Raw genomic sequence first — 56,823 nt, 5'->3', positions numbered from 1 at the left:
CTGGTTGAAGTCTTCCAGCGGCTCTTGACTCTTTTCAAAAGAGAGGACTTCATAGATGTAGGCAGGGTTGTAGAAATAGCTATCTCTATGGCGGGAATAGAAGTATTCATCAGCCTGGCCATAGTAGTGGCCAATTTGGGCTGTAAAGCCTAACTCTTCAATCAATTCTCTTCTAAGGGCTTCTAGATGATTTTCGCCCGCTTCAATCTCGCCTCCTGGTAGGAACCAGGCGCCATTAGGGGCCTGGACTAGGATAATTTTTTCATGCTGTGGATCGGGAATGACCGCATAGACGCCATAACGACTCTTATAGTCAGCCCCAGGGACCTTTTGACCGAATGTTGGATGACTCATGGTTTCTCTTTTCTGGATTTACTTTACTGGTATTATAGCAAAAAATAGGCCAAAAGCCTATTGAAAAGCTATTTTGACTAACCTTTTGTTTGGTTAGCTGCTAGAAAAAACCTTTCCCAGCCAGGCTGAGAAAGGTAAATTAGTCGGGCTAGACAGACTGGGTTTCAGGGTCTAGCTTTTTTGCGGCCTTAATCGAAATTTTCCCATTGCTAGTCATTCCAGCCTTGAGTCTTTTTTCTTGAGGATTTTCTAAGTAGAAGTCGGTAATACTATCTTCGATATGCTCCTGAATGGTCCTTCTCAGCGGCCGGGCTCCCATGGTCGGATCATAGCCCAAATCAACTAGTTTTTCCTTGACCTTATCGGTCACATCTAAGTGAATACCATTGATAGCCAGACGGTCATTGACATCTTGAAGCATGAGGTTGACAATTTCCAGCAAGTTTTCCTTGCTGAGGGCACTGAATTCGATGATTCCGTCAAAGCGGTTCATAAACTCTGGGCTAAAGAAATTATTTAACTCACCTAGGACAGACTTGGTTCGGCCTTCTCTAGCAGCTCCAAAGCCGACATTGGCCTCAATCTTTCCAGTTCCAGCATTGGAGGTCATGATGATGATAGTGTCCTTAAAGCTAACTGTTCGGCCCTGGCCATCGGTCAGGCGGCCGTCATCTAGGACCTGTAAGAACATGTGCATGACATCTGGATGGGCCTTTTCAATCTCGTCTAAGAGAATGAGTGAGTAGGGATTGCGGCGGACTCTTTCGGTCAATTGGCCAGCCTCATCATAGCCGACATAGCCTGGAGGAGCTCCAACGAGCTTGGCCACACTATGTTTTTCCATGTATTCACTCATATCAAAGCGAATCATGCTATCAGCCGAGCCAAAGAGCTCGATGGCCAACTGCTTGGAGAGTTCGGTCTTACCGACCCCGGTCGGGCCGACAAAGAGGAAGCTACCGATTGGTCGATTAGGATTGCCCAGACCGACCCGATTGCGGCGAATAGCCTTGGCAATCTTATCAACAGCGGGATCCTGGCCGATGACATGGGCCTTGAGATCGCTAGCCAGGTTGACCAGTTGCGACTGTTCTTTCTCCTTTAAATCACCCACAGGGATATTGGTCTTTTGCTCAACGATACTTTCGATTTCCTTGTCGGTGATAATCGGTGTATTTTGGTCATCGACTTGAGCCTTTTGCATTTCCTTATACTTGGCGATTTGATCGCGGAAGTAGGCAGCCTTTTCATAGTCCTCATCTCTGGTAGCCTGGGCCTTGAGATTTTCAGCCTCAATCAAACGCTTGTCAATCTCTTGGGGATCCACAAAGTTGAGGGTGAGGTTCATCTTGGAGCCCGATTCGTCCAGGAGGTCGATAGCCTTATCAGGCAGGAAGCGATCTTGGATATAACGGTTGGAGAGAAGGGCTGCGGCCTTGATGGCCTCATCTGTATAGCGGACATGGTGGTAGTCCTCATAGCGTCTTTGAATGCCCTTGAGGATGGTAATGGTTTCTTCTACGCTAGGTTCATCAACCTTGACCGGCTGCATTCTGCGTTCTAGAGCAGCATCTTTTTCGATGATTCGGTATTCATTGAGGGTGGTGGCTCCGACCAGTTGGAGCTCCCCTCTAGCAAGGGCTGGTTTGAGGATATTTCCTGCATCCATACTTCCGTCACTAGTTGCGCCTGCCCCGACAATTTCATGGATTTCATCAATGAAGAGGATGATATTTTGGTTCTGACGGATTTCCTCCATCAGTTTTTGCATTCTCTCTTCAAACTGTCCCCTAATCCCAGTTCCTTGGACCAGGCTAACCACATCTAGGCGGATAACCTCTTTTCCTTGGAGCTTGTGGGGCACGTCCTTGTCGACGATTTTTTGGGCTAGGCCTTCAACGACTGCCGTTTTACCAACTCCTGGCTCACCGATTAGGACAGGGTTATTTTTGGTTCGGCGGTTGAGAATTTCGATGACTCGGGTAATTTCCTGGTCCCGACCAATGACTGGATCAATCTCTCCCTTGCGGGCGATGTCTGTGATGTTGATTCCAAACTCATCGAGCAGGCCCTTGGCTCTGCCTGCTTGGCTAGGACCATGGTTGTCATGATGACCACCGCCAGCACCGCCTGTTTGTGTGGGAGGAGTTGGCTCGGGTCTTTCTTGATTGGCTTGAAAGTTTTTAAAGAAATCCTCAAAAGGATCCATATTTTGATTGTTCATATTGGTCAAACCACTCAAAAGGGAGTTGTTGGGGTCTGTTTTCATGATTTGGTAGCAATTTTGGCAGAGGTCAACCTGCTGTTTACGACCATTGACATTTGTATAGAGATGAATCGTAGATTCGTTGATTTTACAATTTTGACAAAGCATCATTCTACCTCTTTCTTTCGCATAATCAAGCGACTCTTCCTTTGGTCAAGAATAGTCAAACTTTATAAATTCATTATATCAGTATTCTTAGACAATGCAAGTAGAAAGCTTTAAAAGCTAGGAGATTTTTTGCCAAATGTCCGTCAGAAGATGAAAAAATCAGAAAAAATAGCCTTTTACTAGTATTTCCGCTTCTTTTTATGGTAAAATAGAAGCATAAATGAGTTCGAGTGTATATCTCGGAGAGGTAAAGAACTACCTCAATAAAGAAAGTAGGAGAACAAAAATGGAATCACATCTAGTAAGAATTATCAACCGCCTAGAAAGTATGGCTAATGATGGTGGTAGTTTGAAGAGAAACTTTGAGCGTGATGGGATTGTTGTAGCGGAAGTAGCCTATAACTATGATGAGGAAAATGGTTCGGTCTTTACCCTGCGTGATGTGGAAGCGCGTGAGACCTTTACCTTTGATAGCATCGATTTGATTGCGATGGAAATCTACGAATTGTTGTATTAAAAAATAAATATCGGAAATAGCTTTGCATTTGCAAAGCTATTTTTGTGGTTTTAGAAGACGATTCCCGTGCATGGCTAATCAATCACTAAAATAGACAAAACAAATCATTTTGTTTCAAAATAGAATAAGGACTCTTGACAAAGAAAACGCTTACATGATATATTTTAGTAGGATATGCTAACTATGTTTAATACACCAATATGTAAAGAGAGGAGGGTTATTGCTTTAAGTCTATTAAACTAAGGAGATTTTAGATGTTTATAGGAGAAAATTATGTTAGTTTTAAAATGAATAAGTTATTTAGCTATCAGCTTATTGCTTATAATTTCTAGTATATTGCCCAGTAATGTTATATATGCAAATCAAGTAAATGGAGATGATACAATAAATAAAATTCTTTCTAGCACATATATAGTGAATCTTCTTTAAAAAAATTTGGGTTAAGCCTGAATGATTTTAATTCTTTAAGCCCAAAGGATAGTAAATTTCATAAAGAATTACAAGAATATATAGATAATCCCAATCATCAGATATTAGAGAATAATGAAGAATATCGAAAAGAAAAAGAAGCTGCTCAAAATATGGTTGAGCGTTGGGAATATGCCCTTGATATGGCAAAACTAAATATGAATAGAGATTCAAATGCAAAAAATTTTGAAAAAGAAGCTGCATATATGTATCTATCCCACTTTGTAGATATAAAATCTGGAATACTAGAAAAACCTGTTCCAGAATACTCAAATGATATCTATTTCAGCGCTTGGATTGTAAATGATGATAGACGTACCTATGATACCTATCTAAAAGGAATACAACAAGGAGAAGCTATTTACAATGGTATAAATGCGATAAGGACATTGAATGGTTTAGTAAAAGGAACTGAAAAGCTGATTGATATTGCTAAAATTGAGAAGCTTGATAATGTAACTGCTCTCAGAGCTTCTTTGTTATCAAGTAAACTCCATGAGAGCGGGAAAAATCTATATAAACATGCTCAAACTTTTAAAGCATTATATGAGTCCTGTTCAAGTGTAGAAGAACTTATATCCACTTTTCGTAAGAGCACGAAATTAGAAGATTACGATGTAACAATCAGAGAAAGTCTAACAACTGATATACTAGATTTCTTGTTAAACTCTACTGCTTTTTCTATAGGACTTGGAAATACCACAATTTCCAGTTTAGGGGTAATGTCAACAAATTTATTTCTTAAGCTATCGAAAGATTTAATTGACAAATACCGTTGGATAGCCCTTGTTCAGTATAATGATATGCGTGTTAGCCTTCGCATGATGCGCTTTTATGGTATGGAATACTAGTTATATTTGAGCAGATTAAATTTTTAATCTGCTCCTTATTTTAAAGGAGAAAGTATGAACAAACATGCTTGCAAACATATCTTGTTTAAGGGGGAAGAAAAGTATATCATTTGTCCTGACTGCGGTCAAGTGATTGCAGAAAATATGCCCAAGGATAGCTATCTCAAAGCCCAGATTATCAAGCGCAGCCGTAAATACAAGAACTGGCTCAAACGAAAATATTTTATCTTTTTTCTGACGGGCGGACCGATTTTACTATTCTACCTCTTTCCGTTTTTGGAAAATTATTTTTTCATTAAATATGGGATTAAAGGAACTCTATCTTTCCAGTCTGGCTGGGACAGTGGGTATGCTTTTATGGAAGTTTCAGAGGTTTTGTTCTTTCTCTTTTGTATTTTAGTTTTACCTGAGTGGGATAAAAGAAAATCCATTCCGACCTGGCATCTACAAAAAATAGCTCCTTCTCTATGTCACTCATGGATTTACTGGCTATTAAAGCTCTTATTATATGTTTGTTTTTATTATCTATTCCATAAACTCTTGACAATTTATTTATATGAAAGAGAAATGGAGGGATTTAGGTATACGCTAGATTTAGACATGAGAAAGCGTATTGCTTACGTATATGTTTACCTCTCCCTCCAACGCTTCAATCTTGGTCTAGGAGTTCTACTGGTTCACAACCTCTGGCAATGCTTTTATCAGCGCCTAGCCATACATGTCAATCGTTTGTAATGAAAATTTAATCATGGTTTCCTGGCTAAGGGCTGGCTTGACTTAGGGCTATCAGCTCAAAACATCAGTCAGCAATCAAAGTCACTAGTCAATAGCTTTGCAAGGACAAAGCTATTTTTATGTTACTATTTGTATTTTTATACATTTTATGATATAGTAGTTAAAATCTTTTTTTGGAGGGCTGATGATGGATTTTTCTTTTTTACCGAAATACCTCCCCTATTTTAACTATGGGGCTCTGGTTACCCTACTTGTTTCTATCTTGGTAGTCTTCTTTGGAACCATTCTAGGAGTTTTGCTGGCTTTTGCCCAGCGCTCGAAGTTTCGACCGCTCGTTTGGTTGGCTAATACCTATATCTGGATTTTTCGGGGGACACCCATGATGGTACAAATCATGATTGCTTTTGCGCTCATGCACTTTGATGCCCCAACCATTCCCTTTGGGGCCCTGGGGCTGGACTTGACTAGGCTTTTACCGGGGATTATTATCATCTCCATGAATACGGGGGCCTATGTGTCAGAGACGGTCCGGGCAGGGATTAACGCCGTTGCCAAGGGCCAGCTTGAAGCGGCTTACTCTTTGGGGATTCGGCCTCACCTTGCCATGCGCTATGTGGTTCTCCCCCAGGCCATCAAGAATATTCTACCAGCCTTGGGAAATGAATTTGTTACCATCATCAAGGACAGCTCGCTGCTTTCAACCATTGGGGTCATGGAGCTCTGGAATGGGGCGACAACTGTATCAAACAGTACCTATCTGACCCTGACGCCCTTGCTTTTTGCGGCAGGCTATTACTTGCTGATGACCAGTCTTTTAAGCTTGATTTTGAAGGCCTTTGAACAGAAGTTGAGAAAGGGGGAATAGGGTATGACAGAAATCCTGTTAAAGGTAGACCAGCTGCACAAGTCTTTTGGGAACAACGAGGTTCTAAAAGGGATTGATTTGGAAATTGCTAGGGGAGAAGTTGTAGTGATTATCGGTCCTTCTGGGAGCGGGAAGTCAACTTTACTGCGTTCTCTCAATGGTCTGGAAGAAGCCAGTCAAGGTCGGGTGATTTTTGAGGGGCTGGATATTACCGATAAGGAGAACGATCTCTTTGCTATGCGGGAAAAGATGGGCATGGTCTTTCAGCAGTTTAACCTCTTTCCCAATATGACAGTGCTTAATAATATCACTCTGTCCCCGATTAAGACCAAGGGCCAGACCAGGGAGGAGGCTGAAGAGAAGGCCTATGATTTGTTGGACAAGGTCGGTCTACCTGATAAGGCCAAGGCCTACCCACGAAGCCTCTCGGGTGGTCAACAGCAACGGATTGCTATTGCGCGGGGGCTGGCCATGGATCCGGATGTTTTGCTGTTTGATGAGCCGACCTCGGCCCTGGACCCAGAAATGGTCGGTGAGGTCCTAACTGTTATGCAGGACTTGGCTAAGTCAGGTATGACCATGGTTATTGTCACCCATGAAATGGGCTTTGCGCGTGAGGTTGCAGACCGGGTTATCTTTATGGACGGGGGTGTAATTGTTGAAGATGGTAGTCCCCAGGCGGTCTTTGAAGAGACCAAGGAGGAACGGACACGAAATTTCCTTAGCCAGGTCCTCTAATCATTAAGCAGGACTTAGCGGTTTTGGTCGCTACACCTAGCCAAGGCTCAAGTGACTTTGTCTTGGCTTTTCTTGCTCTTAGCTCTGGCTGACCAGGCCCTTATAGCCCTTTATAGAAAAAGGCTATAAGGCAAGAGGGGGAATTTTTGATATAATGGAGGGGAAACAGAAGAAGAAATGAGAAGCTTATGGCAAATATTATTGATGGACGTGCTTTAGCAAATAAATTACAGGTCAAACTAGCACAAAAAACAGCCCAGCTCAAGGCTGAAAAGGGCTTGACCCCGGGAATTGTCGTTATTATTGTAGGGGACAATCCTGCTAGCCAGGTTTATGTGAGAAATAAGGAGAGGGCAGCTATTGCGGCTGGTTTTAAGAGTGAAATTGTCCGACTCCCCCTATCAACCAGCCAGGACGATTTAATCTTTTTAATTACCAAGTATAATTTGGATGCCAACTGGCATGGAATCTTGGTCCAGCTCCCCCTACCAGATCATATTGATCCTGAGGCGGTTTTATTGGCTATTGATCCTGAAAAGGATGTGGACGGCTTTCACCCTATCAATATGGGACGGCTCTGGAGTGGTCACCCGGTCATGATACCTTCAACGCCAGCAGGGATTATGGAGATGTTCCACGAATATGGGGTTGAGCTAGAAGGAAAGAGGGCGGTCGTCATCGGACGGAGCAATATTGTGGGTAAGCCCATGGCCCAGCTCCTTTTAAATAAGAATGCCACAGTGACCTTGACCCATTCGCGGACCCACCACTTAGCAAGAATTGCCAGTCAAGCGGATATTTTGGTGGTGGCTATCGGGCGTGGCCATTTTGTGACCAAGGACTTTGTCAAGGAAGGCGCGGTGGTCATCGATGTCGGTATGAATCGCAATCAAGAGGGAAAATTTATTGGTGATGTCAAGTTTGACGAGGTGGCAGAAAAGGCCAGTCTGATTACTCCCGTACCTGGTGGCGTTGGCCCCATGACCATTACCATGCTGATGGAGCAGACCTATGAAGCGGCTGTGCGGAGTTTAAAAAATTAAATGTATATTCACATTACGGGAGACAGTTTATCGGCTCGTTTTGAAGGTTATGAAGAGCCAATTTTAAATCATTTGCTTAAACAAAAGATAGCAGATTTGCAAGTTATAAATACGGCTGTTCCAGGCAATAATACTCGTGACTTATTGGCGCGGTTGGAAGCAGACATCTTGTCTCAGTCGGCAACAGATTACTTATTTCTTTTGATTGGAGCTAATGATTTAGCAACTCATAAGCAAGTTCCTTTAATGGAGTTTAAAGAGAATTTGCTCGAGCTGATTTTGCAGTTTCGAGAGAAATTTCCACATACAAGTTTGTGCTTGATTTCTCCACCACCTGTTGATGAGAGTAAGCAAGAATATCGGAAAAATTCAATTATTGAAGAATATGTAAAAACGATGCAAGCGGTGGCTCTTGATACAGATTGTGCCTTTCTCAATCTATACCAGCTTTTTCTCAACCATACTGAGGAAAATTTGGTAACATTGATGACGGGACTAAAAAATGACGGCTTACATTTTGGGCTGAGAGGTTATCAAATTTTAGCTGATGCTATCTATCAACAAATTCAATCAGAAGCAAAAACCTAAGCTCAGCTCAGGTTTTTTGTTGGAAAGGACTTTCTTGCTGAAAGCCCTTTTCTTTTGTGGTAAAATAGAGAAAAGAGGCAAAAATATGAAACAGCTAGTAGATAAAAAAATTTTAAATGAGGTCATTGAGGAGCGCTCAAAAGACAGTCACAAGGGGAATTATGGGCGTTTGCTCTTGATTGGGGGCACCTATCCTTACGGCGGAGCTATTATTATGGCAGCCTTAGCAGCTGTTCATAGTGGTGCGGGACTGGTGACAGTGGCGACAGACAGGGACAATATCCCAGCTCTCCACAGTCATTTGCCTGAGGCTATGGCCTTTGATGTCAAGGATAAGGACAGGCTAAAAGAGCAACTTGCAAAAGTTGATATTATTTTGCTAGGGCCAGGTCTGGCTGAAGATGATCTGGGTTTGGAGCTCCTTGAAACCGTGCTTGGGCAAGTCAAGGAACAGCAAATCTTGATTTTGGACGGTGGTGCTATTTCCCTCTTTAGCAAGGTCACTCTCCCCCTTCCCCAAGCCCAAACGATTTTTACGCCCCACCAGAAGGAGTGGGAGCGACTGGGCGGCTTGGCTCTTGCTGAACAGCTTGATACTGCCAACCAAGAGGCGGTCGACCGCTTTGCTCCTGGGACCATTGTTGTGCAGAAAAAGCCTGGAACGACTCTTTACCAAAGCGGTGTGGTGGACTGTTATCAAATCTCGGCTGGTGGTCCTTATCAGGCGACAGGCGGTATGGGTGATACTCTGGCGGGTATGATTGCCGGCTTTGCAGGGCAATTTTCTAAGACTAGCCTCTTCAAGCGGGTGCTAGCTGCGACCTACTTGCATTCGGCAATCGCAGATGAGCTCTCGCAAAAAGCCTATGTGGTTCTTCCGACGGATATTAGCCGCAAAATTCCTAGCGCCATGAAAAAAGTGACGGAGGAGTAAGGATGAGCAAAGAAAAAATGGAAGAAGTGGCGACTTATCTGAGTCAGCATTTTCAGGAAGATTTGGCCTTGTCAGAACTCGCCCAGCAGTTTCATTATAGCCCTTTTCATCTGTCGCGGACTTTTAAGAAATATCTGGGCTGTACAATCAAACAATATATTGAGGCCTTGCGGATTGGGCGTGGCATTCGGGAAATCATGGAGGAACAGCAATCGGTGACCGCTACTTCCCTGGAGGCAGGCTATGATAGTTTGGGGAGTTTTTCCAATACTTTTAAGCGGCACACAGGCGTCTCCCCTAAAAAATATCAGCGAGAATCTCGGCTGGCTTACGATTTTTTAACCAAGCAGGTAGCAAAGCAGGGGGTCTTGTTGCATCAGGATGCCAACTTGTCTAGCCAAAATGAGCTGACTGTTGAGGTCATTTATCCTCCAGATTACCAACCTCGCTTGACCTGTGTCGGGCTTTTCAAGGCGCGTTTACCCAAGGAAGTACCGGTGGTTGGGGCAGTTTTGGCTGGTCAGAGGTCTTTTACCTTTAAAAATGTCCCCGATGGTCCATATTATCTCTTGGCTTGTGAGTTGCTGGAGGACTTACGTTTGACCAAAAATTATGTCTTGGAGCACAATTATCGGCAGGCTAGCGATGAGGCTTTGTTTTTTGAAGGAAATAGCCGGCTAAGTCAGCAGTTGCTGATGCGCCGTCCCTTGCCTAGTGACCCGCCGATTACAGTTAATCTGCCTGTCTTAGCGAGACGTTCGCTCGTCCAACAAGCGCAATTAAGAATAAGAAAATTCCTCCCTTGAATGCTAGACTAGTATTAGGAGGAAAGAAAATGACAAAAATCAATGTTTTTCTAAATTTTAATAATCAGGCTGAGGAAGCCATGGGATTTTATGCAGAGCTCTTTGAGAGCGAGATTTCAGGCATCTCTCACGTCAGTGACCTGCCCAATGCGGTGGATTTTCCTAAGGAGGTTCAGGATAAGGTCTTGTGGTCAGAGCTTAAGCTGGAAAATCTAGACTTGTACGGCTGTGATACGGGGATTTTTGGAGCAATCGCCGCGCCCGTCTCCACTATTCCCAACCAATACCTAAACCTGATGTCGGAAAGTCGAGAGGAAGCCGACCGCCTCTTTGCCAACTTGAGTGAGGGCGGGCAGGTTTTGGTGCCGCTGGAAGTCCAGTTTGGTGGCTACTATGCCCGTCTGGTGGACAAGTACGGTATCGGCTGGGATATTTACACAAGCTAAGGAGAAGCTATGGTTTACAGCCAAAGGCTAGCGCAGGAAGTCCGTAGCTTGTTAGGGCAAAAGCTAGAACCGGCTGTCTTTGAAGAAGAAGTCACAGAAAAGCAGATGTTTGGTGGGCTGGCCTTTATGATTCGAGGGAAAATGTCGGTCTGCATTAGTGGTCGAGCCGGAGTTGAAGTCATGGTCAGAATTGGCAAGGACTTGCAGCAAAAAGTCATGCCAAGGCAGGGTGTCAAGGTCACTGTGATGAAAGGTCGACCCTATCAGGGTTACCTTGACTTGGATTACGAAGGACAAAAGGACTTGTCCTATTGGCTGGATTTGGCCTTGGACTACAATAATGAACTCACTAGCAAAAAGTAACAAAACCTCTGAGACAAAGTCTCAGAGGTTTCTTTTATTCTTCGCGTCCTAAAATCTGATTGATTTCCTGGCTGTAAAGGATGGCTTTACTGCCATAAATCGCTTGGATACCACCTTGGACATCAAGGACGGCAGTAGCACCGATTTGCTTGAGCTGGTCTTGCTTGACCAGTTTGCTATCTTTGAGACTGACCCGCAAACGTGTGGCGCAGGCTGTCACATCTTCGATATTGTCGGCAGAGCCCAGCGCTGTGATGATTTCCTGGGCTTGGTCGTAGAGATTGCTCTTTTTGCTAATCTCAGACGGAGCTACATTATCAGCTAGCATGCCGGGAACGGCTACCTTAAACTTGGTCACAAAGAATTTGAAAACAAAGTAATAAAGGGCAAACCAGGCAGCACCCAGTGGCAGAACTAAGAGCCAGTTGGTGTGGCTATTGCCTTGGAAAACACCGAAAATAAGAAAGTCAATCAAGCCACCGGAGAAGGAATTTCCAATCCGAATGGACAATAAATCTGCTGCAAAGAAGGATAGGCCGTCCAAAAAGGCATGGATGACATAGAGCCAAGGAGCTACAAACAGGAAGGAAAATTCAATCGGCTCGGTAATTCCTGTCAAAAGAGAGGTCAGAGCCGAGCTGGAGTAAAAGCTAGCATTCTTCTTGCGATTGCTCTTGGGAATGGAGTGGTACATGGCCAGGCAGGCCGCAGGTAAACCAAAAATCATGGTGGCAAAGCGCCCTGCAAAAAAGCGTGTTCCATAGGTGAAAAGGCCTGTGTGATTAGGGTCGGCTAGCTGGGCAAAGAAGATGTTTTGCGCCCCTTGTATAGTCTGGCCTGCAACCTGTTCGCTACCACCTAGAGAGGTGTACCAAAACATGGGATAGATGGTATGGTGTAGCCCAAGGGCCCCAGTCAAGCGGAGGAAGAAACCGTAGAAGAAACTTCCGATTGACCCCATGGCTGCTATTTTTTGACCGAGGACGACCAGGCCTCCCTGAATGGGCGGCCAGATGAGATAAAAGGCACTAGCGATGAAAATAGCTGCAAAGGCTGAAACAATGGGGATAAAGCGTGGTCCACCAAAGAAGCCTAAAAAAGAAGGGAGTTCAATCTTTCGATAGTGGTTGTGGAGATAGACCACCACTAGGCCGATAACTAAGGCTCCCAGCACTCCCGTATCAATCTTGGCATCCTTGGCTGCAAATAGCTGCAAGTAACCGCTGATTGTAGCGGTGAAGACCAGGTAGGAAACGGCGGCTGAAAGGCCGGCTGTACCCTTATCAGCCTCGGCCAGACCTACGGCTACACCGATTGCAAAAATTAGGGCGATATTGGCAAAGACTGCATTTCCTGCTGTACTCATAATGGTGAAAATAGTTTGCAGGACTTGATTATTCAGAGCTGGGAACTGGGCAATGGTATTGGTATTGGACAAGGCCCCTCCGATACCGAGCAGCAGTCCAGCAACGGGGAGAATAGAAATTGGTAGCATAAATGCCTGACCAAGTTTTGAGAATTTTTTGAAATTCATAAGAAACCTCACTTTAAAGAAAGAATAGGTATAGGTAAACGCTTACAATATTATTATAAGTTTTTTGGAAGAAGTTTTCAAGATAAGCTAGAATTTGGAAAACAATTTCAGAAAAGGTGGGGAATGATGCTTGTTTTTGAAACTTCTTTCAGAAGCGGTGAGAAAAAATGCAAAAAAACGGGCTTTTTGTTATAATAAAGGCTGAATAAATAGAAGATTTTTAAAGAGAGGAACCCCATGCCAGAGTATTTATCGGTTTCCCTATTGACCAAATATTTGAAATTAAAATTTGAGCGGGATCCTTATTTGGAAAGGGTCTATCTGACTGGCCAGGTTTCTAATTTTCGCAAGCGCCCCAACCACCAATATTTCTCTCTCAAAGACGAGGGAGCGGTTATCCAGGCTACCATCTGGTCTGGAGTCTATCGAAAGTTGGGCTTTGACTTGGAAGAAGGCATGAAGATCAATGTCATTGGTCGTATTCAGCTCTATGAACCGGGTGGGAGCTACTCGATTATTATTGAAAAGGCTGAGCCTGACGGTATTGGTGCCTTGGCTATCCAGTTTGAGCAACTAAAGAAAAAGCTGGGAGATGAGGGACTTTTTCGTTCGGATTTGAAGCAGGCCCTGCCCCGTTTTGTCAAAAAAATTGGGATAGTGACCAGCCCTAGTGGTGCGGTTATCCGCGACATCATTACGACAATCAATCGGCGTTTTCCTGGCTTGGAGCTGGTCCTTTATCCGACTAAGGTCCAAGGGGAAGGAGCAGCCCAGGAGCTAGCGGATAATATTCGCAGGGCCAATGAGCGAGAGGATTTAGATGTCCTGATTATCGGACGGGGTGGTGGCTCGATTGAGGACCTCTGGGCCTTTAATGAGGAGCCGCTAGTCCGGGCTGTTTTTGAGTCAAGGATTCCGATTATTTCAAGTGTTGGCCATGAGACGGATACCACCCTGGCTGACTTTGTGGCGGATCGCCGGGCGGCCACCCCGACTGCTGCTGCAGAGCTAGCCACCCCAATCACCAAATTAGACCTGCTGGCTCACTTGCAGCAGCAGGAAAATCGTCTGGCTATGGCCCTGAAAAATCGCTTGACCCGCTATCGTCAGGATTTAAATAAACTTAGTCAGTCGGTTATTTTCCGTCAGCCTGAGCGCCTGTATGATGGTTATTTACAAAAGTTGAACCAGCTGGATTTACGCCTGCTGGAAAAAATGCGAAGTCTCTATCGGGATAAGTACCAACAGTGGCAGCTCTTGAGTCAGCGTTTGCGGGCCCTCAGCCCTGAAGTTTCCCTAAAGCTTGGTCAGGATCAGTTGGAACGGTTAGAGCGCCTTCTGCGTAGCAATATGGCCCTGATTTATGATCAAAAGCTAGACCAATTCAAGCACTTGTCTGAGACCCTCTTGACCCTGGACACGAGTCGGATTGTGGCCAGAGGCTATGCCCTGGTTCAAAAGGGAGAGGGAGTTCTAGACTCGGTCGAGAAAATAGAGAAAAAGGACCAGCTGCGTTTAATCATGCGTGATGGTCAAGTAGAAGTAGAGGTAAAAGATGTCCAAAGAAAAGAAATTTGAAGAAAATTTAGCAGAATTAGAAGCGATTGTAGAAAAGTTGGAAAAGGGTGATGTGGCCCTAGAAGACGCCATTAGTGAATTTCAAAAGGGAATGAAGCTGTCTAAGGATTTGCAAGAGACCCTTAATCAGGCTGAAAAAACTCTGGTTAAGGTTATGCAGGCTGACGGTAGCGAGACGGAAATGGAATGAAAAAAGCAGAAAAAATCCAGCGTTTAGAACAAGTCATCCATGATTTTTATGGGGACAAGCAAGTAGCTCCCAGCCTGATTGAGGCTATTTTGTATTCGGTAGAGGCTGGTGGCAAGCGACTTCGTCCCCTGCTTTTGCTAGAGTTGCTTGAGGCTTTGGGGCTGGACTTGCAGCTGGCCCATTTTCAGCTAGCAGCAGCCCTGGAGTTGATTCATACAGGCAGCCTGATTCATGATGATTTGCCAGCCATGGATGATGATGACTACCGCAGGGGCCGGCTAACCAACCATAAGAAATTTGGCGAGGCCCTAGCTATTCTAGCAGGGGACAGCCTCTTTTTGGACCCCTTTGCCCTGGTGGCGAGAGCAGATTTGCCTAGCCAGATCAAGGTGGAGCTCCTGGCTAGTCTGTCAGAAGCGGCCGGAAGTTTTGGCATGGTCGCAGGCCAGGTCCTGGATATGGAAGGGGAGAATAGCCAGAGTAGTCTGGAAGATTTACAGGCCATTCATGCCCATAAGACTGGCAAGCTCCTGGCCTACCCTTTTCTAGCGGCAGCTATTTTAGCTGAGCTTGACTCTAGTGATCGGGCTGGCTTGATTGAAGCCGGCCAATTATTGGGCCTGGCTTTCCAAGTTAGGGATGATATTCTAGATGTGACGGCCAATTTTGACCAGTTGGGTAAGACTCCCAAAAAAGATTTGACTGCGGCCAAGTCCACCTATCCAGCCCTCTTGGGCCTTGGAGAGGCCCAGCAATTTCTGGATCAACTGCTGGAGCGGGTCTTGGGTCTATTGACCCAGCTAGAGCAGACTAGCACTTTTAAGGGGCAGGTAATCCGCCAAATGATAGAAGGTTTAAAATTAAATGACTAAAGAAAGAGTAGATGTTCTAGCCTATAAGCAGGGCTTATTTGAGACTCGCGAGCAGGCCAAGCGAGGCGTGATGGCGGGCCTGGTCGTTTCGGTAGTTAGCGGCCAGCGTTTTGACAAGCCTGGTGAGAAGATTGATGCTGGTCTGGAACTAAAGGTCAAGGGGGAAAAACTTCCCTATGTCAGTCGAGGGGGCCTGAAATTAGCCAAGGCCCTGGCTATTTTTGACTTATCGGTCGAGGACAAGGTGGCCTTAGATATCGGTGCCTCTACGGGCGGTTTTACCGATGTCATGTTGCAAAATGGAGCTAGCCTGGTCTATGCAGTCGATGTTGGGACCAATCAGCTAGCCTGGAAATTGCGCCAGGACCCCAAGGTCAAGAGTATGGAGCAGTTTAACTTCCGCTATGCCCAGGCTTCTGACTTTGAGCGAGAGCCCCAGTTTGCAACAATTGATGTAAGTTTTATTTCTCTCAGCCTGATTTTACCAGCCCTAGCTCAAGTCCTGGCTGAAGGAGGTCGGGTTGTTGCCCTGATTAAACCCCAGTTTGAGGCGGGCCGCAAGCAGGTTGGGAAAAATGGGATTGTCAAGGACCCCAAGGTCCATCTCCAGGTCCTAAAGCAGACCTTGGACTTTAGTCTAGCTGCGGGTTTTTCGCTCAAGGGATTGGATTTTTCTCCCATTCAGGGAGGTCAGGGCAATATTGAATTTTTGGCCTATCTAGAAAAAAATCAGCAGACAGAAAATCTCTTGCAGACGCCTTTAGAGCAGATTGTTGAAAAAGCACACAAGGAGTTTAAGGATGAATAAAAAAGAACGCTTAGAACGGATTCGTCGCTTTGTCGACCGTCATGCTGTCAAGACCCAGGAGGAGATTGTCGAGCACCTACGCGAGGCTGGACTTTCAGCCACTCAAGCGACGGTTTCTCGAGATATTCGAGAGTTGGGCATTGTCAAAATCCCCCTCAAGGACAATACCTACATCTATGAGCTACCCAAGAGTATCGCCAGTAGTCTAGACTTGGTGGAAAAAAATGTCCTCTCTCATGCCCTCCAGGAAAATATGATTAACTTGACCCTGATTCCAGGTAGTAGTACCCTGGTCAAGCGTCATTTGCTGGGTAGGTTTCGCGAGGAAATCTTTAGTATTTTAGCAGACAATGATAGCATTTTGATAATTAGTCCTTCTAATCAGGATGCTAAAAAGATTTACGAACGGATTCGTCATTGGTAGGTTAGTTTATGTTACTTGAAATTTCAATCAAAAATTTTGCCATTATTGAAGAAATCAACCTGCATTTTGAGCAGGGCATGACTGTCCTGACTGGAGAAACGGGAGCAGGGAAATCCATTATTATTGATGCTATGAATATGATGCTGGGCAGTCGAGCTACCCTAGATGTCATTCGTCATGGAGCCAAGAAAGCCGAGATTGAGGGGCTTTTCACCATTGAGCCCAATCCCTTGCTCCAAGAGCTTTTGCTGGAGCAGGGCCTGGAGGTGACCGATGAGCTGATTATCCGGCGGGAAATTCTCCAAAATGGTCGCAGTGTTAGCCGAATCAATGGTCAAATGGTCAACCTCTCCGTTTTGCGGGCAGTAGGCCAGTACTTGGTTGATATCCACGGCCAGCACGACCAGGAAGAGTTGATGCGCCCCCAGCTACATGGTCGCTTGCTCGATGCCTTTGGAAATCAAGAGTTTGTTGACTTAAAGGCTGCCTATCAGGCTAGTTTTGAAAGCTATCGCCAGCTGCGCAAGAGCTTGATTGGCCAGCAGAAAAACCAGCTGGAGCACAAGGCTCGGATTGAGATGTTGGAGTATCAAATGGCTGAAATTGAGGCGGCTGATTTAAAGCCAGCCGAGGATAAAAGCCTGGAGCAGGAACTAGAAAAGCTCCGTCATCATAAGCAGATTAGTGATACCCTAAGGGGTGCCTATAGTCTCCTGGACAATGAGGACTTTTCCAGTCTGGCCAATCTTCGGTCGGCCATGAATGAGTTAGACTCTATTTCCGACTATGATCCGACCTACCAAACCCTGGCCCAAAATCTGGCTGAAGGCTATTATATCTTGGAAGAGGTGGGCAAGGACTTGGAAGATTTAGCTGGCTCTGCTGATTTTGACAGTGGTCGCCTCTTTCAGGTCGAAAATCGCTTGGACCTCCTTAATAGTATCACTAGAAAATACGGCGGGCAGGTAGATGACGTTCGGGACTACTACCAGCAGATTAGCCGAGAGTACAGCCTTCTCACAGCCAACAACCTCTCCTCAGAAGATTTGGAGTTAGAGTTAAAGAAAGAAGAGCAGGTCTTATTAGGGCTGGCTAAAAATCTTAGTCAGGCTAGGCATGGCTTGGCCCAAATGCTGGAAGCAGAAATCAAGCAAGAATTGCAAGATCTCTATATGGAAAAGGCAGACTTTCAAGTTCGTTTCCAACAGGGTAAGTTCAATCGTGAGGGAAATGAGCAGATAGAGTTTTATATCTCAACCAATCCAGGAGAAGATTTTAAGCCCTTGGTAAAGGTGGCCTCAGGTGGGGAACTTTCCCGCTTGATGTTGGCTATTAAGTCTGCCTTTGCTCGTCAGGAAGGCAAGACCTCTATCGTCTTTGATGAGGTAGATACTGGTGTTTCAGGCCGGGTGGCTCAGGCCATTGCCCAGAAAATCCATAAGATTGCTAGCCATGGGCAAGTCTTGGCTATCTCCCACCTACCCCAGGTTGTGGCTGTTGCCGATTATCAATTCTATATCGAAAAGATTTCAGATGCCCACTCAACAGTTTCTCAAGTTCGCCTTTTGAGCCAGGCTGAACGAGTGGACGAAATTGCCAAGATGTTAGCTGGTCAAGATGTGACCCAAGCTGCCCTGACCCAGGCGCGGGAACTTTTGAAAAAGACAGAAAGTAAGTAGCCAATAGGCCCCTTACTGACCAGTATCTGGGATAGGAGAAAAGACAGGCTCAAATCAATAGCAAGCAAATCTTGCTAGCCCCTCGGCTACAAGAAAAAAATAAAAAATCAGGTGTTCACGATAGGAACATCTGATTTTCTTTTATAGCATAAGTTGCTTTAAGCTCTAGCCTTATTTTCCAGCCAGGTCCTTGACATCTTGAATCATCAGTTTGGTGGACTCTAGTCCCCCGCCACTCAGATACCAGAGGTCGGAAGTGAGGTTGACAATCTTTTTGTCCTTAGCCGCCTGGGTTTCCTGGATAAGGGCGTTGTCGAGAATGCCTTCGTTGGAAGAGTTATCTCCACCGATAGCTAGGGTCCGATTGACGACAAAGATAAGGTCTGGATTGATTTCCTTGACTCCTTCAAAACTAATTTCTTGGCCATGCTTGGAGTCTTCAATTTTGACATCAGGTGCCTTGAATTTCAAGCTATCGTAGAGGAAGGAGAAGCGAGACTTGGCACCGAAGGCTGACATGGAGCCTTCATTCAACATGAGGGTTAAAGCTTTTTTGTCTGACTTTTCGTTGGCGCTGGCTACTGTTTCGATTTCCTTATCAAGGCTGTCCAGTTCAGACTGGGCTTTCTTTTTAGCATCATCACCAAAGAGGCTGGCTAGTGAAAGAATGTTGGTCTTGGTGGAGCCCCAGTAGTCCTTCTCGCTGGACTTAAAGAGGATGGTTGGGGTGATTTCCTTGAACTTGGATAGGTATTCAGCTGTCCGAGGAGAAGCGATAATCAAATCAGGTTGCAATTCCTCAATGGCATCAAGGTCTGGTTCCTTCATAGTTCCGACATTTTTGATGCTCTTTGGCAAATCCTTGAGATAGGCTGGTACAGTTTCGGTCGGCATGCCGGCAATGCTATCAACCTTTCCCAGGTTACGAATGGTATCTAGGGCTCCTAGATCAAAGACGACAATCTTCTTGGGATTGCTAGGGACCTGGGTATCGCCCTGGGAGTCTTTGATGGTAACCTTGTCTGCAGTTTTTCCACTGTTGGTATTCTTCTCATTGTTAGTAGAACAAGCAACAAGAAGGACCACAGCCAGGGCTGTCAGGATCGAAAGTAAGATTTTTTTCATGTGTTTCATAGAATTCCTCCAAAATAATTAGCGGTAAATACAGATTTTTTTCCCCTCGATTTGGCCGAGGGTGATGTCCATTTCGTAGAGGTTATCTAGCACCTCCTTGGTCATGACCTCTTGGGTCGTCCCCTGATAAAAGACTTTCCCTTCCTTAAAGGCGACCATTTCATCCACATACTGGCTAGCAATATTGATGTCGTGAATCACGATGACGATGGTCTTGCCAAAGTCGTCGATAAGGGAACGCAGGGTCTTCATCATGGCAACGCCTTGCTTGATGTCCAAGTTATTCAAGGGCTCATCAAGCAAGATAAAGTCCGTATCTTGGGCCAAGACCATAGCGATAAAGACCCGTTGCAGTTGTCCACCAGACAGGGTGTCGATAAAGCGCTGGCGCAAATCGAGAATATCCAGATAGCGGAGGGCTTCCTCGATTTTTTCTTTATCTGTTGCTGTCAGACGGTCTTGGCTGTAGGGAAAGCGACCAAAGCTGACCAATTCTTCTACGGTCAACTTGGCCTGGTAGTTGATTTTTTGTTTTAAAATTGTTAATTCTTTGGCTAGCTCTCTTGAGTTCCAAGCCTCGATTTCTTTTCCTTTGATGCTTAAAAAACCCTGATCTTTTTTTAGTAAACGGCTCATAATAGCAAGAAGAGTAGACTTACCAGCACCATTGGGGCCGATAAAAGCAGTAAACTTGCCAGGACTAATAGTCAGTCCAATATCTTCTAAGATGAGCTTGTCACCAAAGGATTTTCTAATATTGTCTAAGTGCATACTAACTCCTTGCTTTCTTGGCTAATAGGTAGAAGAAAAAGATTCCTCCTCCTAGCTCAATCACCATGCTAATATTGATTTGTAGCTGAAAGACCCGCTCTACCAGCAACTGTCCGTTGACCAGAGTGATAAAGCCCAGTAGACTAGCTACTAAAAAGAGCCACCTATGCTGGTATTCGCTCACTAAGAGATAGGTCAGGTTAGAAACCATAAAGCCAAAAAACATCATGGGTCCAACCAGGGCTGTCGTCGTAGCACTCAAAAGGACAATGGCCCAGAGGATTTTTTTCTGCTCGCGCTCAACCTCAACTCCCAAAATGGTCGCTGTTTTCTTGTCCAAATGAAAAACGTTGAGCAGGGAGTTTTTACTTAGTAGATAGAGACAGCCCAAGAGGATAAGGATAGTAGCTAAGAGCAGAATATCCAGATTGATGCGCTGGAAAGAAGGAAAGAGCTTTCCTTGGAGCTTATCGTATTCATTGGGATCCATCAGAACCTGCAAAAAGGTACTGGCGCTTCTAAAGAGGGTTCCCAAGGCCATACAAATCAAGAGGATAAAGACAAAGCCCTGCTCCAAAAGTCTTTTGAGTGCAGACTGCAAGGCCAGGAAAAATCCAGCTTGTAGAACTAAGACCAGCAGAAATTCCAGCAAGGGGTTGGCAGTCGTCCCGATAAATTTACTCATAAAAAAGAGATAAAGGGTCTGCATGAGGACATAGAGCGACTCCAGTCCCAGAATGCTGGGTGTCAGCAGGCGATTTTCCGTCACTGTTTGAAAGCTAATGGTCGAAAAACTAGCAGCTAGAGCCAGTAGTAGATAGGTGATAAGCTTTTGCGAGCGTGATTTAAGGGCGTAGAGAGTCAAGGGACGATTGAAGGGGAAAAAATAGAGAATAGCACTGATAAGAGCTAGTAGAATCAAGAGTCCAAGGATTTTTTTACTGGAAAGCTTCATCTTATTCATGGACGCTACCTCGCCACAAAAGAAAAATAAAGATGATACTACCCACCATGCCCAAAATCAAACTAACCGAGAGCTCGTAAGGGCGAATCAGCAGACGAGCTAAGATGTCGCAGGCTAGGACAAAAACAGCCCCAGCCAGGGCAACAGCCCCCTTGATCCTCTTCATATTATCCCCCCAGAAGGTCCGGACGACATTGGGAACAATAACCCCTAAAAAGGGAAGCGAGCCCACTGTAATCATGGTAACGCTGGTTGTCAGGGCGACCAAAAAGAGGATGAGTCCTTCTACTTTATAGTAGGAAATTCCCAGATTGTGGCTAGCATCTTCGCCCAAGTTCATAATGGTAAAGGTCGACGACAGCCGCCAAACCGCAATCAGAATGATCAGACTCAAGAAAAGCCATTCGTACTGATGTCTTTGAATCATCGAAAAGGAGCCCTGGGTCCAAGAGGACATGCTCTGGACCAGATTGAAACGATAGGCGATGATTTGAGCAGCAGCGCTGATAATACCACTGTAAATCAAGCCGACCAAGGGCAGGAGCCACTTTTCCTTAAATGATAATTTTCTGACAAATCTAATAAAAATAAGGGTAAAAAAAATAGCCGAGCAAAAAGCAAACAACATTTTCTGACCCAGACTGGCAGAAGGAAAGAAAAAGAGGCTTAAGAGCATGCCGAGTTCAGCTGCCTCGACCGTCCCAATCGTTGAGGGAGCTGCAAAAGGATTTTGCGTAATGGTCTGCATGAGCAGTCCTGCCATGCTCATACTCGAGCCTGCTAGGACAATGCTTAGGGTTCGTGGCAAACGTGATTCTTGGAAGGTCAGCCAGCTAGCAGCGTCACCTTGCAAGAACTTAGCCAGGGAAAATTGACCAGCCCCCAGATAAAGCGACAGTAAACAAAGCACAAGTAGCAGCAAGCCTAGGAATTTTGTTTCTTTCATTATCAACTCCTTTTATCTAAAGTAGTATTGATTGACATCCCTCTCCAGGGATTGGTATGCCTTTATCCATGATGAGCTCCCTTGGCCTTCCTCACCTCTCTCTTGATGTCTAAGAGAATGGGACTTAAAATCATACAAGATAAAAGTAACAAAAATAGCCTTGAGTGTCAATTATTTTCTGAAAATTTAATAATTCAGGCAATTCCTGGCTTTCTTAGCCTTTGAAAACAAATATTTATTGAATTTTAATGAAAGGGGGAAAGATTAAAAAAAGAAAACAAAGAGATTACAATTTTATAAAGAAGGGGAGCAAAACCCTAGTCCTAGCAGAAATTTCTCCACAAAAATATATTTTTTTGGTATAATGACAATAGTATGATTGAAAGTTAGAAGTAGGGATAATATGACGAAAATTAAGATTGTAACGGACTCATCTATTACGATTGAACCGGCACTGGCAGAGGCCTTGGACATAACCATTGTTCCCTTGTCTGTCATGATTGACGGTGTCGTTTACTCAGATGCCGACCTCAAGGAGGGACAATTCCTCCAGCTGATGCAAAATAGTAAAAATCTACCCAAGACTAGCCAACCGCCGGTAGGAGTGTTTGCAGAGATTTTTGAATCCTTAGGAGAAGAAGCAGACCAAATCATCTCCATTCACATGTCCCATGCCCTATCAGGAACGGTAGAAGCCGCTAGGCAGGGAGCTACCCTAGCCAATGTCGATGTGACAGTTTTAGATAGTAGCTTTACCGACCAGGCTATGAAGTTTCAGGTAGTCCAGGCGGCCAAGCTAGCCCAGGCTGGAGCAGACCTGGAGACTATTTTAAGAGAGGTTGAGGAGGTCAAGGATAAGACCCAACTCTATATCGGAGTCTCCACTCTAGAAAACTTGGTCAAGGGAGGCCGTATCGGTCGTGTGACAGGTCTTTTGAGCTCTCTCTTAAACATCAAGGTGATTATGGAAATGAAAAACCACCAGCTAGAGCCTGTGGTTAAGGGCCGGGGCAACAAGACCTTTAAGAAATGGTTGGATGACTTTAAGGCCAGTCTAGCCGATAAAAAAGTGGCTGAGATTGGGATTTCCTATGCGGGCAAGCCCGACTTTGCTGAGGACTTGAAGGCCAGCCTGGCTCCCTATGTTTCGGAGGAAATCCCCCTCCTGGAGACCGGATCGATTATCCAAACCCATACTGGGGAGAATGCCTGGGCTGTTTTGATTCGTTATCAGTAAAATATTACAGACGGAAATGGACGAAAGCTGAAAAAAGTTGAAAAAAGAACTTTCACGCTTGACCTATGAACATTTTTAAGTTATCATTATATTTGTTAGGGTATTCAAAGGATACCCGATAAAATATTTGGAGGATTTGTTAAATGGCTAACAAACAAGATTTGATTGCAAAAGTAGCAGAAGCTACAGAATTGACTAAGAAAGATTCAGCAGCAGCAGTTGATGCAGTATTCGCAGCTGTAACAGAATACCTTTCAAAAGGTGAAAAAGTTCAACTGATTGGTTTTGGTAACTTTGAAGTTCGTGAACGTGCAGCTCGTAAGGGTCGCAACCCACAAACTGGTAAAGAAATCAAAATCGCTGCTTCAAAAGTTCCAGCTTTCAAAGCAGGTAAAGCTCTTAAAGACTCTGTAAAATAAAGTCTTTTAAGCCTAGTCTCTGACTAGGTTTTTTTGCTGTCTTTTTAGGAGGGGCAGTACAGAACAAGAGCTGAATTTTTTCTGGGCTCTTTAGCAACTGTAGTAGGTAGATTTTTTATTACTATAGGAGATAATCTGCAAGAGACCAGGCAAATGGAGGAAAGGGTGGCTAACAGAGCAGAGTGAGGTCGTGTCAATAGTCAAGCTAGGAGAATCGTGCTATAATGAAGGGGATAAGTAGAGAGAGATGGTAAATAAATGGTGGGACACCCTTATTTAAAAGCAGAGCAAGAGGTCAGCTATGAGCAGGTCTTGGAGCACTTGAGAAAAAAAGGTATTCGGATTACCGAGACGCGCAGGGCAGTCATTGCCTATCTGATAGCCAGTAAAAGTCATCCCAGTGCAGAAATGATTTATCAGGATCTGCAGGCTGATTTTCCCAAGATGAGCCTGGCCACCGTTTATAATAATCTCAAGGTCCTGGTCGAGGAGGGCTTTGTGACCGAACTAAAATTGAGCCAGGACAAGACCAGTTATTTTGATTATATGGGCCACCAGCATTTGAATGTGGTCTGTGAACTCTGCGGTCGAATTGTAGATGTGGATATTGATTTTCCTAACCTCAAGTTAGAAGCAGAAGAGCATACGGGCTACCAGGTCCACAAGACCCAGATTTTGGCCTATGGGGTCTGTCCAGACTGCTCCTGATTTGCTAATTCTTAGAGCTTTATCTGGGATTTTGGAGCTTGATTATTGATTGGAGGAAGTCTAGAAGAAGTTTTTTCTAGACTTCTTCTGGTTTGTCTAGCTTTTTTTGAAAAAATTTTGTAAAATATAAGAGTAACTGTAAGACAGTTTTCAAAAATCTAACTGAGCTGGGGCTGAGGTGTCTAACGGAGGCTCTGGTATCTTATTTCAAGGAGAATTCAAATGGTAAAATTGGTTTTTGCTCGCCACGGTGAGTCTGAATGGAACAAGGCCAACCTTTTCACTGGTTGGGCTGATGTTGATTTGTCTGAAAAAGGGACTCAACAAGCAATCGACGCAGGTAAATTGATTAAAGAAGCAGGTATCGAATTTGACCAGGCTTACACTTCAGTATTGAAACGTGCGATCAAAACAACTAACTTGGCTCTGGAAGCAGCTGATCAACTCTGGGTGCCAGTTGAAAAATCATGGCGCTTGAACGAACGTCACTACGGTGGCTTGACTGGTAAAAACAAGGCCGAAGCAGCTGAACAATTTGGTGATGAGCAAGTTCATATCTGGCGCCGTTCATACGATGTATTGCCTCCAGATATGGCCAAGGATGACGAGCATTCAGCCCACACTGACCGCCGTTACTCCCACCTGGACGATTCAGTTATTCCAGATGCTGAAAACTTGAAAGTGACCCTTGAGCGGGCCCTTCCTTTCTGGGAAGACAAGATTGCTCCAGCTCTTAAGGACGGGAAAAATGTTTTTGTAGGTGCTCATGGAAACTCTATCCGGGCCCTTGTAAAACACATCAAACAATTGTCTGATGACGAAATCATGGATGTGGAAATTCCAAACTTCCCACCACTTGTCTTTGAATTTGATGACAAATTAAACCTTGTCGGTGAATACTACCTAGGCAAATAAGAATCAAAGCCAGAACGCAAGTTCTGGTTTTTTGCTTTTTAGCTCTAGGAGTTAACGAAAATAGCTTGTTAAGGATAAGGGAAAAGTTACCTAGGCTAATCAAGGAAGTGGTGGGAAAAAGAGAGTTTATCCTTACCAAATAGGGCTTTTTCCCCTCTTGGCTAGGGGGAGCTTGATCCTGTTTTTATCTGGGAAATTTTCCACAAAAGAAACTTTTCCTAGACTTCTTTTTCTTTGATTTATGGTAAAATAGGAGTTAGAATTTTTACTAGAATGAGAGAAACCATGTCTAAGAAACCGAGAAAATTTGATAGTCATTCCATTCCCAGACGGCTCAATCTTCTGTTTGCCTTTGTGATTCTGCTCTTTATGGGCCTCCTGGCCCGTCTAGGCTATATGCAGGTAGTAAACAAGGACTTTTATGTGAAGAAATTAGCCACTGCCAGCAAGACCAAGGTAACTACTAGTTCTGTTCGCGGACAGATTTATGATGCTAGTGGCAAGCCCCTAGTGGAAAATACGACCAAGCAGGTTGTCTCCTTTACCAGGAGCAATAAGATGACTGCGGCCGACCTAAAAGAGACGGCCAAAAAGTTATTAAATCTGGTTGATGTTTCGGATACGGAAATAAGTCAACGGCAGGCGGCTGACTACTATTTAGCAGATAGTGAGGTCTACAGTCAAGTAGTAGCTGATTTGCCTAAAAAGAAAAAGTACGATACGGACGGCAATAAACTGCCAGAGTCTAAGATTTATAAGAATGCTGTGGAAAGTCTAGACAGTGCTCGTCTAGCTTATGGTGAAGAGGATAAAAAAGCAGTGACTCTCTTTAATCAGATGAATAGCATTGCTAATTTTGAGACGGGGACCATCAAGACAGATGATTTGACACCGGAGCAGATTGCCCTAGTAGCTTCCAGCAGCAAGACCCTACCTGGTATCAGTATTACGACTGCCTGGGACCGCAAGGTGGTTGATAGCCCCCTAGCTTCGATTATCGGTAGTGTTTCCAGTGAAAAGGCGGGACTGCCAGCCGAGGAAGTTGATGACTACCTGAAAAAGGGATATTCCCTAAATGACCGGGTAGGGACTAGCTATTTGGAGAAGGAGTATGAAGCTACCCTTCAGGGCAAGAGGGCTGTCAAGGAAATCAATTTGGATAAAAATGGCGACATGGAAAGTGTCACCAATATCTCCCAAGGGAAAAAGGGAGATAATCTCAAGTTGACGGTTGACTTGACCTTCCAAAATGGGGTGGAGGACATCCTTAGAAGCTACTTCAATGCGGAGCTGGCAGCAGGCAATGCTACTTATTCTGAAGGGGTCTATGCAGTTGCTCTCGATCCAAATACAGGAGGTATTCTAGCCCTGGCCGGTCTCAAGCACAATACCTCATCGGGAGCCTTGAGCTCGGACTCTTTGGGGACCTTGACCAATGTTTTTGTTCCCGGCTCGGTCGTCAAGGGAGCGACCCTGACTGCTGGTTGGGAAAACAAGGCTATCACTGGGAACCAGACCCTAGTTGACCAGCCCATTAGCTTTGGTGGAGGCAATCCCATTACTTCCTGGTTTACCCAGTATGGCTCTCGCTCCATTACAGCCCTAGAGGCCCTGGAATATTCTTCTAATACCTATATGGTTCAAGTGGCCCTGCAAATGATGGGAACTCCTTATTCGGCCAATATGAATCTGGATTTTGATAAGCTGGACTCCTCCATGGAGAAGTTGCGCGCTAGCTTTGCAGAGTATGGCCTGGGGACCAAGACAGGGATTGATCTACCGACTGAGTCGGCGGGCTATCTGCCCAAGGATTTCACCTTTGCCAACTACTTGACCAATTCCTTTGGTCAATTTGACAACTATACTCCCTTGCAGCTAGCCCAGTATGCCGCCACAGTAGCCAATAATGGTAAACGCCTGGCTCCTCACCTGGTTGAGGGCATCTATGCCAACAATGAAGAAGGAGGTCTAGGGGACTTGATTGAAAAGAAGGAGAGCAAGGAACTAAATAAGGTGGACATCTCCGAAGAGGATATGAGCTTGATTAAGCAAGGGTTCTACCAGGTTGTGCATGGTGGCAGTGGCTTTACCACTGGTAGGACCATTGCCCAAGGGGAGGCTGTTCCTATCAGTGCCAAGACCGGAACGGCTGAAACCTTTGTGGCGGGTGGCCAGGCTGCCATCAATACCAATGTCGTAGCCTATGCCCCTAGTGACAATCCAAGGATTGCAGTGGCGGTTATCTTCCCCCACAATACCAATCTTTCTGCCACAGTCAGCCACAGCATTACCCGCGATATTATCAACCTCTACCACCAGAGTCACCCCCTCAACTAGTCTGGAATCTCTAGTTAGAAGTTGCTTCTCCTAGTTAAGCTAAAAAATAAAACTTCCTGCCTGCAGGACCTTAGAAAGTGAATTATGTTATATCCAACTCCTATTGCCAAACTGATTGACAGTTTCTCCAAGCTCCCGGGTATCGGTATTAAAACCGCTACCCGCCTGGCCTTTTATACCATCGGCATGAGCGATGATGATGTCAATGAATTTGCCAAAAATTTGCTGGCCGCCAAGCGGGAATTGAGCTACTGTTCAATCTGCGGAAATCTGACCGATGAGGACCCTTGTGCTATTTGTAGCGATGAAACCAGGGACCGGACCACTATTTTGATTGTTGAGGATAGTCGAGATGTTTCGGCCATGGAAAATATCCAAGAGTACCGGGGGCTCTATCATGTCCTGCATGGTCTGATTTCGCCCATGAATGGGGTGGGGCCAGATGATATTAACCTAAAAAGTCTCCTCAGCCGCTTGATGGAGCATAGCGAGATAGCAGAGGTCATTGTAGCGACCAATGCGACTGCTGATGGAGAGGCAACCTCCATGTATATCTCCCGTGTCTTGAAACCGGCAGGAATCAAGGTAACCCGCCTAGCTCGGGGGCTAGCTGTTGGCTCGGACATCGAGTATGCAGATGAAGTGACCCTCCTTAGGGCGATTGAAAACCGGACGGAATTATAGGCAGCAGGGGAGTGGGACTGCGAACTATTTCTATTTAGGGATAAGTTCTAGCCCACTCCCTTTTGATATGGTAAAAACTGCTAAAATATGGTACACTAAAGAGCGAAACCATGTCCTAGTTTTGGGGCAAGAGTTAGACTTGGCTTTTCTTAAGAGAAGTTAGTTTTATAGATGGCTTACTGGTCTGACCTTCTTTTTGACTGGCAAGTCCGGGCCCTGCCCAGAATGATTAGAATGTTAGGATAGAAAAATGACAAAACAAAGTTTGATTTTATTGTATGGTGGTCGGAGTGCAGAGCGTGAAGTCTCTGTCTTATCAGCAGAGAGCGTCATCAAGGCGGTAGATTATGAAAAATTCAGGGTCAAAACTTATTTTATCAGCCAGGATGGTAGTTTTCTCAAGACCCAAGAATTTGAAAGTCAACCGGCAGTAACTGAGAAGCTGATGACCAATGAGACTATTGACTGGACTTGTCAAATCAAGGCTAGTGATATTTATGAAGAAGGGGCAGTTGTCTTTCCAGTTCTTCATGGCCCCATGGGTGAAAATGGCTCTATTCAAGGTTTTCTAGAAACCCTAAAGTTGGCCTATGTAGGAACAGGGATTTTGGCTTCTAGTTTGGCCATGGATAAGATTACAACCAAGAGAGTCTTAGAGTCAGCAGGAATTGAGCAAGTCCCTTATGTAGCGGTGATTGAGGGAGATAACCTGGAAGAAAAGATTGGCCAAATCGAATCCAAACTGGCCTACCCAGTCTTTACCAAGCCCTCCAATATGGGCTCCAGTGTCGGAATTTCCAAGTCGGAGAACCAGGAGGAGCTAAGACAGGCTATCGACCTAGCCTTTCGCTATGATAGCCGGGTCTTGGTCGAGCAGGGAGTAGATGCGCGTGAGATTGAGGTCGGTCTTTTAGGTAACTACCATGTGAAAAGTAGCTTGCCGGGAGAAGTTGTCAAGGATGTAGCCTTCTATGACTATGAGGCCAAGTATATTGATAATAAAATCACCATGGATATTCCGGCCAAACTTCCGTCAGAGGTTATGAGCAAGATGCGGCAGAATGCTGAAGAAGCTTTTCGTGCCCTAGGTGGCCTGGGGTTGTCTCGCTGTGATTTCTTCTATACCAAGGATGGCCAAGTCTTTCTAAATGAGCTCAATACCATGCCAGGCTTTACCCAGTGGTCCATGTATCCCTTGCTATGGGAAAATATGGGTCTGGCCTATTCTGACTTGATTACCGAGTTGGTGAGACTGGCCCAAGAAGCCTTTAACAAAAGAGAGGAACATTTATTCTAAGAAAAAATTCCTAATTAGAAAAATGTGGTATAATAAAGGAGTCTGAGACATGAGTCTCCAACCTTTAAGACTTGTTTGGAATACGTGCAAGACGCGGTAGCCTTTTGGGTTCTACGTTCGCCTTTCCAGGCTCTGATGGATGATACAAGCTTTGCTTGTTTTATCTCAACTTCCCACAGTCCTATGGGACTGTTTTTTTGACACAAGCAGGGCTTGTGTTATCCACAACCTCTGACAGTCCGCTGGACTGTCAGAGCCTAACAGGCTTCGTGGGTTTCAAGCTGTAAAGCTTGAAAGTTGGAGATAGAGCTCGTGAAGCGAGCATCAATATACTACGAACGTATTCCTTTTTAGGAATACGTTCTGTCCCACTCCCTTTTTTGGAGAAGAAAATGAATTTAACCATACATGAGATTGCTCTTGTTTTAGAAGCAAAAAATGATTTTAAGCACTATGAGGACTTGGTCCTAAATAAGGCAGAATTTGACAGCCGTCTAATCGGGCCTGGAGACCTCTTTCTGCCCCTAAAAGGGGAGCGTGATGGCCATGACTTTATCGCCACTGCTTTTGAGAATGGGGCGGTTTTGACCCTGAGCGAAAAGCCGGTAGCTTTTCCCCACCTTTTGGTCACAGACGTCCTGGCTAGCCTACAAAAATTAGCTAGCTACTATCTTGAAAAGACCGGGGTAGATGTTTTGGCGGTGACTGGTTCCAATGGTAAGACTACTACCAAGGATATGTTGGCCCAGCTTTTGGCCAGTCGCTATCGAACCTACAAGACCCAAGGCAATTATAATAATGAAATTGGCCTCCCCTATACTATTTTGCAGATGCCTGAGAGGACTGAAAAGCTGGTGCTGGAAATGGGCCAGGATCATCTGGGCGATATTCATCTGCTCTCTAGCTTGGCCAAGCCCAAGGTGGGCATCGTTACCTTGATTGGCGAGGCCCATCTGGAATTTTTCGGAAGTCGCAAGGAGATTGCTCAAGGCAAGATGCAGATTGCTGATGGCATGAAGGCAGGTAGTCTGCTCTTGCTGCCTGCTGATAAGCTGGTCAATGACTTTTTGCCAGACCAGCTAAACTTGGTCCGTTTTGGTCCAGGCCAGGATATTTATCTGACCGAGCTTCAAGAAGAAAAGGAAAGTCTCAGTTTTAGGACCAACTTTTTGGACCAGACGATTAGCCTGCCGGTGACCGGCAAGTATAATGCTACCAATGCCATGCTGGCTAGCTATGTTGCCCTGGAGCAGGGAGTGAGTCCTGAAGAGATTATCCAGGCTTTTCAAGACCTGGTTCTGACTCGTAACCGCACCGAGTGGAAAAAGGCAGCCCAGGGTGCTGACTTGCTCTCAGATGTCTACAATGCCAATCCAACAGCCATGCGCCTGATTTTAGAGACCTTTAGTAGTCTTCCTTCCAATCCCCAAGGTCGCAAGCTAGCTGTTCTAGCAGATATGAAAGAATTGGGGCCAGACTCCAAGCAAATGCATGGGGCCATGATTACTAGCCTCAATCCTGATATCATTCAAGAAATCTTCCTTTACGGTCAGGATATGGCCAGTCTTTATAGCTATGCCCAGGAAATCTATGACAAGGACAAGGTTCACTATTTCTTGAAAGATGAGACGGAGGATCAATTTGATGACCTATTGGCAGCCCTAAAAGCAAGCCTAAAGCCGACCGATCAGGTCCTCCTCAAGGGCAGCAATTCGATGAATCTGGCCAAGATTGTCCAAGCCTTGGAGGAAGAGGATTCTCTTGAAAAGACATGAAGCGACTAAAAAGAAGAGGAGAGAGACAGAAGTCATTCCTAGTCCCACTCCCAGTAAACTAGAAAGGAGAGCAGATGTCTGATTTTTTTACCGTTCATAAGGGTCAACTACCAGAGCTAAACTCGCTCTGGTATGGCCTGACCATGATTGGTCTGATTATCATTCTTTATAGCTCAGCTCAATATTCTCGCTCTCGCAGTTACCAGAAATTTTTTATAGGTCTGCAGAGTCTTCAACTAATAAGCCTTTACACCTGGTATGGCTTGACCCTGACCTCCCTAGCAGAGAGCTTGCCCCTCTATCATTGTCGGATGGCTATGTTTGTAGTTCTGCTCTTTCCTGAGCGGTCCCCCTATAAGCAATACTTTGCCCTCCTAGGAGTCTTTGGGGCCATTTGTGCCTTGGTTTATCCGGTCTTGGATCCCTATCCTTTTCCGCATATTACCTTTTTCTCTTTCTTTATCGGCCATATGGCCCTGCTGGGTAATTCCTTGATTTACCTCTTTAACCACTATGATGTTAAAAGATTGAGTCGGGAGAAAATTATCAGCTATACCCTGACCATCAATGCCTCCTTGATGCTAATCAATCAGCTAACAGATGGAGACTACGGCTTCTTGAGCAAACCGCCCCTCTTAGGCAATCAGGGATTTTTCTTTAACTTTGTCTCTGTTTCAGCGGTCTTGATTGTAGCCATTCTCTTGCTCAATGAAATTTTCCGTAGATACCAGGCCAAGACCTTCTTGAATGCTTTTGCCTTTAAAAAACTCAATAAATAGTCCAGAGGAAGAATATGAACGATTTTTTAACAACTACTAAGACTTCTGCCCCGCCTATTTCCCTCTTATGGTTTATAGTCATGATGATGGTCCTGGTCTTTTTGGCCTACACCTCAATCAAGTATTATGCCAATCCCCTCTATCGGAAAACCTTTAAATTTTTACAGGGCTTTCAGCTCCTGGCCCTCTATGCTTGGTACATCGGATTTGCCATTCCTTTTAGCAACAGCCTGCCTTTTTACCATTGTCGTCTGGCCATGTTTGCAGTCCTCTTTCTACCGGATAAGTGGCGCTCCAAGCAATATTTTGCCCTCCTAGGGGCCAGTGGAGCGGTCTTTGCCCTGGGTTATCCAGTATTTGACCCTTACGATTTTCCACATATCACCAGTTTTTCCTTCCTTTTAGGTCACTATGCCCTCTTTGTCAATTCCCTGGTTTATCTCTTTAACCACTATGACAAAAAGTTGCTCAACAAGAAGATGATTGTCCTCTATACCTTTGGCTTGAACCTATTTTTGGTCGGAGTCAATCAGCTAACAGGGGGCAACTATGGTCTGCTTAGCCGGCCACCTATCATCAAGGGGGATAGTCTTTTGGTCAATTACTTGGTGGTATCAACCATACTAGCAACAGCCCTCCTCCTCTTTGATGAACTCTTCAAAAGGCGGGAGAAGAAGATTTTAGCCTTGATAAAGTAGGCGACATTTCCCTAGCAAGTTAAGGCAGGAAAGGAAAGAAGAATGAGCCAAAAAGAAAAAATGTTGGCTGGGCAGCTCTATTATGCGGAAGACCAGGTCCTATCCGAGGAACGCAAGCGAGCCAAGGAAATCTGCTATGACTACAATCTTTTACGACCTAGTCAAGAAGAGGAACAGCAGGTCCTCTTAAAGCAACTTCTAGGAAAGATGGAGAGTCCAGTTACTATTACAGCCCCTTTCTGGTGTGATTATGGTTATAATATCGAATTGGGTGAAAATTTTTATAGCAACCATAATTTGGTCATCCTAGATGGGGCCAAGGTTCGTTTTGGCTCCAATGTCTTTGTGGGTCCTAATTGTGGCTTTCATACGGCGGGCCATCCGCTAGACCAGAATGAGCGCAACCAAGGTTTGGAATACGCCTATCCGATTGAGGTCGGTCATAGCGTTTGGTTTGGTGCAGGTGTTCAGGTCATGCCTGGAGTAAGCATCGGTGATGATGTGGTTATCGCAGCTGGCAGCGTGGTAACCAAGGACCTTCCCAGTCACGTCCTAGCTGCCGGTGTTCCTTGCAAGGTCATTCGACCCCTGAAGGACAGCGATAGGCAGCCTAAGGACTAGGCCCCTCTAAGCTTATTCCCTTGGACGGTGTATCAGGAGCAGACCTCTTTCTAAGGCAGGGCCTAAGAAAGTAAGATAGAAATAATCCATCTGGTCGCTGAAGACCCGTTTTAAAGGTTGGAGCTTTTGCTCTCAGCCTTTTCTTTTTTCTAGGAAATCTTTCTTAAACATTGAAAAAAGGCCCCAAATTCGCTATAATAGGTTGGTTAAGAAGAGGAAATTCAATCCAGCAGGCTTGGATCAAGCTGGCCTATAAATATATTTTTAGCTATTGAAGAGGAATTGAGGAAAAATGACTTTACAAGAAGAAATCAAAAAACGCAGAACCTTTGCCATCATCTCCCACCCGGATGCCGGTAAAACGACTATCACCGAACAGCTACTCTATTTTGGAGGTGAGCTGCGGGAAGCCGGTACGGTTAAGGGAAAGAAGACAGGGACCTTTGCCAAGTCTGACTGGATGGACATTGAAAAGCAAAGAGGGATTTCGGTTACCTCTTCTGTCATGCAGTTTGACTATGATGGTAAAAGGGTCAATATTCTAGATACCCCTGGGCATGAGGACTTTTCTGAGGATACCTATCGGACCCTGATGGCTGTGGATGCGGCTGTTATGGTGGTCGACTCGGCCAAGGGGATTGAGGCCCAGACCAAGAAACTCTTTGAGGTTGTGCGTCATCGGGGCATTCCTGTCTTCACCTTTATGAACAAGCTGGACCGGGATGGACGTGAGCCCCTTGATTTATTGGAGGAGTTAGAAGAAGTCCTAGGTATTGCCTCCTATCCTATGAACTGGCCCATCGGGATGGGTAAATCCTTTGAAGGACTTTACGATCTCTATAATCAACGCATTGAACTCTATAAAGGGGATGAGCGTTTTATCTCCTTTGAGGAAGCGGAAAATCATGATTTAGCCAAGAATCCCTTTTATAGCCAGGTCTTAGAGGATGTGGAGCTCCTATCCGAGGCTGGTAATGAATTTTCCGAAAGAGCAATCTTAGAAGGAAAATTGACCCCTGTTTTCTTTGGCTCGGCCCTGACCAATTTTGGTGTACAAACTTTCTTGGAAACTTTCCTGAAATTTGCACCGGAGCCTCATGGGCATAAGACAAGAGAAGATGAGGTCATTGAGCCCCTTAATCCAGACTTTTCAGGTTTTGTCTTTAAGATTCAGGCCAATATGGACCCCCGTCACCGTGACCGGATTGCCTTTGTTCGGATTGTTTCAGGGGAATTTGAGAAGGGAATGAGCGTCAACCTGCCTCGAACAGGTAAGGGAGCCAAGTTATCCAATGTGACCCAGTTTATGGCTGAAAGCAGGGAAAATGTCAGCCAGGCCGTAGCCGGTGACATTATCGGGGTCTATGATACAGGGACCTACCAGGTCGGCGACACCCTGACTGTCGGCAAGAATAAATTTGAGTTTGAACCCTTGCCAACCTTTACCCCCGAAATTTTCATGAAGGTCGCGGCCAAGAATGTGATGAAGCAGAAGTCCTTCCACAAGGGAATTGAGCAGCTAGTGCAAGAGGGAGCCATCCAGCTCTATAGCAACTATCAGACCGGGGAGTACATGCTGGGAGCAGTCGGCCAGCTCCAATTTGAGGTCTTTAAGCACCGCATGGAAAATGAATACAATGCCGAGGTTGTGATGACCCCTATGGGTAAAAAGACGGTCCGTTGGATTAAGCCGGAGGACTTGGACGAGCGAATGTCGTCCAGTCGCAATATCCTAGCCAAGGACCGCTTTGACCAGCCAGTCTTTCTCTTTGAAAATGACTTCGCCCTGCGTTGGTTTGCGGACAAGTATCCAGATGTCTCACTCGAAGAGAAGATGTAAATCTAGGCTAAAAATAGTCATCTAATCATTTATTTAGAAAGAAAGAGGTAGAAATCAATGGGACTTTTTAGTGGTTTAATGGGTAATGCTTCCCAGAAGGATGTCGAAAAAGTAGAACGGGAATTGGCGGATGTCCTCATTCCCAATGAGCAGGTAACGCTGGCTTTCAGCCTGATTCGCGATTTGATTGTCTTTACAGAATATCGCCTCATCTTGGTTGATAAGCAAGGTATGACTGGCAAGAAAACGGAGTATAAGTCCTTTCCTTATCGGTCCATTTCTCGCTTTTCAGTAGAAACTGCGGGTCATTTTGATTTGGATGCTGAGCTGAAAATCTGGATTTCCTCTGCTTTAGAACCGGCGGAGACCCTCCAGTTTAAGAGTGATGGCAGTGTTATTGCTATTCAGCAGGCCTTAGCAGCGGCAGTCTTGCGATAAATAAGAGTAAATGAGGGAAGTTGAAAGCTTCTAGCGGAAGAAGGACGCTCTTGGTCTGCTTCGGTTAGGAATTTCGAGTTCCCTTTTAGAGAGGAAAAAAATGATTTTGGAAAAAAAGTTAGCAGATAATCGGTCTTGGATTAACCTAGATTCTAGTATGCTAGATCAGGCAGACTGGGCCGATGAGCAATATGATATTGACCGGGAAATGATTGCCTATGCCCTGGATAAAAATGAACGGGCCCATATGGACTATAATCGGCAGACAGGGACGGTCCTATTTATCTATAATGTCTTGGATTTGCAGCCAGATAAGGATTATTATGAAACGATTCCCATGACCTTTCTGGTACAAAAGGAGCGCCTGATTACCATTTCTAACCAGGATAATGCCTATGTTTTGGAGATGATGGAGGCCTATCTGGACCAACATCAGGGTCCAGTTTCAGTCTACAAGTTTCTCTTTGCCAGTCTGGAGTTGATTAGCAATTCCTACTATCCCCTGATTGAGAAGATGGACAAGACCAAGGATGAAATCAGTAGTCTCTTGCGCAAGACAACGACCAAGAGAAATCTCTTGGCCCTATCTGACCTAGAGACCAGTATGGTTTATCTAGAAGCGGCAGCCCGGCAGAATAAAATGCTTTTAGACCACATCAAGAGTCATGCCATTTATCGGAGTTTTGATAGTGTAGAGACCGAGCAGTTTGAAGATGCCATGATTGAGGCCAAGCAGCTCGTTGCCATGACCGACTTGATTTCCCAAGTCCTCCAGCAATTATCTAATTCCTATAATAATGTCCTCAATAATAATCTAAATGACAATCTGACCATGCTGACCATTGTCTCTATCCTTTTGGCTGTCATTGCGGTGATTACAGGCTTCTTTGGTATGAATGTTCCCCTGCCTTTGACTGAGGATAAGTATGCTTGGATTTATATCCTTCTTGCTAGCCTTGTCCTCTGGGTGATTTTAGCTCAGATTTTGAAGTGGTATGCCAATAGACGTTAGGTTTCTTGCCAGAAGAAGTGACGGGCTAAGCCCTCAATCATTTCTTGGTGGCAGGAGCCTCTTTTTGTTAGGAAAAAGATGGGGAAAGTGCTACAATAGGGGAAAGAAGGCTTAGTCTAGTTGCTTCAAGCTGGCTCTAGCAGATATTTAGGCTTGGCCTCGTTTTATAAGATAAAGGAGGAAGAAGTGAAGGAAATCTATATCGTTCGTCATGGTGAGACCCTTTTAAATGCCCTCAATCGTGTGCAGGGGTGGATAGACTCTCCTTTGACAGAAAAAGGTCGTCAGCAGGCCCGGGAGCTGGGACGCTATTTAAAAGAGCGCAAGATTTATTTTACGGCTGTTTTTTCTAGTGATCGGGGACGGGCCTTGGCCACTGCCCAAGAAATCCTAGAGACAGCAGCCTTGCCACTCCAGCAAGTCCAGCCCATGCAGGAGTGGCGGGAGTTTGGCTTTGGTGAGTTTGAAGGCCAGAGCAACCCAGAAGTGATTGAAAAAGTCCTACTAGCCCATGGCTACCAGAGCCTAGAAGAAGCCTCGCTTAGCCGCAAGGATTTTCGTCAGTTGATCACAAGGACCATCCCCAGGCTAGATAGTTCGGGCTATGCTGAAAGTGAGGAGAGCTTCAATCAGCGCCTCCTTCAAGGTCTAGAGCAGATTTTAACCTATCTGGACCAACACTCTGGCAACCGGGCCCTCCTGGTAGCCCATGGAGTGGTTATGGAGCAACTCTGGATGCTGTTTGCAAGAGAGCAGGAGCTAGCCAGTATCAAAAATGGTCAGCTACTGATTTTGACGGAAAGACAGGGTCAGTTTGAGCTTAGGCTAGCGGACTAGAAAACGTTTAACTCAGAAAAGCGGTTATCAATAGTATCTTTTTAGGCAAGAACGTGATATACTAGATAAGTTGCAATTACTGCATGATTTTCTTTCGTTTGAGACTGGCCTAGCCTCTTTAGGAAAAGATAGCTAGGTTTCTTAGTCTCAGGAGAAAATATAGAATCATGCCCTATAAGGTGGCTTCGCACCACCTTTTTAGAAGGAAGAAAAATGAAATTTAATGAATTAAATTTATCTGCCGAATTGTTGGCAGAAATTGACAAAGCAGGCTTTGTGGAAGCCAGTCCTATCCAGGAAAAAACCATTCCTTTGGCCATGGCTGGCCAGGATGTGATTGGTCAAGCCCAAACGGGAACTGGTAAAACAGCAGCCTTTGGCTTTCCAACCCTGGAAAAAATCGACACCAGTCGCCCAGTAGTTCAGGCCCTAGTGGTTGCCCCAACGCGGGAGTTGGCTGTCCAAAGCCAGGAAGAGCTCTTTCGTTTCGGCCGGAGCAAGGGAGTAAAGGTCCGCTCGGTCTATGGTGGTTCTAGCATTGAAAAGCAAATCAAGGCCCTAAAGTCCGGTGCCCACATCGTAGTTGGAACGCCTGGTCGTTTGTTGGATCTAATCAAGCGTAAGGCCCTGAAACTGCAAGAGGTAGAAACTCTAATCTTAGACGAGGCTGACGAAATGCTCAACATGGGCTTTTTGGAGGATATTGAGGCTATCATTGCCCGGGTCCCTGAAGAGCGCCAGACCCTTCTCTTTTCAGCAACCATGCCTGATGCTATCAAGAGAATTGGTCTGCAGTTTATGAAAGAGCCTGAACATGTCAAGATTGCGGCTAAGGAGCTGACTACCGAACTAGTAGACCAGTACTATATCCGAATCAAGGAGCAGGAAAAATTTGATACCATGACTCGGCTCATGGATGTGGACCAGCCCGACTTGGCCATTGTCTTTGGTCGGACCAAGCGGCGGGTGGACGAATTGACTCGGGGTCTAAAAATTCGTGGTTTCAAAGCAGAGGGAATCCATGGAGACTTGGATCAAGGCAAGCGCCTACGGGTCCTTAGAGACTTTAAAAATGGGAATCTAAATGTCCTAGTGGCGACAGATGTGGCGGCTCGGGGTCTGGATATTTCAGGTGTGACCCATGTCTACAACTACGATATTCCTCAGGATCCAGAAAGCTATGTCCATCGGATTGGCCGGACTGGTCGAGCTGGTAAATCAGGTCAGTCAATCACCTTTGTCTCACCTAATGAGATGGGCTACCTGAAGATTATCGAGGACTTGACCAAGAAGAGAATGAAGGGCTTGAAGCCGGCAACTGCTGAAGAGGCCTTCCATGCCAAGAAAAAGGTTGCTCTGAAAAAGATTGAAGGTGACTTTGCTAATGAAGAAGTTCGTAAGAACTTTGACAAGTTCAGCAAGGATGCCCGAAAACTGGCAGCTGAGTTTAGTCCAGAAGAGCTGGCCCTCTATATTTTAAGTCTGACGGTGCAGGATCCAGACTCTCTACCTGAGGTGGAGATTGCGCGTGAAAAACCTCTGCCCTTCAAGTATGTGGGCAAGGGCGATCGCCAAAAGGGTGGCCGCAGCAGTAGGAGCCGCAGTTCCCATAATCGCAATAGAGGAGACCAGGCTGGCGGCTTCAAGCGCCGTTCTAAAAATGAGCGTTTTGATAAGGATAGACGCTACCGCAAGGAGCATAAAAAGCCCCTGACCACCTCTAGTGAGAAAAAGACCGGCTTTGTCATTCGAAACAAGGGCGATAAATAAGAAAGTCAGAGACCGAAAGTGATTTCGGCCTCTTTCTAGTCCCTGTTTTGGAGCAAGGAGCCTTTTTTAGGCCATAAAACTTAGAAAACCTTTAGTAATAAATCAGAAATATTACAAATCCAAACATTTGTTTACAAAATTCAGAAATTAGTCTAATTTTTTACTTTAAAAATTTTCAAAGTGTAGTATAATAGATTTAAAAGGGGGGTTAAATAATATTCGTAAAGGAGAAACAATGAAAGAAGGAAGACATAGAATCATATTACAAGAGCTAGAACATAATGGTGTGGTATCTGTAAAAAAGCTTAAGGACATGCTAGACGTTACAGATATGACCATTCGTAGAGATTTGATTGATTTAGAGAAACAAGGTCTTCTGATTCGCGTCCATGGGGGAGCCCATAAGAAAGTCAAAGATAGCCTGGGTGAAGCAGGTCATATTGAGAAAACCATGCTCAATATTGATGAAAAAAGAGCCATTGCAAAAAAGGCAGCCAGGCTGATTGCCACAGGTGACACCGTCTTTATAAGTTCAGGTACAACGACCGAATTGCTGGCCGACTACCTGGACGGGAAGAGTATTAGTATCGTCACCAATTCCCTACCGATTTTTGAGCGCTTTAAGGACAATCAAAATATCGACTTGATTTTGGTAGGGGGGCGTTACCATAGCAAGAGCCAAACCTTTGTTGGCCAGTTTGCCAACCGTCTTCTCAAGGAAATTAAGGTTTCCAAGGCCTTTATCGGAGCTAATGGTATCAATGATTTGAACATCACAACCTCTAATGAGGAAGAGGGCAATGGCAATGCCATTATTCTTAATAATGCTATCGAGAAATATATCCTGGCTGATAGCAGTAAATTTGACAACTATTCATTTTACAGCTTCTATCAGCTAAATGAGTTAGACGCTGTAGTGACCGATGATAAAATCTCACCAGACTTGAAAGACAAGTATAGCCAATACACTAAGATTCTATAGAAGAAAAAGCAAGCAATCGTCTGGATTGCTTGCTTTTTCATGCTTTAAGCCTAAGCCCTTAGCCTTGCGGATTTCTGGCTCTTTCTTTTGAGAAAGAAGGGCTGGCTTTGTCCTTGGGATTCAGCTAGCTGGGCCAGTCAGAAATTGATAATCTTTGAGCAAAAATATACATGGCAAGAGACAGTTAGATATAAAAGCAACAAAATAAATATAAAATCAAACATTTTCCTATAAAAAAGAAAGACTTAATTAGGGATAAAATTTGACTGTTGTTATATAATAAAATAAGGACAAAACAAACAAGTCGGCCATAGAAAAAAATAAAAAAGCAGCCAGCTGATGCTAAAAAATTAAAGCTTATTCAGATGGCGCTTGATGGCTGCCAGCATTTTCTCAGGCTGACTCTGGGGAAAGACTTCCTGTTCTGAACTGCTTTGATGGGCTAGTCCCTCAAAGGTGAAAACAGGCTTACGGGCAGCCAGGGCCCGCTCGACGATTTGATCGACCTCACCCCAGTGATTGATGTCCAGGTAGATATCAGCCTGGTCCAGTAGGTCTTCAATAATGTCTTCCTGGTGGATATTGGTATGGAGGGTGATATTTGGAAAGCGCTCAAAGCTTTCCAAATAGGGAGAGATACTGGTCTTGGCTGCAATGTGAAATTCTAGATTGGGAAGTTCTTGGGCCAGATAGGCCAAATGTTCCAGAGTATCAGAGGCCGTCAGGGTGAAGGCGTGGTATGTGGCTTGAGGTCGTTCCTTGATGATCAGGTCCTCCCGGCTCATGACAATAGAGTTACTAGGAATATCCCGATAGATAAGGGAGTTAGCCCCAATCACGACATTATCCCCGATAGTCACTCCCGCTAAGATGACACTATTGGCTCCAATCCAACAGTCTTTCCCGATGCTAATGGGAGCAGTATTATGGGCAATCTTTTCGATATGGTAGTTAGAATAGCGATGATTATGGTCAAAGAGGCGGACACCATCACCAAACATGGTATCCTTGCCGATTTCTATCTTATGCATACAGCGCAGGGTGCAGTGGTCATTAAAAAAGACCCGCTTGCCCAGGTTTAGCGAGGCCCCACCAGCCACTTCAAGACTAGTAAAGGATTTAAAAGTCACACCCTCTCCAATCTCTAGTTGACTGCTTGGGGCAATATCGATACTATGAAAAGACCCTGTGAAGTTGATTCTATCCATGATTTTTCCTTTCCTTGAGAAAAGCTAATTTTTCTGACCGCTTTTTTTTCTTAAAGAGGGCCTCGGCGGACATGGCGGCTTCCTTGGTCGGATAGCCCTCCTGGTAGATGAGCTTGACTGGCAATCTAGCCCGGGTGTATTTAGCTCCTTTGCCGGAGTTGTGGGTGGCTAGGCGTTTGTCTAAATCGGTGGTGTAGCCTGTATAAAGGCTTCCGTCCCGGCATTCCAGGACATACATATAGGCCTTATTTTCCATAGTAGAGTTGATGAATTTCTGGGCTATAGCTTCCGTCTGCTTCATGGATAAAGAGCGGGGGTAGGACCTTGAAGCCGTCGGCAGAGCCGTCCTTAATCGCCTCAATCAAAAGCATGTTGGCCTCCTTGCCCAGCTTGGGGTAGACAAATTGGAGGCGTTTGGGAGCGAGCTTGTAGCTTTTCATGGTTTCTAGGATATCCAAAAATCTATCTGGACGGTGGACCATAACGAGCCGGCCATTAGACTTTAGCGTCTGCTGGGCTGTCCGGCAGATTTGGCCCAGATTAGTGGCAATCTCATGGCGGGCCAAGAGATAATAGGGACTTTGATTTTTATTAGAGCTTTCGCTGACCTTAAAGTAAGGAGGATTGCAAAGCATGACATCTACCCTACTTCCAGGCAGATACTGGGGCAGGTTTTTGAGGTCGTCCTGAATCATTCTAATCTGCTTATCCAGGCCATTTAAGATAATGGAGCGTTGGGCCATGTCAGCTAGCCGCTCCTGGAGTTCTACTCCAATAATCTGTGCAGTCGTTCTAGTAGAGGCAAAGAGGCCTACTGCCCCATTGCCCGCACAGAGGTCGACAATCAGTCCCTTTTGGGGAAGTTTGGGAAAGCGCGCCAAAAGAAGGCTATCGACGGAATAGCTAAAGACTTCTCGATTCTGAATGATTTTGAGTTGACTTGAGGCTAGTTGGTCCAACCGTTCGCCTGCTTGTAATTTGACTTGCTCCATGCTCTTATTATAGCATGTTTTTCTAGCTATCGCCAAGGCTGCCCGCAGTTTTTATAAAAAGGCTGGAAAAAAGTCAGATTTAGACTCTTTTCCTAGTTTGAGGGCATAAGAAAAGGCAGAAAATCAACGTTTCTATACGTAGAATTTCGTGCCTTTTGCTTTATCTGGGACTTATTTTCCCACTTTTCAAATAAATCTAGTTTGAGAAGCGGCTTTCTCCTTGTGAAATAGGGGGCATTTGCTCCTTTTAGGCTTCTTTTTGACTAGAGTTTCTTGCTGTCTCTTCTCTTTTTGCCTGCCAGTGGCTGATAAGACCAAAGGCTAGGGTGAAAAGAGTAATCAGGATAAGAAAGACTGGCAGGGTCTGGCTATTGAGGCTAGAAATCTCTAATAGTTTTTGTAGGAAGAAGGCAGTAGCGCCAAAGCCCAGGATAGACCAGAGGATGAGTAAGAAGCGCCAGAAATTAAGGGGGAGGCAGGCCCGGAGGACAGAGAGGAAGCCGATAGAACCTAGTAAGTAATAAGAAAGGGTGGCAATATCTAGGTCGCTCCAGCCATGATAAGAGCCCCAGATACGGGCGAAGAGGGCCGCAAAGACCACCATGATTCCACTAGGTAGGGCCTTGAATATAGCCTTCTTAAGAAAGCGGGGCTCAACCGGCTTGATGTTGCGCTCAAAGGTCAAAACAAAGGGAGGGAAGCCCTCAACGAACTGGTCAATAATGGTGATTTGGATAGGGATAAAGGGAAAGACCAGGAGCCATTCTGAACGGCCTAGGACTATACTAGCGATACAGATAAGGGTCAGGATGAAGGAGTAAACTGTCTTGATGAGAAAGATAGGAGCGATACGGGCAATGTTGTTGACCACGCGCCGACCTTCAAAGAGGATTTCTGGGACATCATTAAAGTCAGAATTTAAGAGGACTAGATTAGCAATTTGCCGGGTTGCAGGATCTCCTTCGGCCATGACAATGGAGCAGTCGGCTTCCCGCAGGGCTAGAATATCGTTGACCCCGTCTCCGGTCATAGCAGTTGTATGGCCGGCCTTTTTCAAGGTTTGGATAATCAATTTCTTTTGATGGGGGGATACTCGACCAAAGATGGCTGTTTCCAGGGTTAGTCTTTCTAGCTCTGAGTCAGCTAGACCAGAGCAGTCCACATAGCTGGCATAGTCCTTAAAGCCAGCCTTGGCTGCAATGTTTGATACGGTAATGGGATTGTCCCCAGAGATAATCTTTAAGTCAACATCTTGAGAACGGAGGTATTCCAGGGTAGCGGCTGCCCCTTGACGAATAGGGTCGGTGATTTCTAGGAGGGCCAGTAGGTGAATTTCTCCTGGTAGGGTCATGTGCTGGTGATCCAGCTTGGCTGGACTTTGGGCCAGGGCCAGGGTTCGGGAGCCTCGCTCCTGAGCCTGGTCTAGCTCGGCAATTGCTTCCTTGGAGAGGATTTCTGGTGCTCCTAAAAAGATGGTTCCTAAACCGGCCATTTCCATGGCGCCCCATTTCCGATCGCTAGAAAAGGGAATGATATTAGCTGTTTCAAGCTGATTTTGAGGGGCTGGGAATTTTTTCCGAATGGCTTGGGCAGTTGGATTGCTATCCTCACTAGCCCCCATGTAATTGGCCAGGATATGAGCGATTTCTTCTGGAGTATAGTCGCTCGTCAAGGGATAGACCTGCTCAACTGTCATCTTGCCCTCGGTGATGGTTCCTGTCTTATCTAAGCAGAGGGTGTCTACATGGGCTAGGGTTTCAACGGAGTACATCTCTTGGACCAGGACCTTACGCATTCCCAGTTTGATAACAGCAGTCAAGAGTGAGGTAATGGTCAAGAGAGCAATTCCCTTGGGCAGCATGCCCAAAAGGGCAGTCGATGAGGTGACGACAGAAGCCTTGATTGGGAGCTGTTTGATGAGGAGGGCCTCAAAGAAGAGGGCCAGACCACAAGGGATAATGATTTTTCCGGTAAAGCCGGCAATCTTATTCAAGGACTCTAAAATGCGAGAATTGATTCCCTTGAGTGTCTTGGCCTCTAACATAAGCTTGGCTGCGTAATTGTCAGCTGCGACATGGGTCACCTGGGCTAGAACCTGCCCGCTAGCCAAAAAGCTTCCTGATAGGAGGGCGTCCCCTTCTTCCTTAAGGACCAAGTCGCTCTCCCCCGTTAGCATGGCTTCATTAGCCTCGGCAAAGCCCTCCAAGACCAGGGCATCGCTAGGAATTTGCTCCCCGGCGGTTAGCTGGACCAAATCTCCCAGGACAATATCCTCTGGATCAATCATTTCTTTTTGGCCCTCGCGGATAACGGTCACTTTTTCTTTGGTCATCAGATTGAGCTTGTCAATCATGCGCTTGGCACGAAGCTCGGTGATGATTCCAGTGATGGCATTAAAGGAAATCACAGCAAAAAAGACCATATTGCTCCAGGCCTGGACAGCAGCCAAAGCTAAGGCAATCAGGAAGTTGAGGGCATTAAAGAGGGTAAAGACATTTCTTTTGACAATTTCCCAATTACTAGAGCTAGTCTTAGCAGTGAAATGGTTGGTTTGGCCTTGGGCCACTTTTTCAGCGACCTGGGTCTGGGTCAGGCCGGTTAATTGTTTCTTTCTTTCCATGTCGTTATCATATCATTTTTTAGCCAAAATATCTAATGGAAGTCGTCTTTTGACTGGCAAGAAGCTGAAAAAGATTGCAGACTCAGAAGGGATAGGGTATAATGGAAGGCAGAAAGATGAGTCTTTATTTGGGTAACCTGTTTACTAGGTTAGGTCCTGGCTTATCTGATTTTTGTTTAAATCTAAAGGAGACTTTTATGTTTTATACCTATCTGCGGGGCTTGGTCGTCTTTATCTTGTGGGCCCTCAATGGCAATGCCCACTACCATAACAAGGAAAAGATACCGGCTAAGGAGGAAAATTATATCCTGGTAGCCCCTCACCGAACCTGGTGGGATCCGGTTTATATGGCCTTTGCAACCAAACCCAAGCAGTTTATTTTTATGGCCAAAAAGGAATTGTTTAAGAATCGGGTCTTTGGTTGGTGGATTCGTATGTGTGGAGCCTTTCCTATTGACCGGGAGCACCCAGATGCCTCAGCCATCAAATATCCAGTCAAAATGCTAAAAACCAGCCAGCGGTCCTTGATTATGTTTCCGAGTGGTAGCCGGCATTCGACCGATGTCAAGGGCGGGGTTGCAGTCATTGCTAAGATGGCTAAGGTCAGGATTATGCCAGCTGTTTATGCCGGTCCCATGTCTTTAAAGGGCTTGGCCGCAGGGGAGCGAGTCGATATGAACTTTGGCAACCCCATTGATATTTCAGACATCAAGCGTATGAACGATCAGGGTGTAGAGGAAGTGGCTAGGCGGATTCAGGCTGAATTTGACCGCCTGGATGCGGAGCTCCTTCCCTATCAAAAGGGACAAAAGAGCAATATTTTTTGGCGTATTTTGCGGGCCCTGGCCTTTATTCCAGCAATTATCCTGGGTCTCTTAACCTTTATTTTTAGCTTTTTGGCTAGCTTTGTCTGGGATCCAGACAAGCACCGGAAATAAGCCAGCAAGAAATGGGCGGGAAGTCTTTCTGACAGAAGGACGACCCAACCATTCTTTTTTTGTATAAGGGAGTCCGAAGGCTGCCAGAGCTGGTCTAGACCAAAAAAGAAGAAACTTAGCAAGGGTCCAGCCATAAGGTCCAGTAGTTATCAGTTTTAAGTCATATTTTTGGGCTTTTTTTCTTTATTTTCCGTCTCTTTTACGAATAGTTAGATAAAGGAGAAATCATGCTAGAAGAAATGATCAAAAAGTTAAAAAACTACCGGCTCCCCTTGCTTTTTGCGGGGCTATTCTTTCTGGGCCTCTATCTTTTTTGGAGCCAGAGTCAGCCCAGTCAGACCTCTAATCTGCAAGAATTGTTAGAGGAAAGAACTAGCAAGTCTTCCTCTTCTTTACCTCAAGAAAGCAAAAAGGAAGCCAGCCAGACCAGTTCAGAGTCGGCTACCATTACCGTTGATGTCAAAGGGGCTGTTAAAAGACCGGGAGTTTATCAGCTAGCCAGTCAAAGTCGCCTGCACGATGCCTTGGAAAAGGCTGGTGGTTTGACCGATGATGCCGATTCACGCTCGGTTAATTTAGCCCAGAAGTTAAAGGACGAAGACCTTATCTATGTCGCGCGGCAGGGAGAAGAAGGGGCGACTCTAGCCTCCAATAGTGCCAACCCAGCTAGCTCAGCCCAGGGGCAGGCCAAGGTGAATCTCAATACTGCCAGCCAGGAGGAATTGCAGACCATATCAGGAATCGGGCAGAAAAAAGCCCAGGATATTATCGCCTATCGGGAGTCCAAGGGAAAGTTTGACAGTGTGGAGGAATTAAAAGAGGTTTCAGGCATTGGGGATAAGACCTTGGAGAAATTGCGTGATTATGTCACAGTGGATTAAAAAATTACCCCTCCCGCCGATTTATCTGGCTTTTTTGCTCTTGCTTGCTTATTTTGCTATCTATGTCAGCAACCTCCTCAGTCTAGCTGTTCTCTGTTTTGGACTCTATCGACTCTTTTTCTTTTATCCCCTAAAGACCGGTCTTCTTAGTCTATGCCTCTTGGCGCCTTTTTTCCTCTTTTTTGCTTGGCAGCGTTTCAGTCGGGATCAGGAATTTTTGACAGCTCCTAAAAGTCTGAGCCAGCTTGTCCTCTTACCAGATACTATTCAGGTGAATGGTTCTTCTCTTTCCTTTCGGGCTAGGCAAGAAGGAAGGACCTACCAGGTTTACTATCAGCTCAAGTCAGCAACTGAACAAGAATTTTTCCAGCATTTGAGCGATTTGACCTTATTGGAAGTAAGGGGAGACCTAAGTCTGGCCGAGGAGGAGCGTAACTTTTCGGGCTTTAATTACCGAGCCTATTTGAAGAGTCAGGGAATTGACCGGATTTTTAAGATAAGGGAGTTGAGGTCTCAAAAGCCCCTCTCAGCCCAAAGTCCTTTTGATTTTTTATCCGTTTGGAGAAGGCGGGCCCTGGTTTACATCAAGGAAAAGTTTCCCGGTCCCATGAGCCACTATATGACTGGTCTCTTATTTGGTGATTTGGATCAGGACTTTCAGGAGATGACCCAACTTTATTCTAGTCTAGGGATTCTTCATCTCTTTGCCCTGTCAGGTATGCAGGTGGGCTTTTTTGTGACCGGTTTTCGGAAATGTCTCTTGCGTCTGGGACTCAGGCGGGAAATAGTCGACATTCTCCAACTGCTCTTTTCTTTTATTTACGCCGGTTTGACAGGCTTTTCAGTATCGGTCTTACGGAGTCTGGTGCAAAAGTTCCTGGCTCAAAAAGGCCTAGCTAGTCTGGATGGTTTTGCCTTAACCTTGATGATTTTGTCCTTGATAAGTCCTTCTTTCTTACTAACTGTCGGCGGTCTCTTATCCTGTGCCTATGCCTTCATCATAGCCATGCTAGGCCTAGAGGACCTGCCTAGCTCTTCAAGAATTTTTCGAGAAAGTCTGGTCCTCTCGCTAGGAATCTTGCCCCTTTTAATCTTTTTCTTTTCAGAATTTCAAGTCTGGTCGGTCCTGCTAACCCTGCTCTTTTCCCTAGTCTTTGACTGGGCCCTTTTACCGCTCTTAAGTCTAGCCTTTTTACTATCTCCTCTCTTTATATGGAAGGATTTGAATTATCTTTTTGTGGGTTTGGAAAAGCTAGTCCAGTGGTTTGCCCAGGCCTTTCCCAGACCCTTAATCTTGGGCAAACCTCCCCTCTGGCTTTTGCTTTTACTCTTGCTGACTTTGGCCCTACTCTATGATTTTAGAAGGCATAAAACCTCCCGCTTGCTCCTTGGTCCAGCAGTCCTACTTTTATTTATGGGGAGCAAGTTTCCCCTGGAAAATGAGATAACCCTTGTAGATATTGGTCAAGGAGACAGTATTTTTCTGCGGGATTGGCGGGGGCAAACCATCTTGATTGATGTTGGCGGTCGGCTGGACTTTAATGGTCAGAAGGCTTGGCAAAAGAGAAAGACCTCTAGCAATGCCAGTAAGACCTTGTTGCCCTATCTTAAAAGTCGAGGCGTGGACCACCTGGACCAGCTCTTTTTGACCCATGCAGACCAGGATCATGTGGGAGATCTGTTAGAAGTGGCCAGGGAATTGCCAATCAGGGATGTCTATATAACGGAAGGGAGCCTGCAGAGACAGGACTTTCTTAAGGATTTAGCCCAGTTGAAAAGTTCTATCCACCTAGTAGCAGTGGGAGATAGATTTCCGATTTTTGACCAGCATCTAGAGGTCCTTTATCCTAGCGGTTCTGGAGATGGGGGCAATAATGATTCGATTGTCCTTTACGGAGAATTTTATGGGACTAGCTTTCTCTTTACAGGTGATTTAGAAAGGGAGGGGGAGCAAAATCTCCTTAAAAGTTTCCCCCAGCTCCAGGCAGATGTTTTAAAGTTGGGCCATCATGGTAGTAAGGGAAGTTCCAGTCCAGAATTTCTGGCCCAGATAGCACCCAAAATTTCTTTGATTTCGGCTGGTAAGAATAATCGCTACCACCATCCCCATCAAGAGACCTTGGAACGTTTGAATAAGATAGGCAGTATCATCCATCGGACGGATCAGGAGGGAGCCATCCGATTTAGGGGCTGGCAGAGCTGGCAACTAGAGACGGTCAGATAAGGTCAGCTTGTTTCCTAGCCTAAAAAATGGTATCATGTTAGGTATAAAAAATAAAGGAGAGGCACATGCTAAACGCTTATAAACAATTTTGGATTCGTTATATTGACTTTAAGGGGCGCTCTACCCGCTCAGATTTTTGGTGGACCATGCTCTGGCATACCATTGTAATGTTGCCACTAATTTTAATTGCTTTCTTCACCCTCATAGCTAGCTTTGGCTCTGTCCTTGGGGATTTCCTTGATGATGGCATAATTGAGCTATCAGATTTCTCTGAAATTATGACCTTTGCTCCCGTAGCTATTTTAGTCATTGTCTATTATCTTGCAGCCTTGATTCCTCAGCTGGCCTTATTTGTTCGCCGCTTGCGTGATGCTAATTTCCACTGGGCCTTTATCTTTGTTTGGGCTGGCCCAGCTCTTTTAGCAACCCTATCTGATGTTGCCCTACTTGAAGGCTTGGCCTTTCTGGGCTTTGTTGCTATCCTTGTTCTTTGTAGTATGCCAAGTAAGGACCCTCAAGCACAGGCCCAAACTGGTCCATTTAATGCTCAAGGCTATCCTCAAAATCCGAGTCAACCAAATCCATTCACCGGTCAAGGTCAGCCACAAAATCCAGGTCAAGCTAACCAATTTGCCGATCAAGGTTACCCGCAAAACCCTGGCCAACCTAATCCATTCACCGGTCAAGGTTACCCACAAAATCCAGGTCAAGCTAATCAATTTCCAGGCCAAGGTTACCCGCAAAATCCAGGTCAACCAAATCCATTTGCCGGTCAAGGTCAGCCACAAAATCCAGGTCAAGCTAACCAATTTGCCGGTCAAGGTCAGCCGCAAAACCCTGGCCAGCCTAATCCATTTGCCGATCAAGGTTACCCACAAAATCCGGGCCAACCAAATCAATTCACCGGTCAAGGTCAGCCGCAAAACCCTGGCCAAGCTAATCCATTTGCCGGTCAAGGTCAAGTGCCAAATCCGGGTCAACCTAACCCATTCACCGGTCAAGGTCAGCCGCAAAACCCAATTCAACCTAACCAATTTGCCGGTCAAGGTTACCCACAAAATCCGAGCCAACCTAATCAATTCCCGGGCCAAGGCTACCCACAAAATCCGAGCCAACCAGACTCATTTGCCGGCCCAGTCAATTCATTTGAGCCCCAGACTCCAGAAGCGACTTCCTTTGATTCACAAGCAGGTCAAGGGACTCAGTCACAAGGATTGGTTGACCGGACTCCAGGTCAAGCTCCGGTGGCAGCACCTACTGCAGAGCCAGAAAGTCCTACTCAGCCAGAGCCAGTAGTAGAAGCTGCTCAAGAGTCTAATTTCCAAGCGCAGGAAGATTTAAAAGCTGATTCAAAAGAGGCTGAAAGCGATCAATAAGAGGTCCAAACCTAGTCTATTTGAAGCTGAATAAAGAAGAAAACTCCCCTTCTATCGAATGTAGAGACATTCAGAAAAGAGGGGAGTTTTTCCTTGATTAAATTTTTACTTACTTTTAAATGAGGTAATTGAAGGGTTGGTTAGGGCTGGAAAGGCTTTATCAGTCCTTGCTTAGTTAGGAGCTGGACAAAGCTGCTTTGGCCTAATTCTTATTTAAATTTGAAGCCTTCGTAAATCAGTTGCGCCTTAGGATTGATTTTCTTGAAGGTCTGGGCTAGCTTGTTCATCATGGCAAGCGGACCACACATAAAGACGCTGGTTTGACTATCCAAGGGATAGTCGCTAAAGTCCAGATAACCGCTGATCTTGCTATCCACTAGGTGGAGATCCAAAAGGGGATTCTTTTGGGCATAGTCCTGGAGAAAATCAAGATAAACAGCATTTTCAGCTCCAGAGTAGGCATAGTAGAAGCTGATAGGGCGATTGAGCCTAGGGTTTTCACGAAGATAGGAGATAAAAGGGGTAATTCCGATTCCGCCCGCAATCCAGATTTGCTTTTCCTGGCCTTGCTCTAGAAGCATGTGGCCATAAGCTCGGTCGATTTTGACTGTGCTATTTAGTTCTAGCTTTTCATAGACCTGCTGGGTGAAGTCCCCGGAATTTTTTATGGTAAAGTAGAGGATATTCCCTTGGCCGCCCGAAATAGAGAAGGGGTGGGGCGCACTTTCTAGTCCCTCTTGGAAAATTTTGATAAAGGCAAACTGTCCATACTGGTAAGAAAAGGGTTTTTCAACTTGGATTTTCACTTCTAGGGTATCATGGTTGAGTCTCTTTAGTCCTAGGACCTTGCCTTTATGCTTAAAGGCCAAAGTCTGGTATAAGAAGATGATGTAAAAGCCAGATGAGAGACCAATTAGAGCATAGCTAGCAACCACGATACTCAAGAGATTGAAACTAAGCAGACTTTTTCCTAGCAGCATATAGGTATGAAAGAGGCCAAAGATATAGGCTAGATAAACCAGACGGTGGACCCAGCGCCAGACTTCATATTTGATGTGCTTGCCCAGATAAGCAACGATAACGATACTAAAGAAGAGATAGATAGCAATATTTCCTAATTGGGCGGCTAAGTGTGAGCCCCAAAGGCTACCGTTCATGGCTACCTTATGGAGGGCCAGAAGGATGAGGGAAAAGACGGCTAAAATCTTATGATAAAAGTACATCTCTTCAATCCCCTGAAACCAGTCCTCCAGCAAGGCGCTGCGACTGGCTAACAGAAAGGTCAGAGAGAGGGTAGTAAGGGCTAGGCCTGGGATGATGAAATTGACTAAGCCAGAGCTGGCCCAGGCAAAAATAGTCAGACCTAGACTAAGGATAAGTAGGCTGATTCCTTTAAATGATTTCATATTTGCTCCTTGTTGTAATGATTGTTATTACATTTTATCAAGAAGGAAACTTGTCTGTCAATTTTATTGCTCTCATTCTGGCCAAGGATTCTTGAAAAGCAAGCCGCTTAAAGAAATCGATTCTCCATTTATTTTAGTAAGGGTTCTTGGATTAAGGATAGGCTGGTCCTTAATCCAAGCGCTTAGTCTAGGATTCGGTTTCTCCGTCTTTTTTTGGCTCTTCCTGGCTAGTAAAGGGCAGTTTACTGGCTAGACTAGAGAGATTTTCCTTGAGATTGCTAGCAATCTTGCTGGGGCTAGGCAGTTTTTGGTCCTCCCACCAGGCTTGGTAGCGGGTATCAAGCAGGAGCTTGCTGAGGCGTGAGAGCATGTCCTTTTCCTGATCGGACAGGGCTTGGGCATTTTTGAGGACCTCCGGTAATTTCTTGATATTCTCTAACTTGCTGAAATCATCAATAGACTGAATGCCAGCGTCCAGGATAAGACCAAAAAAGAGATCGAAGAAATCTTTTAATTCCTGGTCGGAGGTGCTGGCCACCCAAGTTTTTAGAGTTTTATCGACCTGGAGACTGTCAGCCTTGAGTGAATCAAGGAGAAAGAAGTCTCCATTTTGGATTTACCAGGAGAAGGTATTGTGCTGGGCGAAGCCACCCAGGGCTCGACTTTTGACAATCAAGGCCTCCTTGGTGGACTCCAACATCATACCGACAATAGAGGCTTGGGGAATATAGGGTTTGAGCTTGGGCAAGATAGCCTGATAGCCGGCCTGTTGGACTAATTCACGATTGAGACCAGGAGAGTCAAAGCTATAAACGGCCTCAATCCTGTCCTGAAATGAACCAGAGAGTTGGCTGGCCGCATAGGTCGCTAGGTTTCCTCCCTTGGAGTGGCCGACAAAGACAAACTGACCCGTTAGACTTTCCATCATCTTTTGGGCATATTCCTTGGCCAAAATCTGGGCTGGAACATGATCCATATAGGTCATATTAAAATCTTCCTTCCAGCCGATAATCGAGTCGTCTGTCCCACGAAAGGCAATCAGATACTTTTCTTTTTTGAGGCGGAAAATTAGGGCTGAAAATTGGACCTCCAAGTCCTCATCAATCTGATTGACATGGGCCAGGGCCTTGATGTTCTTGTAGCGTTTTAGTTGGCCGACCTGTTCAAGTAGGGCCAGGCGGTCCTTGGTCGTCATAGCCGACAGCTCATGCTTGACTTCTTCTTTTAGTTGGCTCAAGCGCTTGGCCTCCTCTAGTTGAGGGGTAGAAGTGACGATTTGCTCATAGTTGAGATAGCTAAGCTCCGCAAAAACCAGCATATCCAAGGCAGTAAAGTCCAAATCATAGATACTGTCATGAGCGACCTGGTCTAGATAAGTAAAAATATTTTCCATAGGAACCTCTTCAAATAAGTAATCTTAGTGTTAGTATAGCATATTTTCCCTAGAGCTTGGGATATTTGTTATAATAGAAGGAAGAAGTTAGAGGTGGTATGACCATGCATAAGATTTTTTTAGTAGAAGATGATCAAATTATTCGGCAAATGATTAAGAAATTATTGGAACAATGGGGCTTTCAGGTCTTTGCGGTGGAGGACTTCACCCAGGTTTTGACTGATTTTGTCCGGGAGGAGCCCCAGTTGGTCCTGATGGATATTGGCCTTCCTCTCTTTAATGGCTACCATTGGTGCCAGGAAATTCGGAAGATTTCAACCCTGCCTATTATGTTTTTATCCTCGCGCGACCAGGCCATGGATATTGTGATGGCTATCAATATGGGGGCAGATGACTATGTGACCAAGCCCTTTGATAATAATGTCCTCTTGGCCAAGATTCAAGGGCTTCTGCGGCGCTCCTATGAATTTGGGACGGATCAAAACCTCTTAGAGTACCAAGGAGTCATCCTCAATCTCAAATCGATGGACCTGCTGGTTGAGGGACAGGTAGTTTCCTTGACCAAGAATGAATTTCAGATTTTGCGGGTCCTCTTTGAGCATGCAGGGAGCATTGTGGCGCGTGATGATTTGATGCGCGAACTCTGGAATAGCGACTTCTTTATCGATGACAATACCTTGTCGGTCAATGTTGCCCGCCTGCGAAAAAAATTGGAGAGCTCTGGCCTCAAAAATTTCATCGATACCAAAAAAGGAATAGGGTACGGCTTGGCTCATGGATAGGCGAGATAAAATTTTCTTTTTAAAGCAACACATCTACGGGATTCGCTACCAGTTGGTCCTACTTTTGATTTGCGATCTGCTCTTGTTCCTCTTGGCTGCCTTATTTGATGATTACCGCTCCTTGCTTCATTATCTATTGCTGATTTTCCTCTTTTTTTCAGTCTTTATGATTTGGCTAGATTTGGCCTTTTCTTACCAGAACTTTCGTCGGGAAAAACTCTATGAGTCGGGTAGGCCCCAAACAGCCTTAGAAGCTCTGCTATTTGAAAAGATAGAGGACCTAAAGGCAGAAAAGCGGGAGCAGTTGGCCCTAGAAAAAGAGAGCAAGAATGACTTGCTGGACTACTATACCCTCTGGGCCCACCAGATTAAGACCCCTATTGCTGCAAGCTCCCTCCTGGTCCAAGACTTAAAGGAGGCAGACAGTAAGAAGCAGTTAGAACAGGAGATTTTTAAGATTGAATCCTATGTCAATTTAGTCCTCCAGTATCTGCGCCTGGAAAGTTTTCATGATGACTTGGTCCTGGCTGAGGAAAATCTTCACGACTTGGTCAAGGAAGTGGTGAAGAAATACGCCCTCTTCTTTATCCAAAAGGGCTTGCGCTTAAATCTACATGATTTGGATAGGCTGGTGATTACGGATAAGAAGTGGTTCCTGGTAATTTTAGAGCAGGTCCTATCCAACAGTCTCAAATATACCCAGGAGGGAGAGATTGAGATTTACTGTCAGGGTGACTGCCTTTACTTGAGGGACACTGGTCTGGGCATTCGCTCTAGCGATTTAAAACGAATCTTTGAGCGGGGTTTTTCCGGCTATAACGGACGTCTGACCCAGCAGTCCTCAGGTTTGGGCCTTTATTTGTCCAAGCAAATTGCGGATAAATTAGGGCATGGCTTGAGTCTGGAATCACAGGTGGGGCAGGGAACCAAGGTCTGTCTGAACTTGAGCAAGCAAAAACTCCTTCTGGATTAGTAGGTCTTTACAAGCTTGTCTTACAAAAGTGTAAGTTTTAGTCTTAAAATGAAAGGTTAGGTTATGGCAACCGCCTTTCTTTTTTTATATGATAGAACTAGAAGAAAGGGAAGTGGATCTAGTCAAGATTTGAGCCAGACCTAAACTTCGGAAAGGAAAACATCATGAAAAAAAGATTGATTTTACAAAAAGACCAGCCAAAACAAAGCCAAGCAATCAAGGACCAGGTGGCTAAGAGCCAGCTCCTCTATCAGATGAGCCAGTATTATTTTTGGCTCCAGTTTGAGCATTGAGTTTAAAGCTCGCAGCCAGTTCCTTTCTGGCTGATGATTGGTTCCCTGCTATTGAGACTCCATCAGTTTGTTTCTAGGAAGTAGTGAGGTGTTTTTCATGTTTCAGTTAACCAGTAAACTAGCTCTTTCTAATCTAGTCAAAAACCGCCATCTTTATTATCCCTTTGCCCTGGCTCTGATTTTAGCGACCAGTATCCTTTATAGTTTTGTGGCCCTAGCCCATGGTCCTAATATGGAAGCCTCCTATGGAGGAACGGCAGCTCGGACGACCCTGCGTTTGGGGATTTATATTGTCCAGCTGGCCCTCTTGATTCTAGTGGTCTATGGCAATAGCTTTGTGATGAAAAATCGCTGGCGAGAGCTGGGACTTTACCGAATATTGGGGATGGAAAAGAAGCATCTCCTCTTGATGACCTTATGGGAGTTGATTCTCTTATACCTAGTAATCCTAGGTCTGGGCCTCCTTTTGGGGATTTCCATGGAGTCTGCTCTCTATCACTTTTTACTCAAATTGATTGATATGCCCCTTGCCATCTCCTCCCTCTTCCAATGGAGCAACCTCCTTTGGCCTCTTTTTAGCCTAGGTCTGGCCTTTGTCTTGATTTTGGGTCTTAATTCCCTGCGTATCGTCAATTACAGCTCCCTCAATTTACTGAGGGAAAGCCGGGTCGGTGAAAAGGAAGGCCGCTTTTTGGGCCTACAAAGCCTGCTAGGCTTGATTCTCTTGAGCACAGCCTACTTTATCGCCCTTAGGATTACCCATCCAGTATCGGCCCTGCCCAACTTTTTCTTGGCTGTGCTACTGGTTATTCTGGCTAGTTTTCTCCTTTTTAATGCTGGGACCATTTCCTTCTTAAAATTTCTAAAGAGCCGTCCAAGCTATTATAAGAAGGCCAGCAACCTTATCGCCTATTCTAACCTTATCTCTAGGATGCGCAAAAACGCAGCTGGTTTGGCAACCATTTCCCTCCTTTCAACCATGCTCTTGGTCACCCTAACGGGCTCAATCAATATTTATATTGGAAATAAGGACTACTTAGATACCCTCTATCCTCATGCCTACAATCTTGTAAGGAGTCAGGCAAAAGAAGAGGTTGACCCCCAAATCCTGGATAAGGTCACAGAGCTGGCTAAAAAACATGGCCTCAAGGATATCCAAATCAAGTCCTATCTAAGTCAGAGCCAGCCGATTTTGCAAACAGGAAAAAACCAGTTTAAAGAGCCAACTAGTAAGAAGGGAGGAGAAAATCTAGGCGATTTGTTAGTAATTTCTCGGCAAGATTATGAAAAAATGACCGGCAATAAGCTGACCTTGAAGGACCATGAAGTCTTGGTTTATCAAGAAGGATTTCAACTAAGCCAGGGACAAAAATTAAAGCTAGCCGGGAAAGATTGGACCGTCAAAC

Annotated in this window: 54 protein-coding genes and 1 pseudogene (2 of these 55 running past the window's edge); 42 read left to right on the top strand and 13 right to left on the bottom strand. The window is 45.2% G+C overall.

What is annotated here, in order from left to right; translation table 11 throughout:
- Positions 1–354 carry the 5' portion of an NUDIX hydrolase gene (locus tag C4K46_RS01990; RefSeq protein ID WP_209626834.1) on the bottom strand. 114 nt of this gene lie to the left of the window's left edge, so the window shows 354 of its 468 coding nt (coding positions 1–354); the start codon lies at positions 352–354; the stop codon falls past the left edge of the window.
- Between the two features lie 148 nt (positions 355–502).
- The gene (locus C4K46_RS01985) at positions 503–2,728 is read right to left on the bottom strand and encodes an ATP-dependent Clp protease ATP-binding subunit (protein WP_209627120.1); all 2,226 of its coding nucleotides are present in this window, start codon (positions 2,726–2,728) and stop codon (positions 503–505) included.
- Positions 2,729–3,014: 286 nt separating this feature from the next.
- On the opposite strand from C4K46_RS01985, the gene C4K46_RS01980 reads away from it, so the two are divergent.
- The 11 genes from C4K46_RS01980 to C4K46_RS01930 all read left to right on the top strand — a co-directional run bounded on the left by C4K46_RS01980 (position 3,015) and on the right by C4K46_RS01930 (position 11,082).
- Positions 3,015–3,245, top strand: coding sequence for a DUF1797 family protein (locus C4K46_RS01980; RefSeq protein ID WP_209626832.1), 231 nt, complete (start codon positions 3,015–3,017; stop codon positions 3,243–3,245).
- Between the two features lie 581 nt (positions 3,246–3,826).
- Complete coding sequence (locus C4K46_RS01975) at positions 3,827–4,564, top strand: hypothetical protein (RefSeq protein ID WP_209626830.1); 738 nt, start codon at positions 3,827–3,829, stop codon at positions 4,562–4,564.
- Positions 4,565–4,618: 54 nt separating this feature from the next.
- Positions 4,619–5,299 (top strand): hypothetical protein, encoded by a 681-nt coding sequence (locus tag C4K46_RS01970; RefSeq protein WP_209626827.1) that lies wholly within the window; start codon positions 4,619–4,621, stop codon positions 5,297–5,299.
- Positions 5,300–5,486: 187 nt separating this feature from the next.
- Entirely contained in the window at positions 5,487–6,164 is a 678-nt protein-coding gene (locus C4K46_RS01965; protein ID WP_209627119.1) for an amino acid ABC transporter permease, read from the top strand.
- A 3-nt stretch (positions 6,165–6,167) separates the two neighbouring features.
- On the top strand, positions 6,168–6,902 hold the full coding sequence (locus C4K46_RS01960; protein WP_209626826.1) for an amino acid ABC transporter ATP-binding protein: 735 nt from the start codon (positions 6,168–6,170) through the stop codon (positions 6,900–6,902).
- 188 nt (positions 6,903–7,090) lie between these two features.
- Positions 7,091–7,945 (top strand): bifunctional methylenetetrahydrofolate dehydrogenase/methenyltetrahydrofolate cyclohydrolase, encoded by an 855-nt coding sequence (locus tag C4K46_RS01955; protein WP_209626824.1) that lies wholly within the window; start codon positions 7,091–7,093, stop codon positions 7,943–7,945.
- Complete coding sequence (locus C4K46_RS01950; protein ID WP_209626822.1) at positions 7,946–8,533, top strand: GDSL-type esterase/lipase family protein; 588 nt, start codon at positions 7,946–7,948, stop codon at positions 8,531–8,533. It abuts the gene before it with no gap.
- A gap of 85 nt (positions 8,534–8,618) precedes the next feature.
- Positions 8,619–9,467: an NAD(P)H-hydrate dehydratase gene (locus C4K46_RS01945; protein ID WP_209626820.1), complete on the top strand. Its 849-nt coding sequence runs from the start codon at positions 8,619–8,621 to the stop codon at positions 9,465–9,467.
- A gap of 2 nt (positions 9,468–9,469) precedes the next feature.
- A complete protein-coding gene (locus tag C4K46_RS01940; protein WP_209626819.1) occupies positions 9,470–10,273 on the top strand; it encodes a helix-turn-helix transcriptional regulator in 804 nt (267 codons plus the stop codon).
- Positions 10,274–10,302: 29 nt separating this feature from the next.
- Positions 10,303–10,719: a VOC family protein gene (locus C4K46_RS01935; RefSeq protein ID WP_209626817.1), complete on the top strand. Its 417-nt coding sequence runs from the start codon at positions 10,303–10,305 to the stop codon at positions 10,717–10,719.
- Between the two features lie 9 nt (positions 10,720–10,728).
- Positions 10,729–11,082, top strand: a complete 354-nt coding sequence (locus tag C4K46_RS01930) for a TfoX/Sxy family protein (protein WP_209626815.1) — start codon at positions 10,729–10,731, stop codon at positions 11,080–11,082.
- 34 nt (positions 11,083–11,116) lie between these two features.
- Here C4K46_RS01930 and C4K46_RS01925 read toward each other — a convergent pair whose 3' ends face one another.
- Positions 11,117–12,616 (bottom strand): PTS transporter subunit EIIC, encoded by a 1,500-nt coding sequence (locus C4K46_RS01925; protein WP_209626813.1) that lies wholly within the window; start codon positions 12,614–12,616, stop codon positions 11,117–11,119.
- Between the two features lie 237 nt (positions 12,617–12,853).
- Between C4K46_RS01925 and xseA the strand changes: the two genes are divergently transcribed.
- Genes xseA through recN form a run of 6 tightly spaced genes read left to right on the top strand, consistent with a single transcriptional unit; the run spans position 12,854 to position 18,167 of the window.
- Positions 12,854–14,194, top strand: a complete 1,341-nt coding sequence (gene xseA, locus C4K46_RS01920; protein ID WP_209626811.1) for an exodeoxyribonuclease VII large subunit — start codon at positions 12,854–12,856, stop codon at positions 14,192–14,194.
- On the top strand, positions 14,172–14,384 hold the full coding sequence (locus C4K46_RS01915) for an exodeoxyribonuclease VII small subunit (protein WP_209626809.1): 213 nt from the start codon (positions 14,172–14,174) through the stop codon (positions 14,382–14,384). Before xseA ends, C4K46_RS01915 begins: the two co-directional genes overlap by 23 nt.
- On the top strand, positions 14,381–15,256 hold the full coding sequence (locus C4K46_RS01910) for a polyprenyl synthetase family protein (RefSeq protein ID WP_209626807.1): 876 nt from the start codon (positions 14,381–14,383) through the stop codon (positions 15,254–15,256). The genes C4K46_RS01915 and C4K46_RS01910 overlap by 4 nt, the downstream gene beginning before the upstream one ends.
- Positions 15,249–16,064: a TlyA family RNA methyltransferase gene (locus C4K46_RS01905; protein ID WP_209626805.1), complete on the top strand. Its 816-nt coding sequence runs from the start codon at positions 15,249–15,251 to the stop codon at positions 16,062–16,064. The genes C4K46_RS01910 and C4K46_RS01905 overlap by 8 nt, the downstream gene beginning before the upstream one ends.
- Positions 16,057–16,488 carry an arginine repressor gene (locus tag C4K46_RS01900; RefSeq protein WP_209626803.1) on the top strand — a complete coding sequence of 144 codons (432 nt, stop codon included), beginning with the start codon at positions 16,057–16,059 and terminating at the stop codon, positions 16,486–16,488. The genes C4K46_RS01905 and C4K46_RS01900 overlap by 8 nt, the downstream gene beginning before the upstream one ends.
- A gap of 8 nt (positions 16,489–16,496) precedes the next feature.
- On the top strand, positions 16,497–18,167 hold the full coding sequence (gene recN / locus C4K46_RS01895; protein WP_209626800.1) for a DNA repair protein RecN: 1,671 nt from the start codon (positions 16,497–16,499) through the stop codon (positions 18,165–18,167).
- A 171-nt stretch (positions 18,168–18,338) separates the two neighbouring features.
- Here recN and C4K46_RS01890 read toward each other — a convergent pair whose 3' ends face one another.
- From C4K46_RS01890 to C4K46_RS01875, 4 genes are read right to left on the bottom strand one after another with little or no spacing between them, the layout of a single operon-like run.
- The gene (locus C4K46_RS01890; RefSeq protein ID WP_209626798.1) at positions 18,339–19,301 is read right to left on the bottom strand and encodes a siderophore ABC transporter substrate-binding protein; all 963 of its coding nucleotides are present in this window, start codon (positions 19,299–19,301) and stop codon (positions 18,339–18,341) included.
- Positions 19,302–19,319: 18 nt separating this feature from the next.
- Positions 19,320–20,072, bottom strand: coding sequence for an iron ABC transporter ATP-binding protein (locus C4K46_RS01885; RefSeq protein ID WP_209626795.1), 753 nt, complete (start codon positions 20,070–20,072; stop codon positions 19,320–19,322).
- A 1-nt stretch (position 20,073) separates the two neighbouring features.
- Positions 20,074–21,036: an iron chelate uptake ABC transporter family permease subunit gene (locus tag C4K46_RS01880; RefSeq protein WP_209626793.1), complete on the bottom strand. Its 963-nt coding sequence runs from the start codon at positions 21,034–21,036 to the stop codon at positions 20,074–20,076.
- Positions 21,029–21,982, bottom strand: coding sequence for an ABC transporter permease (locus C4K46_RS01875; RefSeq protein WP_209626791.1), 954 nt, complete (start codon positions 21,980–21,982; stop codon positions 21,029–21,031). Before C4K46_RS01875 ends, C4K46_RS01880 begins: the two co-directional genes overlap by 8 nt.
- Positions 21,983–22,385: 403 nt before the next feature.
- On the opposite strand from C4K46_RS01875, the gene C4K46_RS01870 reads away from it, so the two are divergent.
- The 17 genes from C4K46_RS01870 (at position 22,386) to C4K46_RS01790 (ending at position 40,331) form a co-directional block, all read left to right on the top strand.
- On the top strand, positions 22,386–23,219 hold the full coding sequence (locus C4K46_RS01870) for a DegV family protein (RefSeq protein ID WP_209626790.1): 834 nt from the start codon (positions 22,386–22,388) through the stop codon (positions 23,217–23,219).
- Between the two features lie 143 nt (positions 23,220–23,362).
- Positions 23,363–23,638, top strand: coding sequence for an HU family DNA-binding protein (locus tag C4K46_RS01865; RefSeq protein ID WP_209626788.1), 276 nt, complete (start codon positions 23,363–23,365; stop codon positions 23,636–23,638).
- Positions 23,639–23,896: 258 nt separating this feature from the next.
- Positions 23,897–24,346, top strand: coding sequence for a Fur family transcriptional regulator (locus C4K46_RS01860; RefSeq protein WP_209626785.1), 450 nt, complete (start codon positions 23,897–23,899; stop codon positions 24,344–24,346).
- 222 nt (positions 24,347–24,568) lie between these two features.
- Positions 24,569–25,261 (top strand): phosphoglycerate mutase, encoded by a 693-nt coding sequence (locus C4K46_RS01855; protein WP_209626783.1) that lies wholly within the window; start codon positions 24,569–24,571, stop codon positions 25,259–25,261.
- A 273-nt stretch (positions 25,262–25,534) separates the two neighbouring features.
- Complete coding sequence (gene pbp2b, locus C4K46_RS01850; protein ID WP_209626781.1) at positions 25,535–27,598, top strand: penicillin-binding protein PBP2B; 2,064 nt, start codon at positions 25,535–25,537, stop codon at positions 27,596–27,598.
- Positions 27,599–27,682: 84 nt separating this feature from the next.
- Positions 27,683–28,282 (top strand): recombination mediator RecR, encoded by a 600-nt coding sequence (gene recR, locus C4K46_RS01845; protein WP_209626779.1) that lies wholly within the window; start codon positions 27,683–27,685, stop codon positions 28,280–28,282.
- A 250-nt stretch (positions 28,283–28,532) separates the two neighbouring features.
- On the top strand, positions 28,533–29,579 hold the full coding sequence (locus C4K46_RS01840) for a D-alanine--D-alanine ligase (RefSeq protein WP_209626777.1): 1,047 nt from the start codon (positions 28,533–28,535) through the stop codon (positions 29,577–29,579).
- Positions 29,580–29,971: 392 nt separating this feature from the next.
- A complete protein-coding gene (locus C4K46_RS01835) occupies positions 29,972–31,354 on the top strand; it encodes a UDP-N-acetylmuramoyl-tripeptide--D-alanyl-D-alanine ligase (RefSeq protein ID WP_209626775.1) in 1,383 nt (460 codons plus the stop codon).
- 74 nt (positions 31,355–31,428) lie between these two features.
- A complete protein-coding gene (locus C4K46_RS01830) occupies positions 31,429–32,133 on the top strand; it encodes a YwaF family protein (RefSeq protein WP_209626773.1) in 705 nt (234 codons plus the stop codon).
- Between the two features lie 14 nt (positions 32,134–32,147).
- Entirely contained in the window at positions 32,148–32,831 is a 684-nt protein-coding gene (locus C4K46_RS01825) for a YwaF family protein (protein WP_209626771.1), read from the top strand.
- Between the two features lie 42 nt (positions 32,832–32,873).
- Positions 32,874–33,452 carry a sugar O-acetyltransferase gene (locus tag C4K46_RS01820; protein WP_209626769.1) on the top strand — a complete coding sequence of 193 codons (579 nt, stop codon included), beginning with the start codon at positions 32,874–32,876 and terminating at the stop codon, positions 33,450–33,452.
- Between the two features lie 292 nt (positions 33,453–33,744).
- Positions 33,745–35,292, top strand: coding sequence for a peptide chain release factor 3 (locus C4K46_RS01815; protein ID WP_209626767.1), 1,548 nt, complete (start codon positions 33,745–33,747; stop codon positions 35,290–35,292).
- A 57-nt stretch (positions 35,293–35,349) separates the two neighbouring features.
- Positions 35,350–35,730 (top strand): PH domain-containing protein, encoded by a 381-nt coding sequence (locus tag C4K46_RS01810; RefSeq protein WP_209626765.1) that lies wholly within the window; start codon positions 35,350–35,352, stop codon positions 35,728–35,730.
- 100 nt (positions 35,731–35,830) lie between these two features.
- Positions 35,831–36,742, top strand: coding sequence for a magnesium transporter CorA family protein (locus tag C4K46_RS01805; RefSeq protein WP_209626762.1), 912 nt, complete (start codon positions 35,831–35,833; stop codon positions 36,740–36,742).
- Positions 36,743–36,928: 186 nt separating this feature from the next.
- Positions 36,929–37,579 carry a histidine phosphatase family protein gene (locus C4K46_RS01800; RefSeq protein WP_209626760.1) on the top strand — a complete coding sequence of 217 codons (651 nt, stop codon included), beginning with the start codon at positions 36,929–36,931 and terminating at the stop codon, positions 37,577–37,579.
- Between the two features lie 213 nt (positions 37,580–37,792).
- Positions 37,793–39,349: a degradosome RNA helicase CshA gene (cshA, locus tag C4K46_RS01795; protein WP_209626751.1), complete on the top strand. Its 1,557-nt coding sequence runs from the start codon at positions 37,793–37,795 to the stop codon at positions 39,347–39,349.
- A 235-nt stretch (positions 39,350–39,584) separates the two neighbouring features.
- Positions 39,585–40,331: a DeoR/GlpR family DNA-binding transcription regulator gene (locus C4K46_RS01790; protein ID WP_209626749.1), complete on the top strand. Its 747-nt coding sequence runs from the start codon at positions 39,585–39,587 to the stop codon at positions 40,329–40,331.
- 350 nt (positions 40,332–40,681) lie between these two features.
- Here C4K46_RS01790 and C4K46_RS01785 read toward each other — a convergent pair whose 3' ends face one another.
- From C4K46_RS01785 to C4K46_RS01770, 4 genes are all read right to left on the bottom strand, one after another.
- A complete protein-coding gene (locus tag C4K46_RS01785; RefSeq protein WP_209626747.1) occupies positions 40,682–41,539 on the bottom strand; it encodes a DapH/DapD/GlmU-related protein in 858 nt (285 codons plus the stop codon).
- The gene (locus C4K46_RS01780) at positions 41,532–41,795 is read right to left on the bottom strand and encodes a GIY-YIG nuclease family protein (RefSeq protein ID WP_209626745.1); all 264 of its coding nucleotides are present in this window, start codon (positions 41,793–41,795) and stop codon (positions 41,532–41,534) included. The genes C4K46_RS01785 and C4K46_RS01780 overlap by 8 nt, the downstream gene beginning before the upstream one ends.
- Positions 41,785–42,531: a tRNA1(Val) (adenine(37)-N6)-methyltransferase gene (locus tag C4K46_RS01775; RefSeq protein WP_209626743.1), complete on the bottom strand. Its 747-nt coding sequence runs from the start codon at positions 42,529–42,531 to the stop codon at positions 41,785–41,787. The genes C4K46_RS01780 and C4K46_RS01775 overlap by 11 nt, the downstream gene beginning before the upstream one ends.
- Positions 42,532–42,778: 247 nt before the next feature.
- Entirely contained in the window at positions 42,779–45,151 is a 2,373-nt protein-coding gene (locus C4K46_RS01770) for a cation-translocating P-type ATPase (RefSeq protein WP_209626742.1), read from the bottom strand.
- A 197-nt stretch (positions 45,152–45,348) separates the two neighbouring features.
- Between C4K46_RS01770 and C4K46_RS01765 the strand changes: the two genes are divergently transcribed.
- The 4 genes from C4K46_RS01765 (at position 45,349) to C4K46_RS01750 (ending at position 50,570) form a co-directional block, all read left to right on the top strand.
- Positions 45,349–46,089, top strand: coding sequence for a lysophospholipid acyltransferase family protein (locus tag C4K46_RS01765; protein WP_209626740.1), 741 nt, complete (start codon positions 45,349–45,351; stop codon positions 46,087–46,089).
- A 227-nt stretch (positions 46,090–46,316) separates the two neighbouring features.
- Positions 46,317–46,970, top strand: coding sequence for a helix-hairpin-helix domain-containing protein (locus C4K46_RS01760; RefSeq protein ID WP_209626738.1), 654 nt, complete (start codon positions 46,317–46,319; stop codon positions 46,968–46,970).
- Complete coding sequence (locus C4K46_RS01755) at positions 46,954–49,194, top strand: DNA internalization-related competence protein ComEC/Rec2 (RefSeq protein WP_209626736.1); 2,241 nt, start codon at positions 46,954–46,956, stop codon at positions 49,192–49,194. Before C4K46_RS01760 ends, C4K46_RS01755 begins: the two co-directional genes overlap by 17 nt.
- Before the next feature lie 65 nt (positions 49,195–49,259).
- Entirely contained in the window at positions 49,260–50,570 is a 1,311-nt protein-coding gene (locus C4K46_RS01750) for a DUF805 domain-containing protein (protein WP_209626734.1), read from the top strand.
- A gap of 209 nt (positions 50,571–50,779) precedes the next feature.
- Here C4K46_RS01750 and C4K46_RS01745 read toward each other — a convergent pair whose 3' ends face one another.
- A complete protein-coding gene (locus tag C4K46_RS01745) occupies positions 50,780–51,976 on the bottom strand; it encodes a ferredoxin reductase family protein (protein WP_209626732.1) in 1,197 nt (398 codons plus the stop codon).
- A 187-nt stretch (positions 51,977–52,163) separates the two neighbouring features.
- A pseudogene (locus tag C4K46_RS01740) lies at positions 52,164–53,369 on the bottom strand (DUF2974 domain-containing protein).
- A 104-nt stretch (positions 53,370–53,473) separates the two neighbouring features.
- Between C4K46_RS01740 and C4K46_RS01735 the strand changes: the two are divergent.
- From C4K46_RS01735 to C4K46_RS01725, 4 genes are all read left to right on the top strand, one after another.
- Entirely contained in the window at positions 53,474–54,151 is a 678-nt protein-coding gene (locus tag C4K46_RS01735; RefSeq protein ID WP_209626730.1) for a response regulator transcription factor, read from the top strand.
- A complete protein-coding gene (locus tag C4K46_RS01730; RefSeq protein WP_209626728.1) occupies positions 54,144–55,124 on the top strand; it encodes a sensor histidine kinase in 981 nt (326 codons plus the stop codon). Before C4K46_RS01735 ends, C4K46_RS01730 begins: the two co-directional genes overlap by 8 nt.
- A gap of 164 nt (positions 55,125–55,288) precedes the next feature.
- Positions 55,289–55,417 (top strand): hypothetical protein, encoded by a 129-nt coding sequence (locus C4K46_RS10595; protein ID WP_275946360.1) that lies wholly within the window; start codon positions 55,289–55,291, stop codon positions 55,415–55,417.
- 97 nt (positions 55,418–55,514) lie between these two features.
- Positions 55,515–56,823 carry the 5' portion of an ABC transporter permease gene (locus tag C4K46_RS01725; RefSeq protein WP_209626726.1) on the top strand. Its footprint extends 662 nt past the window's final position, so the window shows 1,309 of its 1,971 coding nt (coding positions 1–1,309); it begins with the start codon at positions 55,515–55,517; the stop codon falls past the right edge of the window.

It is taken from the genome of Streptococcus oricebi (genome assembly GCF_017883985.1).
GTDB classification, from domain to species: domain Bacteria; phylum Bacillota; class Bacilli; order Lactobacillales; family Streptococcaceae; genus Streptococcus; species Streptococcus oricebi.
This window is presented reverse-complemented; position numbering and strand designations above follow the sequence as displayed.

Bases quoted from the DNA above. Each gene is read 5' to 3' on its own strand.
- C4K46_RS01985 (WP_209627120.1), bottom strand. From the start codon at position 2,728: ATGCTTTGTCAAAATTGTAAAATCAACGAATCTACGATTCATCTCTAT.
- C4K46_RS01980 (WP_209626832.1), top strand. From the start codon at position 3,015: ATGGAATCACATCTAGTAAGAATTATCAACCGCCTAGAAAGTATGGCT.
- C4K46_RS01975 (WP_209626830.1), top strand. From the start codon at position 3,827: ATGGTTGAGCGTTGGGAATATGCCCTTGATATGGCAAAACTAAATATG.
- C4K46_RS01970 (WP_209626827.1), top strand. From the start codon at position 4,619: ATGAACAAACATGCTTGCAAACATATCTTGTTTAAGGGGGAAGAAAAG.
- C4K46_RS01965 (WP_209627119.1), top strand. From the start codon at position 5,487: ATGGATTTTTCTTTTTTACCGAAATACCTCCCCTATTTTAACTATGGG.
- C4K46_RS01960 (WP_209626826.1), top strand. From the start codon at position 6,168: ATGACAGAAATCCTGTTAAAGGTAGACCAGCTGCACAAGTCTTTTGGG.
- C4K46_RS01955 (WP_209626824.1), top strand. From the start codon at position 7,091: ATGGCAAATATTATTGATGGACGTGCTTTAGCAAATAAATTACAGGTC.
- C4K46_RS01950 (WP_209626822.1), top strand. From the start codon at position 7,946: ATGTATATTCACATTACGGGAGACAGTTTATCGGCTCGTTTTGAAGGT.
- C4K46_RS01945 (WP_209626820.1), top strand. From the start codon at position 8,619: ATGAAACAGCTAGTAGATAAAAAAATTTTAAATGAGGTCATTGAGGAG.
- C4K46_RS01940 (WP_209626819.1), top strand. From the start codon at position 9,470: ATGAGCAAAGAAAAAATGGAAGAAGTGGCGACTTATCTGAGTCAGCAT.
- C4K46_RS01935 (WP_209626817.1), top strand. From the start codon at position 10,303: ATGACAAAAATCAATGTTTTTCTAAATTTTAATAATCAGGCTGAGGAA.
- C4K46_RS01930 (WP_209626815.1), top strand. From the start codon at position 10,729: ATGGTTTACAGCCAAAGGCTAGCGCAGGAAGTCCGTAGCTTGTTAGGG.
- C4K46_RS01925 (WP_209626813.1), bottom strand. From the start codon at position 12,616: ATGAATTTCAAAAAATTCTCAAAACTTGGTCAGGCATTTATGCTACCA.
- xseA (WP_209626811.1), top strand. From the start codon at position 12,854: ATGCCAGAGTATTTATCGGTTTCCCTATTGACCAAATATTTGAAATTA.
- C4K46_RS01915 (WP_209626809.1), top strand. From the start codon at position 14,172: ATGTCCAAAGAAAAGAAATTTGAAGAAAATTTAGCAGAATTAGAAGCG.
- C4K46_RS01910 (WP_209626807.1), top strand. From the start codon at position 14,381: ATGAAAAAAGCAGAAAAAATCCAGCGTTTAGAACAAGTCATCCATGAT.
- C4K46_RS01905 (WP_209626805.1), top strand. From the start codon at position 15,249: ATGACTAAAGAAAGAGTAGATGTTCTAGCCTATAAGCAGGGCTTATTT.
- C4K46_RS01900 (WP_209626803.1), top strand. From the start codon at position 16,057: ATGAATAAAAAAGAACGCTTAGAACGGATTCGTCGCTTTGTCGACCGT.
- recN (WP_209626800.1), top strand. From the start codon at position 16,497: ATGTTACTTGAAATTTCAATCAAAAATTTTGCCATTATTGAAGAAATC.
- C4K46_RS01890 (WP_209626798.1), bottom strand. From the start codon at position 19,301: ATGAAACACATGAAAAAAATCTTACTTTCGATCCTGACAGCCCTGGCT.
- C4K46_RS01885 (WP_209626795.1), bottom strand. From the start codon at position 20,072: ATGCACTTAGACAATATTAGAAAATCCTTTGGTGACAAGCTCATCTTA.
- C4K46_RS01880 (WP_209626793.1), bottom strand. From the start codon at position 21,036: ATGAATAAGATGAAGCTTTCCAGTAAAAAAATCCTTGGACTCTTGATT.
- C4K46_RS01875 (WP_209626791.1), bottom strand. From the start codon at position 21,982: ATGAAAGAAACAAAATTCCTAGGCTTGCTGCTACTTGTGCTTTGTTTA.
- C4K46_RS01870 (WP_209626790.1), top strand. From the start codon at position 22,386: ATGACGAAAATTAAGATTGTAACGGACTCATCTATTACGATTGAACCG.
- C4K46_RS01865 (WP_209626788.1), top strand. From the start codon at position 23,363: ATGGCTAACAAACAAGATTTGATTGCAAAAGTAGCAGAAGCTACAGAA.
- C4K46_RS01860 (WP_209626785.1), top strand. From the start codon at position 23,897: ATGGTGGGACACCCTTATTTAAAAGCAGAGCAAGAGGTCAGCTATGAG.
- C4K46_RS01855 (WP_209626783.1), top strand. From the start codon at position 24,569: ATGGTAAAATTGGTTTTTGCTCGCCACGGTGAGTCTGAATGGAACAAG.
- pbp2b (WP_209626781.1), top strand. From the start codon at position 25,535: ATGAGAGAAACCATGTCTAAGAAACCGAGAAAATTTGATAGTCATTCC.
- recR (WP_209626779.1), top strand. From the start codon at position 27,683: ATGTTATATCCAACTCCTATTGCCAAACTGATTGACAGTTTCTCCAAG.
- C4K46_RS01840 (WP_209626777.1), top strand. From the start codon at position 28,533: ATGACAAAACAAAGTTTGATTTTATTGTATGGTGGTCGGAGTGCAGAG.
- C4K46_RS01835 (WP_209626775.1), top strand. From the start codon at position 29,972: ATGAATTTAACCATACATGAGATTGCTCTTGTTTTAGAAGCAAAAAAT.
- C4K46_RS01830 (WP_209626773.1), top strand. From the start codon at position 31,429: ATGTCTGATTTTTTTACCGTTCATAAGGGTCAACTACCAGAGCTAAAC.
- C4K46_RS01825 (WP_209626771.1), top strand. From the start codon at position 32,148: ATGAACGATTTTTTAACAACTACTAAGACTTCTGCCCCGCCTATTTCC.
- C4K46_RS01820 (WP_209626769.1), top strand. From the start codon at position 32,874: ATGAGCCAAAAAGAAAAAATGTTGGCTGGGCAGCTCTATTATGCGGAA.
- C4K46_RS01815 (WP_209626767.1), top strand. From the start codon at position 33,745: ATGACTTTACAAGAAGAAATCAAAAAACGCAGAACCTTTGCCATCATC.
- C4K46_RS01810 (WP_209626765.1), top strand. From the start codon at position 35,350: ATGGGACTTTTTAGTGGTTTAATGGGTAATGCTTCCCAGAAGGATGTC.
- C4K46_RS01805 (WP_209626762.1), top strand. From the start codon at position 35,831: ATGATTTTGGAAAAAAAGTTAGCAGATAATCGGTCTTGGATTAACCTA.
- cshA (WP_209626751.1), top strand. From the start codon at position 37,793: ATGAAATTTAATGAATTAAATTTATCTGCCGAATTGTTGGCAGAAATT.
- C4K46_RS01790 (WP_209626749.1), top strand. From the start codon at position 39,585: ATGAAAGAAGGAAGACATAGAATCATATTACAAGAGCTAGAACATAAT.
- C4K46_RS01785 (WP_209626747.1), bottom strand. From the start codon at position 41,539: ATGGATAGAATCAACTTCACAGGGTCTTTTCATAGTATCGATATTGCC.
- C4K46_RS01780 (WP_209626745.1), bottom strand. From the start codon at position 41,795: ATGGAAAATAAGGCCTATATGTATGTCCTGGAATGCCGGGACGGAAGC.
- C4K46_RS01775 (WP_209626743.1), bottom strand. From the start codon at position 42,531: ATGGAGCAAGTCAAATTACAAGCAGGCGAACGGTTGGACCAACTAGCC.
- C4K46_RS01770 (WP_209626742.1), bottom strand. From the start codon at position 45,151: ATGGAAAGAAAGAAACAATTAACCGGCCTGACCCAGACCCAGGTCGCT.
- C4K46_RS01765 (WP_209626740.1), top strand. From the start codon at position 45,349: ATGTTTTATACCTATCTGCGGGGCTTGGTCGTCTTTATCTTGTGGGCC.
- C4K46_RS01760 (WP_209626738.1), top strand. From the start codon at position 46,317: ATGCTAGAAGAAATGATCAAAAAGTTAAAAAACTACCGGCTCCCCTTG.
- C4K46_RS01755 (WP_209626736.1), top strand. From the start codon at position 46,954: ATGTCACAGTGGATTAAAAAATTACCCCTCCCGCCGATTTATCTGGCT.
- C4K46_RS01750 (WP_209626734.1), top strand. From the start codon at position 49,260: ATGCTAAACGCTTATAAACAATTTTGGATTCGTTATATTGACTTTAAG.
- C4K46_RS01745 (WP_209626732.1), bottom strand. From the start codon at position 51,976: ATGAAATCATTTAAAGGAATCAGCCTACTTATCCTTAGTCTAGGTCTG.
- C4K46_RS01735 (WP_209626730.1), top strand. From the start codon at position 53,474: ATGCATAAGATTTTTTTAGTAGAAGATGATCAAATTATTCGGCAAATG.
- C4K46_RS01730 (WP_209626728.1), top strand. From the start codon at position 54,144: ATGGATAGGCGAGATAAAATTTTCTTTTTAAAGCAACACATCTACGGG.
- C4K46_RS10595 (WP_275946360.1), top strand. From the start codon at position 55,289: ATGAAAAAAAGATTGATTTTACAAAAAGACCAGCCAAAACAAAGCCAA.